The sequence below is a fragment of the Pseudomonas kielensis genome, from assembly GCF_014236655.1.
Lineage (GTDB): Bacteria > Pseudomonadota > Gammaproteobacteria > Pseudomonadales > Pseudomonadaceae > Aquipseudomonas > Aquipseudomonas kielensis.
The window spans coordinates 55,711-107,750 of record NZ_JACMYG010000019.1; the positions used below are offsets into that span (position 1 = coordinate 55,711).

The following is a 52,040-nucleotide window of genomic DNA, read 5'->3' on the forward strand; positions in this document are numbered from 1 at the left end:
ATCTGCGGTGCCGGCCAGTGCTTCGACGTGGGCGTACTGGCGGTGCAGGGCACACAACACGATCGGAAAACTCGCTTCGAACTCGGGCGAGAACGCGATGACCTGAGCGGCACTCAAGCCCAGCTTGGTCTTGTAGTTCGGGTGCCATGGATGGCCGAGCGTGCCCCACTGTTCCAGCAGCGATGTCGGGTTCGGGTGCCCGGGACTGGCGTGGAGCCAAGCCAGCAGGTTGTTGTCGTACTCGGCGCCGATTTGCTCCCTCAGGCGCTCGGTCCAGCCATGGTGGAACGCCAGGCACAGTGTGTCGTTGCTGAAGCTGTCATCCAGCTCCAGTGCCAGACGTTCCAGGACCTGTGCAGAAGCCGGTGGGTTGAGCAACGTGCTGAGGTGCTCGAGCAGCTCGCTGGGCAACTGGATCTTGTGCGGTTGGCGGTCGGGGGTGTGCAGGACGATGCTGCCACGTACATCCCAACTGTTCATCCGCGTGCCGCAGAGGTGATCGAAGTGGAGTTGCGCTCCGTCGCCAAGTGTTAGCCAGCAGTGGTTGTTGCCGTCGAACGTGCAAGCGTCGGGGGTAATCAGGCCTTCGCGAAACAGCGCCTGGATCAGGCGCTGGAAACTGCGTTGGGCCGCGGGAGCCAGGGCATTGCATAAATGATCGAGGGTGATGCGGTGGGACTGGAACGCCTCGGTGCTGAGGGCTTCGCTCCAGCGAGAGAGCAACTGCTGTTGTTTTTGCGTATAGGCGCGCATCAGGCCCTGTTCCTTGAGGCTGAGGTTGACTGAAAGCGCGCTGAGAATACCAATTAAAAAGACTAATGCAAATGATATGGATTGCTATTTGAGTGCCTGTTCGTTCAGACCCTGTCCAACGGTTTGCTCAGCACCATGTACTGCTCGCCTACTTGCTGTGCATAGCGCTCCACCACGTGCTGGCACAAGGTCACGATTTCTTCGACCCATTCGGCCCCCACTCGCCACGACACCACCACCTGCAGGTTAGGTGGGCGCTGGTCGATGGCCAGCAGGGTCAACTCGCCGCGCGCCAGTTCTTCGCTCACCAGCACCGGCGGCAGGGCGCCAATGCCGAAGCCGTCACGCAGCAGGCGGGTGATCGCCGACACCGAGTTCACGCAGTTCAGGCGCGGCGCGAGCACACCGTTGGCCTGCATCAGGCTGAGCACTTCCTGGTGCGGGTGGGAGTTTTTCGAGTAGGTGATGATCCGTTCGCGGGCCAGTTCGGCGAGGCTCGCGTACTCGCGGTTGTAGATCGAGTTGCTGGCGACGATCCAGCCGATCGGGTGGCTGGCCAGCTCCAGGCTGCGCACGCTTTCCTGGCGCAGCAGGTCGGTTTGCAGGATCAGATCGAGAAAGCCTTTTTGCAGTTGATCGCAGAGGTTGAGCGAGGTATCGGCGACCAGCTCTATTTCCAGCAACGGATAGTGATCGGTGATCTGCGCCACCAACGGGCTGAGCCAGGTGTGGATCACCGTGTCCATCACCCCGATGCGCACCCGTCCGGCCTTGCTCGAACGGGTTTCCAGGGACTGCTTGAGCGCCTGCATGGTGTCGATCATCTGCTCGGCATAGTCGAGCACTTTCAAGCCCTCGGGCGTCAGCTTCACACCCCGTGAATCGCGCAGGAACAGCTTCACCCCCAGCTCGCCTTCGAGCACGGCGATGCGGCTGGAAATCGAGGCCTGGGTGGTGAACAGCTTGTCGGCGGTGAGGCGAAAACTTTTCAGCCGGGCGACCCAGACGAAGGTTTCGAGGAACTTGAGGTTCATGAGATCAACTTTTTCTTATGTCTTGGCAGGGGTTTTATTAGTTGGACGGGCAGGGCGCCGTCGTCGAAAAATGCGCCAGAGCCCACGATATGCGTCGTAGCGGCTCAGAACAATACCAATAAAAATTACGCGGAGATTCGCCATGAGTGCGCCCGACACGACCGACGCCGTCCAGACCCCGGTCGGCAGCCGCCCCGGTCCCTTTGACTGGTATCGCAACATCAACCAGCAAGAGCGCCGGACCTTCTGGAGCTGCAAGATTGGTTATGGCCTGGATGGCATGGACACCCAGATGCTCAGCTTCGTGGTGCCGACGCTCATCGCGATGTGGGGCATCACCACGGGCGAAGCGGGCTTGATCCACACCAGCACCCTGATCGCCTCGGCCATCGGTGGCTGGGTCGCGGGGATCCTCTCCGACCGCATCGGTCGGGTGCGCACCCTGCAACTCACCGTACTGTGGTTCGCCTTCTTCACTTTCCTCTGCGGCTTCGCGCAAAACTACGAACAACTGCTGATCGCCCGGACCCTGATGGGCTTTGGTTTCGGTGGTGAATGGACCGCTGGCGCGGTGCTGATCGGCGAAGTGATTCGCGCCAAGGACCGTGGCAAGGCAGTGGGCATGGTGCAATCCGGCTGGGCCCTGGGTTGGGGCCTGACGGCGATCCTCTACGCGATTCTGTTTTCCCTGCTGCCGCCTGAAGACGCCTGGCGCGCACTGTTCCTGCTGGGCATCGTGCCCGCCGTGTTCGTGATCTTCGTCCGTCGTCTGGTCAAGGACCCGGAAATCTACCGTGAAGCCAAGGCCCGCCAGGAGCCGAGCAACCCGTCGAAGTTCTACGAGATCTTCGCCCCCGGCATGCTCAGCACCACGATTCGCGCCTCGTTGCTGACCACCGGAGCCCTCGGCGGGTACTACGCAATCACGTCCTGGTTGCCGACCTTCCTGAAGAACGAACGTGGCTTGAGCGTGCTCGGCACCGGCGGGTACCTGGCCATGGTGATTGTCGGCTCCTACGTCGGCTACGTGATCAGCGCCTACCTGACCGATATTCTGGGGCGCAAGAAAAACTTCATTCTGTTCGCGGTCGGTTCGTTCACCATTGTCCTGCTCTACACCCAGTTGCCGGTCAGCAATGGCGTGATGTTGTGGCTGGGCTTTCCCCTGGGGTTCTTTGCCTCGGGCATCTTCAGTGGCATGGGGGCCTTTCTCACCGAGCTGTTCCCGACCCGCATCCGGGGTTCGGGCCAGGGCTTTTGCTACAACGTGGGCCGTGCGCTGGCGGCGTTGTTCCCGCTGCTGATCGGCCTGCTCAGCCAGACCGTGCCGCTGAGTGTGGGGATCGGTGCGTTCGCGGCCGTGTCCTACGGTGTGGTAATCCTGGCGGCCCTGAGCCTGCCGGAAACCCGTGGCAAGCAACTTGACGCGCAGTAACTGCTAATCTGCGGGGCTGCTCGAAGCCCCGTGGTCAAAACGATAAAAATTCACAGGAGCACTGACCGTGAGCCGCCTGTTACTGAACTGCGATATCGGCGAAAGCTTTGGCAACTGGACCATGGGTCTGGATGCCGAGGTGATGCCGTTCATTGATTGCGCCAACATCGCCTGCGGTTTCCATGCCGGTGACCCCAGCATCATGCGCAAGACCGTCAGCCTGGCCCTGAGCCATGGCGTGCGGATCGGCGCCCATCCGGCCTATCAGGACCTGCAAGGGTTTGGCCGCCGGTCCATGGCCTACAGCGCCCAGGAAATCCAGGACCTGTTGCACTATCAGATCGGCGCGCTGGACGGCATCTGCCGTGCCCAGGGCGGGCGCGTGAGTTACGTCAAACCCCACGGGGCGATGTACAACGACATGATGGCCAACCCGGCGCAGTTACGCGCAGTGATCCAGGCCGTCGCGGCCTACGACCGGCAACTGCCGCTGATGCTGATGGCCACCCGTGACAACCGCGCTGCCCAGGCGTTGGGCGATGAATACGGGGTGACGCTGTGGTTCGAAGCCTTCGCCGACCGTGCCTATGACAGCGCCGGGCACCTGGTGTCGCGGCAGTTGCCGGGGGCGGTGCATCACGATGCCGAAAAAATCATCGAGCAGGCGCTGATCATTGCCCGTGGCGGCGAATTGCTCGCCAGCGACGGCAGCCCTTTGGTGCTGCAGGCCAACACCCTGTGCGTGCACGGTGACAACGCCAGTTCGGTGGCGGCCGTGCAGCGTATCCGCCAGGCCTTGAATCAGCAGAGCCCATCATGAAGCCACGGGTTGAAGTGGTGGCGATCGATTGCCTGATGGTCCGTCTGTTCGATGAGATCGCCGAAAGCAACATGCCGTGGATGCTCGCCGCCTGCGTGCGGCTGCGGGAAAACTTCGGCGGGCACCTGATTGACCTGGTGCCGTCCTACACCACCTTGATGGTGCATTACGACCTGCTCGCCCTGAACCCGGCCCAGGCTCGGGAGCTGATTGCCCAGGCCTTGAACGGTCTGACGCCGGATGCCCAGGCCAGTGGTCAGTGTCATGTGCTGCCGGTCTGGTACCACCCCAGTGTCGGCCCGGAGCTGAGCCTGCTGGCGCAACGCAGTGGCTTGGCAGTGGATGAGGTGATCCGTCGGCACAGTGAGCGCGAGTATCAGGTGTTCGCCCTCGGGTTTGCCCCGGGTTTTGCCTTCATGGGCCTGGTGGAAGAAGTGCTGGCCGCGCCGCGTCTCAATACCCCGCGCAAGCGGGTGGCGGCCGGCAGCGTCGGGATTGCCGAGCGCCAGACGGCGGCCTACCCGGTGGTGTCGCCGGGGGGCTGGAACCTGATTGGCCGCACCCCGGCCAGACTGTTCGACCGTGGGCGCGATGGCTACAGCCTGATGCAGCCGGGCGATACCGTGCGCTTCGCCGCGGTCAGCCACGCCGAGTTCGTCAACCTGGGTGGCGATGACACCCCGCTGGAGGTATCGGCATGAGCCGCTTGAGCATTGAGGCCAGCACCGCGCTGTGCCTGTTGCAGGACGCCGGGCGCTTCGGCGTGCGCCACCTGGGCGTGACCCAGGGCGGGGCGGCGGACTGGTTGTCGATGTCCTGGGCCAACAGCCTGCTGGGCAACCCGCTGGAGGCGGCGGTGATCGAGGTCACCCTCGGCGGCTTGACCCTGCAGGCCCAGGACGATTGTTGCCTGGCGCTGGCGGGTGCCGATCTCGGCGCGTTGCTGGACGGCCAGCCCCTGGCCCCGTGGCGCAGTTTTACCCTGCGCAAGGGCCAGCGCTTGCAGTTCACGCAACCGTTGCTGGGGGCCCGGGCCTATCTGGCGGCGCCCGGCGGCTTCACTGCGCCGCAGGTGTTGGGCAGTTGCGCCACCGTGGTACGCGAGGAACTGGGGGGGCTGGACGGCTTCGGTCAGCCATTGGCCAAAGGTGCGGAACTGAGTTACGCCGGGCCGGCAACGACGTTGCGCGAAGTACCGGGCGAGCAGCGCCCCGACTTCCGTCGCGCGCCTGTGCTGGATCTGGTGCTGGGGGCGCAACATGGCGAGTTCAGTGGGCAAAGCCTGTTCGATGCCTTCAACAGCACCTGGACCCTGGACACCCGCGCCGACCGCATGGGCATGCGCTTGCTGGGCCCGGCCTTGCAGTATCAGGGCCGACCGATGATCTCCGAAGGCATTCCGCTGGGAGCAGTGCAGGTGCCGCCAGACGGGCAGCCGATCGTGTTGCTCAATGACCGGCAGACCATTGGCGGTTATCCACGGTTGGGGGCGCTGACGCCACTGGCCCTGGCCCGCCTGGCGCAGTGCCTGCCGGGGCAGACAGTGCGACTGGCCCCGGTGGTGCAAGAGACCGCGCATCGCCAGCACCGGGAATTGCTGCAGCGGTTCAGGTGATCGCAGGCTTGCCCGCGATGAGGCCAGAACATTCAATATCGCGGGTGCCTGACCCCCCGCCATCGTCGGAACGGCGCCCCGGAGCAGGCTGCGATCTGTCCGGGTGTTAAACGGTCATTTGGAGAGAAACCGCATCCCTTCTTCCAGCCCACGCAAGGTCAGGGGATACATCTGGTCCTCGATCAAGTCGCGCACGATCTTGGTCGAGGAGGTATAGCCCCACGTGTCTTTCGGGTAGGGGTTGATCCAGATGAGCTTCTTGTACTTCTCCATGAAGCGCTGCATCCACACGTAGCCCGGCTCTTCGTTCCAGTGCTCGACACTGCCGCCGGCCTGGGTGATTTCATACGGCGCCATGGCGGCGTCGCCGATGAAGATCACTTTGTAGTCGGCGCCGTACTTGTGCAGCAGGTCCTGGGTCGAGGTGCGCTCGGAGGTGCGGCGCATGTTGTTCTTCCACACCGACTCATAAACGAAGTTGTGGAAGTAGTAGTACTCCAGGTGCTTGAACTCGGTCTTGCAGGCCGAGAACAGCTCCTCGCAAGTCTTCACGTGGGCGTCCATCGAGCCGCCGATGTCGAACAGCAGCAACAGCTTGACCGTGTTGCGTCGCTCCGGCCGCATCTGAATGTTCAGCAGCCCGGCATCGCGGGCGGTGTGGTCGATGGTGCCATCGATGTCCAGCTCTTCCGCGGCACCCTGGCGCGCAAATTTACGCAGCCGGCGCAGGGCGACCTTGATGTTGCGGGTGCCCAGTTCCACCGAGTCGTCGAGGTTCTTGTACTCGCGTTGATCCCAGACTTTTACCGCCTTGCCCTGGCGCTTGCCGGCATCACCGACCCGGATGCCTTCCGGGTTGAAGCCGCCGGAGCCGAACGGGCTGGTGCCACCGGTGCCGATCCATTTGTTGCCGCCGGCGTGGCGTTCCTTCTGCTCTTCAAGGCGCTTCTTGAACTCTTCGATCAGCTTGTCCAGGCCACCCAGGGACTGGATCTGCGCGCGCTCCTCATCGCTGAGGGAACGCTCGAATTCCTTGCGCAACCAGTCTTCGGGAATCAGCGCCTGAAGGTGGTCGTCGAGTTTTTCCAGGCCATTGAAGTAGGCACCGAACGCCCGGTCGAACTTGTCGAAATGCCGTTCATCCTTGACCAGGATGGCCCGCGCCAGGTAGTAGAACTCGTCCATGTCGGCGAAGGTCACGCGCTGTTTCAGCGCGTTGATCAGGTCCAGCAGTTCGCGCACCGAGACCGGAACCTTGGCCGCGCGCATTTCATTGAACAGGTTGAGCAGCATGGCAGCAGCCTCTTAGCGGGTGCCGCGACGGCTCATGAACGCCAGGCGCTCGAGCAACTGCACGTCCTGCTCGTTCTTCACCAGGGCCCCGGCCAGTGGCGGGATGGCCTTGGTCGGATCGCGCTCGCGCAGCACCGCTTCGCCGATGTTGTCGGCCATCAGCAGCTTGAGCCAGTCCACCAGTTCCGAGGTCGACGGCTTTTTCTTCAGCCCTGGCACTTTGCGCACATCGAAGAACACGTCCAGCGCTTCGCTGACCAGGTCTTTCTTGATGTCCGGGTAGTGCACGTCGACGATCTTCTGCAGGGTGGTGCGGTCCGGGAAGGCGATGTAGTGGAAGAAGCAGCGGCGCAGGAAGGCGTCCGGCAGCTCTTTCTCGTTGTTGGAGGTAATGATGATGATCGGACGTTGCTTGGCCTTGATGGTCTCGTCGATTTCGTAGACGTAGAACTCCATCTTGTCGAGTTCTTGCAGCAGGTCGTTGGGGAACTCGATGTCGGCCTTGTCGATTTCGTCGATCAGCAGGATCACCCGTTCCTCCGACTCGAAGGCCTCCCAAAGCTTGCCCTTTTTCAGGTAGTTGCGGATGTCGTGGACCTTGTCCACGCCCAGTTGCGAATCGCGCAGGCGGCTGACCGCGTCGTACTCGTACAGGCCCTGGTGCGCCTTGGTGGTGGACTTGATGTGCCAGGTGATCAGGCGCGCGCCGAAGGATTCGGCCAGTTGCTCGGCAAGCATGGTCTTGCCGGTGCCCGGCTCACCCTTGACCAGCAGTGGCCGCTCCAGGGTGATGGCGGCGTTGACCGCCAGCTTCAGGTCATCGGTGGCGACGTATGCGCGGGTGCCTTCGAACTTCATCGGTAATTCCTCGAACAGTAGCGCCGACCTGCGCCGGGCAGGGCGGGGGAAAGAGATCACATGCCCGACTATAACGCGGCGCCCGGTCGACTGTGAACGCAGACGGCTTATTCAGTCTCTGAATGGGGCGTCACATGGTGACTCAGTCAGCTGACGGCTTGGGCTGCTCGTATCGTGCATTAAAAGCCTGGATGAAGCCGTTGCGCAGAATCTGCAGGAAAGCCTGGAAAGCACTGATGTCCTGTTTATGCACGCTGCCACTGAGTTCGACCCGGGTGGCGAACTGGTTTTTCGGCTGGTTCTTGAGCACGGTTTCAGTGGTGCCCACCAAGGCCTCCCAGACCGAACGCAGGATGCCTTTCTTTTCATTGGCCACATCCTGCTGCCAGTTGAACACATCGACATCGCGCAACAGCGGCTTGATGTAGCCCTTGAGCTGGCCTTTGTTGGCCTGGGCTTCGATGACCACGTCGCCGTGGCCGGCATTGAAGTCGAACTTGCCATAGGCCGCGGCGAAGTCATTCATGCGCTTGAGTTCGATGTCCTTGACCCGCAGGCGGAACTCGAACTCCTCGAAATTGCTCAAGGGGTCGAAGGTGGCACTGGCTTCCAGCGGTGCGTGCCCCAGCAGCAGGGCCTTGCCCTCGAAGCGCGCGTCGCGCCGGCCCTTGACGTCCACCACGTTGGTCAGGTTGAACACACTGGCATCGACCTGGGTGGCTTGCATGTCGACCGGCGGTTTGGAATTGAAGTTGTGAAAGGTGATGCGCCCGTTATCGATGCGCACTTCGTCCAGGGTGATGGGCAGCAGTTTGCCCAGCTGTTCCCGCCAGTCGGTGCCGCGACCGGTCTGGGAGGCCTGCTGGTTGCCGCCGTCGACGAAGTTCAGCTCGGGTTTGACGAACAGCACCTTGGCCACCACGGCGTGGTCGTACCACAGTGAGTGCCAACTGACGGACAGGTCGATCAGTGGCGCCTTGACGAACGGTACCGGGACCTTGCCCTGGACCTTGACGATCTGCAGCCCGTTGATCCGGTAGGCGCCGCGCCACAACGCCAGGTCGACATCGCTGATCTGCCCACGGTAGTCGCCCATCTCCGCCAGCTTGTCGTTCAGGTAGTCGCGCACCAGGTAGGGCAGGGCGACGTGCAGGGCCACCAGCAGCAACGTTATGCTGGCCAGCGACCAGAGGGGCCAACGGTATCGACGTTTCATGGCATCTCGCTCAGGGGGTATAAGACGATGGACTGCGTGGGCGCGCAGACGTTCGTCTCGACTGGACGCCCAAGGGTGCGAGGCATACCCTTGAAGGCTTCTTCAACGCTGTACAAGGACCCAGCCATGAGCCGTATTTTTGCTGACAACGCCCACTCCATCGGCAATACGCCGTTGGTGCAGATCAACCGTATCGCGCCACGTGGTGTCACCATCCTGGCCAAGATCGAAGGGCGAAACCCGGGTTATTCGGTCAAATGCCGGATCGGCGCGAACATGATCTGGGACGCTGAAAGCACCGGCAAGCTCAAGCCGGGCATGACCATCGTCGAGCCGACCTCGGGCAATACCGGCATCGGCCTGGCCTTCGTCGCGGCCGCGCGTGGCTACAAGCTGATGCTGACCATGCCGGCCTCGATGAGCATCGAGCGGCGCAAGGTGCTCAAGGCCCTGGGCGCCGAACTGGTCCTGACCGAGCCGGCCAAGGGCATGAAGGGCGCGATCGAGAAGGCCGCAGAAATCCTTGCCAGCGATCCAACCCAATACTTCATGCCGCAGCAGTTCGATAACCCGGCCAACCCGGCCATTCACGAAAAGACCACCGGTCCGGAAATCTGGAACGACACCGACGGTGCGGTGGATGTGCTGGTGGCCGGCGTAGGCACTGGCGGCACCATTACCGGCATCTCGCGCTATATCAAGCACACCCAGGGCAAGCCGATTCTTTCAGTGGCGGTGGAACCTGTGGTCTCGCCCGTGATCACTCAATTGATGGCCGGTGAAGAAATCAAGCCAAGCCCGCACAAGATCCAGGGCATTGGTGCCGGTTTTGTGCCGAAGAACCTTGATCTGTCGATCGTCGACCGGGTCGAGCTGGTCAGTGACGAGGAGTCCAAGGCCATGGCCCTGCGCTTGATGCAGGAGGAGGGGATTCTCTGCGGGATTTCCTGTGGTGCGGCGATGGCAGTGGCCGTGCGCCTGGCCGAGACCCCGGAAATGCAGGGCAAGACCATCGTGGTGATCCTGCCTGACTCCGGTGAGCGTTATCTGTCGAGCATGCTGTTCAGTGATCTGTTCACCGAGCAGGAGAATCAGCAGTAAGGCATGCGGGTCGGGGCGGGCGCCGCAAGCGGGCACCCGCCCCGACAGCAGAGGAATGAAGGGCGTTGGGTTTGATCCCGGTCAGTCAGGGTTCAGTAACCTTGTGTTACTTAGGTTTGTTGCGCAAACCTCAATACTGAATGTTAGGAAGTGCGGTTTTTTGCAAGGTCGGCAGTGAGTATCATGGCCGCCTGCCACGTCGGGTAAATGGCGCTGCGCAGTGACGTTATTCTTCAAGGAGTTGTTGCATGAGTTTTTCTTTCGCCGCCAAGGCTTCGCTGTTGCTGCTATTTGTCGGCAGCACCCTCTATGTGCACTTGCGCGGCAAGGCGCGGTTGCCGGTCCTGCGGCAATTCGTCAACCATTCGGCTTTGTTCGCCCCCTACAACGCCTTGATGTACCTGTTTTCCGCGGTGCCTTCCAAGCCCTACCTGGACCGCAGCAAGTTTGCCGAACTGGATGTGCTCAAGGACAACTGGCAAGTCATTCGCGACGAGGCCATGCACTTGTTCGACGAAGGCTACATTCGCGCCGCCGAGCACAACAACGATGCCGGGTTCGGTTCGTTCTTCAAGAAAGGCTGGAAGCGGTTTTACCTCAAGTGGTACGACAAGGCGCTGCCGTCGGCCGAGGCCCTGTGCCCCAGGACCGTCGCGCTGGTCAATAGCATCCCCAACGTCAAGGGTGCGATGTTCGCCCTGTTGCCCGGTGGCAGCCACCTCAACCCCCACCGCGATCCGTTTGCCGGCTCCCTGCGCTATCACCTGGGGCTGTCCACGCCGAACTCCGACGCCTGCCGCATTTTTGTCGACGGCCAGGCCTACGCCTGGCGCGATGGCGAAGACGTGATGTTCGATGAAACCTACGTGCACTGGGTCAAGAACGAAACCGAGCAGACCCGGGTGATTCTGTTCTGTGACATCGAGCGCCCCTTGAGCAACCGCCTGATGACCCGCCTCAACCGCTGGATCAGTGGCCTGCTGGGCCGCGCTACCGCGCCGCAGAACGTGGATAGCGAGCGAGTGGGCGGGATCAACCAGGTGTATGCCTGGAGCAAGAACTCCAGCGACCGGTTCAGTGCGCACTTCAAGCAATGGAAGCGTCGCAACCCTAAGCTGTACCGCATCCTGCGCCCGGTGTTGGCGGTGCTGGTGTTGACCTTGCTCGGTTACTGGCTGTTCGGTTGATCCGCAACCCGCAAAACCGAGGCACGTCCCACCTGCAACAGGTTGTTGCAAACCATGTCGAGCGCTGGTTATAGTCAGCGCTCGACGGGTTTGAAGCCCGGCGCTTTCCCTCCTGAAAAAGATCAGCCCATGCCTGCATCCCACCTCAACGCGGTAGTCGATTCAGCGGTCAACGCTGGCGTCGTGCCGTGCGGGAATCTGCAGCCTGCGCAGATCAGTCACTACCCCCCTCCTGTCTGTTGCACGCCAGTGTGCGCGGTGGTCTCGCCGCCAGGTGTCGGTTGCTCGGCCTGATCAGCATTCGCTGCTGTGCCCTGCGTCATACCTGAACACAAAAAAACGAATTTCAGTTTTTGGCTGAATTGGCTTATTGCCTGATGACAGGTGGTCCAGATGTTGCTCATTTCAAAAAAAACCGCGCTCGCGGCGGCTTCCACGAGCGTGTTCGTCCTGCTCTGGAGTAGCGGGGCGATTTTCTCCAAGTGGGGGTTGGCCCATGCCTCGCCCTTTGCGTTTCTCCTGATCCGCTTTGCCATTGCCTTGTGCGGGCTGGTGCTGTTGGTGCCGCTGCTCAAGCTCAAGCTGCCCCGAGGGCGCAAGGCGACCTGGTATGCCGCGGCCACCGGGCTGGTGCTGTTGGGGGCCTATCAGATTTTTTATCTGCTGGCCCTGGACCTGAAGGTCACCCCAGGGGTGATGGCAACGATCATGGGGGTGCAGCCGATCCTCACCGTGGTCCTGATGGAACGCCAGCGTAGTAGGCGCCGGATGTTCGGCCTGGCGCTGGGCCTGGCGGGGCTGATCATGGTGGTGTACCAGGGGATTGGCCTGGCCGGGATGTCACTGACCGGGATGTTTTTTGGCCTGCTGGCGCTGGTGAGCATGACGGTCGGCTCCATCATGCAAAAGCACATCACCCAGGACCCGCTCGGCACGCTGCCGGTGCAGTACCTGGCGGGACTGTTGTTGTGTGCGCTGTTCGTGCCCTTCCAACCGTTCCACTTCGAGCACAGCAGCGGGTTCTTTGTGCCGGTGCTGTGGATGGGGCTGGTGGTGTCGGTACTGGCGACCCTGTTGCTGTACCGCCTGATTGCCCGGGGCAACCTGGTCAACGTCACCAGCCTGTTTTACCTGGTACCGGCGGTGACGGCGGTGATGGATTACCTGATTTTTGGTAATCGACTGGCGATGCTGAGCCTGCTGGGCATGGCGTTGATCATCGTGGGCCTGGTGTTTGTGTTTCGCCAGTCGAGGTAATGCCTGAGTGCCAGGTGCGGCGATTCACGGACGAATCGCCCGCCTGGCCGGGCGCAGCACCATCCACAACGCCGCCGTGATCAGCAAGCCGCCATACAGGTGCGCCATCGACAGCGGTTCGTCGAGAAACAGCGCGCCCCAGAGCACGCCGAACGGCGGGATCATGAAGGTCACGGTCATTGATTTGACCGGGCCAATGGACGTCAGCAGGCGGAAGTACAGGATGTAGGCGAAGGCCGTGCAACCCAGGCCCAGGCCCAGCAACGACAACCAGACACTCCAGCCGCCCCAGCTCACGGGCGGCTGACTGATTACGCTGTAGCCAAACAACGGCAGCAGGAACAGGGTGGCGCCGAGCATGCTGCCCAGGGCCGAGAGACGGCTGTCGAGGCCGCCTTGCTGGTCGAGCCAGCGCCGTGCGAGGAACCCGGCAAAGCCATAACAGGTGGTCGCCACCAGGCAGGCGAGGGCGCCCATCAGCAGTTCCAGGTCAAAGGCCACGGGGCCGGCACGGGTCAGGATCGCCACGCCAAACAAGCCCAGGGCCACCCCGGCCATCTTCGACAGGCTCAGGCGTTCGCTGAAAAACAGGCCGCCGATCAGCACCCCCATCAACGGCGTGGTGGCGTTGAAAATCGCCGAGTAGCCGGCAGGCAGCACTTGGGCGGCCACCGAATACATGGTCGCCGGGATGCCTGAGTTGATCACCCCCAGCAGTAATACGGTCTTGAACTTGCCGCGAAAATCCCAGTGGGTGCGCATCAGCGCCAGGATCAGCAGCAAGCCGGCGGCGGCAATCGACACCCGGAAAAAGGCCGTGGGCACAGTGCCGATGACCGGGGCGATGATGCGCATGAACAGAAAGCTCGCACCCCAAATGGCAGCCAGGGCCAACAAACGCAGAATATCGACGGGGTTCACAGCTCGTTCCTTCATTAATCAGCGCGCCAGTGTCGCTGCGCGCCGGGGGCAAGGCAATGGTTGCGTTGCCTGACAATTGGCCTCTAAGCTCAGGCTCCAACGATAAGCACCATCTCGCAGAGGTCTTCACATGCCGCAGCCATGGCCAGCCGCCGATATCGCCCAGATGATCCTCGACGGCTTTGACGATTACCGCGAGCATTTTCGCCAGATCACCGATGGCGCCCGGGCGCGTTTCGAGCAGGCGGCATGGCAGGAGGCGCAGGTCGCTTCGGCGGCACGGATCAACCTCTACGAAGAAAAGGTCAATGAAGTGGTGGGGCGCCTGCACGCGACCTTTGCCGCTGATACCTTGCTCGAAGTCAGTTGCTGGCCGCTGGTCAAGAGCGCCTACATCAGCCTGATCGACTTGCGGTTCGACGATGAACTGTCCGAGACCTGGTACAACTCGACCTTCTGCGGGCTGTTCAGCCACGACCTGATCAGCGACGGCAGCATGTTCATCCACACCACCCGCCCAAGCCTGCGTCGGGCCCGGGCGGCGCAAACCCGCACCTACAAGCCTCAGGGGCAGTTGTCGGGAATGCTGGCGAGCATCTTCAGCGACTACCGCTTCAGCGAAGACTACGCCGACCTCGACGGTGACCTGCGTCGGCTCGAAGCACAATTGCGCGAGAACCTGCCCGACTGGGTGTGCAAGGACCCTAACCTTGCGGTCGAGCTGTTTTCCTCGGTGCTGTACCGCAACAAGGGTGCCTACCTGGTGGGGCGCATCTACACCGCCGATGAGCAATGGCCGCTGGTGATCCCGTTGCTGCACCGCGAGGGCCGGGGGATCCAGATCGATGCCTTGATCACCGACGAAGCCGACGTGTCGATCATCTTCTCCTTTACCCGCTCCTACTTCATGGTCGACGTGCCGGTGCCGGCGGAGTTCATCGGCTTTCTCAAGCGCATCCTGCCGGGCAAGCACATCGCTGAGCTGTACACCTCGATCGGCTTCTACAAACACGGCAAGTCCGAGTTCTACCGGGCGCTGATCAACCACCTGGCCAACACCGATGACCAGTTCATCATGGCTCCCGGGGTGCGCGGGATGGTGATGAGCGTATTCACCCTGCCCGGGTTCAACACCGTGTTCAAGATCATCAAGGACCGCTTCTCGCCGTCAAAAAACGTCGACCGGGCCACGGTGATCGAAAAGTACCGGCTGGTGAAAAGTGTCGACCGGGTCGGGCGCATGGCCGATACCCAGGAATTCGCCGACTTCCGTTTTCCGTTGAGCAAGTTTGATCCGGCGTGCCTGGAAGAGTTGCTCGAGGTCGCGGCCTCGACCGTGGCCGTGGAAGGCGACACGGTACTGATCCGCCACTGCTGGACCGAGCGGCGCATGACGCCATTGAACCTGTACCTGGAAAACGCCAACCCCGCCCAGGTGCGCGAAGCGCTGGAAGACTACGGGCTGGCGATCAAGCAACTGGCGGCGGCGAACATCTTCCCCGGGGACATGCTGCTGAAGAACTTCGGCGTCACTCGCCATGGCCGTGTGGTGTTCTATGACTACGACGAAATCTGCTTCCTGACCGAAGCCAACTTCCGCCATATCCCGCAGCCGCGCACCCCGGAAGACGAAATGGCCTCCGAGCCCTGGTACTCCATCGGCCCGCTGGACGTGTTCCCCGAAGAATTCCCGCCGTTCCTGTTCGCTGACGCGGGGCAACGCAAACTGTTCGACCAACTGCACGGCGAGCTGTACAACGCCGATTACTGGAAAAGCCTGCAAGAGGCGATTCGCGCGGGCAAGGTGATCGATGTGTTTCCGTATCGGCGCAAGGGGCTGGATAACGAGTAGCGCCTACCGACGCCTTCGCGGGCGGCGCTCCGCTTGCCCGCGAAAAGGCCGCACAGGGTGGGGTCATGCACCGCACCATCATTTATCCCGCCAAATCTGCGACAATCGCCCCCCTGCGCCACTAGACGACTTTTGCGTACCTGATGACTGACGAATCGCCTTCCATCGACAAACTGTTGAACAACCTCGATCACGCCATGCTTGCCGACCGCCACCGGCTGCGGCGCCAATTGCTCGAGCTGCGCAAGAAACCCGACGAGGCCAAGTTGGCCCAGTGGGTCACGCGCCTGCAAGCGTCCTGCGACCAGGTGCTGGCGCGGCGTGCCAGCCTGCCGGTGATTCGTTACGACGACAGTTTGCCGATTGCCGCCAAGCGCGACGAAATCAAGGAAGCGCTGCTAAAGCACCAGGTGTTGATCATCGCCGGGGAAACCGGCTCGGGTAAAACCACCCAGTTGCCGAAGATCTGCCTGGAAATCGGCCGCGGCCAGCACGGGCTGATCGGGCACACCCAGCCACGGCGGATTGCCGCGCGCAGCGTCGCCAGCCGGGTCGCCGAGGAACTGGCCACGCCGCTGGGGGCGCTGGTCGGCTATCAGGTGCGGTTCGAGGATCAGAGCGACTCCAATACCCTGATCAAGCTGATGACCGACGGCATCCTGCTGGCGGAAACCCAGAACGACCGCTACCTCGAGCGCTACGACACGATCATCGTCGACGAAGCCCACGAACGCAGCCTGAACATCGATTTCCTGCTCGGTTACCTGAAAACCCTGCTGCCGCGCCGTCCCGACCTCAAAGTCATCATCACCTCGGCGACCATCGACCTGGAGCGCTTCTCCAAGCACTTCGACGACGCGCCGATTGTCGAAGTCTCGGGGCGTACCTTCCCGGTGGACACCTGGTACCGGCCGCTGACGCTTGAGCAGGACGAGGAAGGCAACCGGGTCGAAGACGACCTGACGGTGGACCAGGCGATCCTCGCCACCCTCGATGAAATCGCCGCCCATGAACGCAGCGAGCGCCGCAGCCCAGGTGACGTGCTGGTGTTCCTGCCGGGCGAGCGGGAGATTCGCGACGCCGCCGACATGTTGCGCAAGGCCCAGCTCAAGCACACCGAAATCCTGCCGCTGTATGCTCGCCTGTCACCGGCCGAGCAGCAGCGGATCTTCCAGTCGCACCCGGGGCGGCGCGTGGTCCTGGCGACCAACGTCGCGGAAACCTCGTTGACGGTGCCGGGGATTCGCTACGTGATTGACAGCGGCACCGCGCGCATCAGTCGCTACAGCTACCGGGCCAAGGTCCAGCGCCTGCCGATCGAGGCCATCTCCCAGGCCAGCGCCAACCAGCGTAAAGGGCGCTGCGGCCGGGTCGAGCCGGGCATCTGCATTCGTCTGTACAGTGAAGAAGACTTTATCGGCCGGCCGGAATTTACCGACCCGGAAATCCTGCGCACCAACCTGGCGGCGGTGATCCTGCAGATGCTCCATCTGCGCCTGGGCGAGATCACCGACTTCCCGTTTATCGAACCGCCGGATGGCAAGGCCATCAGCGATGGCTTCAACCTGCTGCAGGAACTCTCGGCAGTAGACCGCAACAGTCAGCTGACGCCGCTGGGCCGGCAACTGGCGCGCCTGCCGGTAGACCCGCGCATGGGCCGCATGCTGCTGGAGGCGGCCCGGTTGGGCAGCCTCCAGGAAGTGTTGATCGTCGCCAGTGCCATGTCGATCCAGGACCCGCGCGAGCGGCCGCCGGAGCGTCAGCAGGCCGCCGATCAGGCCCACGCGCAATGGAAGGACGTCGACTCGGACTTCGCCGGGCTGGTCAATCTGTGGCGCGGCTTTGAAGAGCAGCGCCAGGCGCTGACTGCCAGCCCCTTGCGCAACTGGTGTCGCAAGAATTTCCTGAACTACCTGCGCCTGCGCGAATGGCGTGACTCTCATCGCCAGTTGAGCCTGATCTGCCGCGACATGCAGCTGTCGCTCAACAAGGAACCGGCGGATTACCCCAGGTTGCACAAAGCGGTGTTGTCCGGCTTGCTCAGCCAGATCGGCCAGAAAACCGAGGACGGCGACTACCTCGGTGCCCGCCAGCGGCGGTTCTGGATTCACCCCTCATCGGGCCTGGGCAAGAAGCGCCCGCAATGGCTGATGACCGCCGAACTGGTGGAGACCACCAAGCTCTACGCGCGCATGGTGGCCAAGATCGATGCCGACTGGATCGAACCGCTGGCCGGGCACCTGATCAAGAAGAACCACTTCGAACCCCATTGGGAGAAGAAGCGTGGGCAGGTGGTGGCGTACGAGCAGATCACCTTGTTCGGGCTGATTATCGTCGGTCGCCGTCCGGTGCATTACGGGCCGATCGATCCACTGGTATCGCGCGAGCTGTTCATCCGCGAAGCCCTGGTGCGTGGCGAGATCCAGTCCAAGGCCAAGTGCCTCACCGCTAACGCGCAACTGCTCGAACAGCTCGATGAGCTGGAAGCCAAGGCACGCCGGCGCGACATCCTGGCGGACGAAGAAACCCTGTTCGCCTTCTACGACGCGCGCTTGCCGGCAGAGATTCACCAGACTGCGACCTTCGACAGCTGGTACCGGGTCAACAGCCAGAAAGACCCGCAGCTGTTGATCATGCGCGAGGAAGATGTGCTGGCGCGCGAGGCCAACGAAATCACCGCGGCGCATTACCCGGACACCCTGCGCCTGGGCGACCTGACCCTGCCGTTGAGTTATCACTTCGAACCCAACCATCCGCGTGATGGCGTGACCCTGCGCGTACCGGCCCCGCTGTTGCCGATGTTGCCACCGGAGCGCCTGGAGTGGCTGGTGCCGGGGGTGATCGAGGCCAAGTGCATCGCCCTGGTGCGCAACCTGCCCAAGGCCTTGCGCAAGAACTTTGTACCGGTACCGGACTTCGTCAAGGCAGCCTTGCAACGCATCACCTTTGGCGACGGCTCGTTGCCCCAGGCCCTGGGTCGGGAGTTGTTGCGCATGACCGGTGCCCGGGTCAGCGACGAGGCCTGGGCCGAAGCCGCGCAGCAGGTGGAAAGCCACTTGCGGATGAACCTGGAAATTGTCGACGGCCAGGGCAAGTTCCTCGGCGAAGGCCGCGACCTGGCCGAACTGACGGCCCGGTTTGCCGAAGCCAGCCAGGCGGCCCTGGCGGTGCCACAGACTGCGAAAAGCCAACAGCCGGTGGAGGCCAAGGTTTTCGCCGCCGTGGCACAGCAGACCCAACAGAAGATCGCCGGGCTGTCGATGACGGTCTACCCGGCCTTGGTGGAAGAGGCGGGCACGGTCAAGGAGGGGCGTTTCTCGACCCCGGCCGAGGCCGAGTTCCAGCACCGCCGTGCCTTGCAGCGCTTGCTGATGCAGCAACTGGCGGAGCCGGCGAAGTTCCTGCGGGGCAAATTGCCGGGGCTCACCGAACTGGGCTTGATGTACCGCGAACTGGGGCGGATCGACGCGCTGGTGGAAGACATCCTGCTGGCGAGCCTGGACAGCTGCATTCTCGACGGTGAACCGAGCCTGCCCCGCGACGGTGCCGGGCTGGCGGCGCTGGCCGAACGCAAGCGCGGCGGCTGGACCGAGCATGCCGAACGCCTGGCGAAGCTGACGCTGGAGATTCTCAAGCTCTGGCACGGCCTGCAAAAACGCTTCAAGGGCAAGATCGACCTGGCGCAAGCGGTGGCCTTGAATGACATCAAGCAACAGTTGAGTCACCTGGTGTACCCAGGGTTTGTCCGCGAAACCCCGATGGTGTGGCTCAAGGAGCTGCCGCGCTACCTCAAGGCCGTCGAACAGCGCTTCGAAAAACTCGGCGCCCAGGTCCAGAAGGACCGGGTCTGGAGCGGCGAATTGTCGGCGCTCTGGGCGCAATACCAGGCCCGCGCCAGCAAACATGCCCAGGAAGGCAAGCGCGATCCGCAACTGGAGCTGTACCGCTGGTGGCTGGAAGAGTACCGGGTGTCGTTGTTTGCCCAGCAACTGGGGACCAAGGTGCCGATCTCCGACAAGCGCCTGAACAAGCAGTGGACCCAGGTCGAACCGTAGACCCCAGGCTTGTGCAAAAAACTGTGGGAGCGAGGTTGCTGTGGTGCCTGTTGTAGGGGCGTTATCCAGCAAAAATGGGCCAAAACCCTGGGTTTATGGCAAACTTCGCCGCTATAAACATCGGCCCCGCGGTTTTGAGCCTTCGCGCTGCGGGCAGGTCGAATAAAGCGATGCCAGGTTTGCGTCCCCCGGATGGGAATAGACCCTTTATGTATTGGTACGTCGGTGCCAATGCTTTCTGCCTGAACAGATTAGAGAAACGAGCATGCATAACGTCGTCATCAGCGGCACCGGCCTGTACACCCCGGCCAACAGCATCTCCAACGAAGAGCTGGTGCAGTCTTTCAATACTTACGTCGCCCAGTTCAATGCCGACAACGCCCAGGCCATCGAGCGTGGCGAAGTCGAGGCGCTGACCGAGTCCAGCGCTGCCTTTATCGAAAAAGCTTCCGGGATCAAGAGCCGCTTTGTCATGGACAAGGAAGGCATTCTCGACCCCGCGCGCATGGCACCACGCCTGCCTGAGCGCTCCAACGACGAATGGTCGGTGCTCTGCCAGATGGCCATCGGCGCTGCCGAACAAGCCCTGCAGCGTGCCGGCAAGACCGCCGCGGACATCGACGGGGTGATCGTCGCCTGCTCCAACCTGCAGCGCGCCTACCCGGCCATCGCCATCGAAGTCCAGGAAGCCCTCGGCATCCAGGGGTTCGGTTTTGACATGAACGTGGCCTGCTCCTCGGCCACCTTTGGCATCCAGGCCGCCGCCAACAGTGTGCAACTGGGCCAGGCCCGGGCCATCCTGATGGTCAACCCGGAAGTCTGCACCGGTCACCTGAACTTCCGTGACCGCGACAGCCACTTCATCTTCGGCGATGCCGCGACGGCGGTGATCATCGAGCGTGCTGACCTGGCGACCTCCCCGTACCAGTTCGACGTGGTCAGCACCAAGCTGTTGACCAAGTTCTCCAACAACATCCGCAACAATTTCGGTTTTCTCAACCGCGCCGCGGAAGAGGGCATCGGTGCCCGCGACAAGCTGTTCGTCCAGGAAGGCCGCAAGGTGTTCCGTGACGTGTGCCCGATGGTTGCGGAACTGGTGGGCACTCACCTGCAGGAGAACAGCCTGAACGTCAGCGACGTCAAGCGTTTCTGGCTGCACCAGGCCAACCTCAGCATGAACCACCTGATCGTCAAGAAACTGCTGGGCCGTGAAGCCACGGAAGAAGAGGCACCGGTGATCCTCGACACCTATGCCAACACCAGTTCGGCCGGTTCGGTGATTGCTTTTCACAAGCATCAGGATGATCTGCCTGCCGGCTCCCTGGCGGTGCTCAGCTCCTTCGGCGCCGGTTACTCGATTGGCAGCGTAATCCTGCGCAAACGCTGATCCTGCGTTAGCAAAACACCCCTCACAGCCTGCGGTTGCGCCGCAGGCTGTCGCTTTTCCTCCCTCGTAATCCCTCTATCTCGCGGCTTTCAGCCCGCTCGACGACGCGTAGCAGATTTATTTCGATTCGAAGTAAAAAAGTTCCGTTGTCATCAAATCTTTATCTAATGGCAACTTGCCTGCAATACGCCCTCGCCAAGATTCCCTCCCAACACAAGCGGGCCTGAACCGCGTGTTTCCAGCTTTAGACCACCAATTAGGGGAACTCTTCGATGATCCGTAAGCACTTCGCCGGTTTTGCTGCCAGCGCACTGGCCATGGCAGTGACCGCCCAGGCTTTCGCTGGCACCGTCACCTCTGACGGCGCTGATATCGTAGTCAAGACCAAGGGCGGCCTCGAGGTCGCAACCACCGATAAAGAATTCAGCTTCAAACTGGGTGGCCGCCTGCAAGCGGACTACAGCCAGTTCGACGGCATCTACACCAAAAATGGTGACACGGCGGATGCGGCCTACTTCCGTCGCGCCTTCCTGGAGCTGTCCGGTGTGCTCTACACCGATTGGGCCTACACCATCAGCTACGACTTCTCCCATAACGCCGGCGACTCCGACAACGGTTACTTCGACGAAGCGTCCCTGGCCTACAACGGCTTCAAGCCGGTGTCGATCAAGGTCGGCCGCTTTGACCCGGACTTCGGCCTGGAAAAAGCCACCAGCTCCAAGTGGGTTACCGCGCCAGAGCGCAACATGGCCTATGACATGGTCGACTGGGCCAACGTTCACCAGAATGGCCTGGGCCTGCAAGCCTCCAGCACCTTTGCCGAGTCGTTCTACGCCTCCGCCGGCGTGTTCAGCAAGGACACCGACGACACCGATGGCAACAGCGTCAAGCAGGTCAACGGGCGCTTCGTCTTCGCCCCAATGCACGAAGCCGGCAATGTCCTGCACTTCGGTCTGAACCTGGCATCCCGCGATGTCTCGGATACAGCCTTCGACTCCCGTTATCGCACCCGGATGGGCATGCGTGGCGTGGAAACCCTGGGCGGCAACGATGCGGGCAGCAACGGCAACCGTCCGGTGCTGGGTGGCAGTTCCTCTTCGCCAGCCGGTTCCTTCGACCGTGACGACGCATTGGGCCTGGAAGCCGCGTTCGCCATGGGCCCCGCCTCGATCCAGGGTGAATACATCACCCGCAAGACCAAGGCTGACAGCAGCGCTTATGAAGACATCAAGGGCCACGGCTTCTACGTACAGGGCGCCTACACCCTGACGGGCGAGTCCCGCGGCTATAAAGTCGGCAAGTTCGACGCGATCAAGCCGGCCAACAAGTCGGTGGGTGCCTGGGAAGTGTTCTATCGCTACGACAGCCTGACCGTCGAAGACGACAACATCACCACCGCCACCCTGACCCGTGACGTCGGCGATGCCGAAGCCAAGGTGCACACCCTGGGCGTCAACTGGTACGCCAACGAAGCGGTGAAAATCTCCGCGGCCTACCTCAACGCCAAGACCGAGAAGGTCACCAACGCCACTGCAGCCAGCGGTTCGACCCCGGCACAACGCACTGGCGATGACAGCGGCGACGGTTTTGTAGTGCGCGCGCAATACGTGTTCTAAATCGCAATACCCGCAGCATGAGCTCTTACTTCATCCGTTAAAGCTCCTTTCGTTTCACCCCGCCTCGGCGGGGTTTTTTTTATTCCGGCAAGCCTCGGGGATGGGCGATACTCGGCAGGTCTTGAGGTCGTGCCTGTGGGGAACAGAATGCCGTTACATGTTTTGGACAGTCTGTCCGCCATTGCGCCGCCAGAGTGGGACGCGCTAGTGCCTGACACTCAGCCGTTCCTGCGCCATGCTTTTCTCAGCAGCCTGGAAGACAGTGGCAGCCTCGGCCCGCACTCGGGCTGGCAGCCGGAACACCTGTTGCACATCGAAGACGGTCGCCTGCTGGCGGCGTTGCCCAGTTACCGCAAATGGCATTCCTATGGCGAGTACGTGTTCGACCATGCCTGGGCCGATGCCTGTGAGCGTGCGGGAATCACCTATTACCCCAAACTGTTGAGCGCCGTGCCGTTCAGTCCGGTCAGCGGTCCGCGTTTGCTCGTGGCCGATGGGCAGGACGGTGTTGAGTTGCTCAAGAGCTTGCCGGGCTATCTGGAGATCGAAGAACTCTCCAGCGCCCATATCAATTTCACCGATGCCTTTACCGACGCCGCCCTGGCCCAGCAGCCGGGCTGGTTGCAGCGCGTTGGCTGTCAGTATCACTGGCAGAACCGCGGTTACCGGGACTTCCAGGATTTTCTCGATGTGCTCAGTTCGCGCAAGCGCAAGCAGATGCGCAAGGAGCGCGAGCAGGTGGCGGGGCAGGGCATCGAGTTTGAATGGCTGGAGGGTCAGCAACTGGACCAGGCACAGTGGGATTTTGTCTATGCCTGCTACGCCAATACCTACGCGGTGCGCCGGCAGTCACCCTACCTGACCCGGGCGTTTTTCAGCCTGCTGGCCGAGCGTATGCCGCAAGCGATTCGTGTGGTGTTGGCCAAGCAAGGTTCGCGGCCGGTGGCCATGGCGTTCAGCCTGGTGGGCGGCGATCGTTTTTATGGCCGCTATTGGGGCTGCCTGGCGGAGTTCGACCGTTTGCACTTCGAGACCTGCTTCTATCAGGGCATGGACTATGCGATTGCCAACGGTTTCCAGCGCTTTGATGCCGGTGCCCAGGGCGAACACAAGCTGATTCGTGGTTTTGAACCGGTGATCACCCACTCCTGGCATTACTTGCGTCACCCTGGGCTCAAGTCCGCGGTGCAGGACTTCCTGGCGCGCGAGCGCGTCGGGGTCCTGGGGTATGCCGAGGAAGCGAAGAGCGCCTTGCCTTATCGACAAGGCTGATCTTCGCGCCGCACGCCGCTCAGTTGTCTTCTTTGCCCAGCCAGCGATAGACCACGCCGCCAATCACCGCGCCCAGCAGCGGCGCCAGCCAGAACAGCCACAGTTGCTGGATCGCCCAGCCGCCGACAATCAGCGCCGGTCCGGTGCTGCGTGCCGGGTTGACTGAGGTGTTGGTGACCGGGATCGAGATCAGGTGAATCAGGGTCAGTGCCAGGCCGATGGCGATCGGAGCAAAGCCTGCGGGGGCACGTTTGTCGGTGGCACCGAGGATGATCAGGATGAACATCGCGGTCATCACCAGTTCCGTGACAAACCCTGCGGCCATCGAGTAGCCGCCGGGGGAGTGCTCACCGTAGCCGTTGGAAGCCAGGCCGCTGGCCAGCTCGAAGCCGGGTTTGCCACTGGCGATGAAGTAGAGCAGGGCCGCGGCGATGATGCCGCCGAGCACCTGGGCGATGACGTAGGCCGGCAGCTCCTTGGCCGGGAAGCGCCCGCCGACCACCAGTCCGAGGGATACCGCCGGGTTGAGGTGGCAACCGGAGATGTGGCCGATGGCAAAGGCCATGGTCAGCACCGTCAGGCCAAACGCCAGGGACACCCCCAGCAGGCCGATGCCCACCTCGGGAAAACCCGCCGCCAGCACCGCACTGCCGCAACCACCCAACACCAGCCAGAACGTACCTACCAACTCTGTAGCCGATCGTTTTAACAGAGACATGAGAGTGTGCCCTTTCGAGTTAACGCTGCCGTGTGCCTCTGCAGATGGACTACAGAACCATCTCCAGAACCTTTGCTGAGTGAAGCAGGATTTTTCTGGAATGCCAGTTCGGGGGAGCGTCAGAGGCCCTGAGCGAGGGGCTCTGGGGGCTCGTGGGGGCATATCGAGCAGCCTTTGTGGGAGCGAGCCTGCTCGCGAAAAGCCAGAGAGCACGACGGGGTGTCAGGCCACGGGCGTCATCATTGATGACCATCGCGAGCAGACTCCGCTCGCTACGATTTCAATCGATGCCGACAAAACCACCGGTCTGGTGCTGCCACAGGCGTGCATACAGTCCTCCGTGGGCGAGCAATTGGGCGTGGCTGCCGCTTTCGGCGATCTGGCCGTTTTCCAGGACCACCAGGCGGTCCATGCGGGCGATGGTGGAGAGGCGGTGGGCGATGGCGATCACGGTCTTGCCCTGCATCAGGGTTTCCAGGCTTTCCTGGATCGCGGCTTCGACTTCCGAGTCCAGGGCTGAGGTCGCTTCGTCCATGATCAGGATCGGGGCGTCCTTGAGCAGCACCCGGGCGATGGCGATCCGCTGGCGCTGGCCGCCGGACAGTTTCACCCCGCGTTCACCGACGTGGGCATCGAAGCCGGTGCGCCCTTCGGCGTCGGACAGCAGCGGGATGAATTCATCGGCCCGGGCCTTGTGCGCCGCTTCCCAGAGTTCGGCGTCGGTGGCGTCGGGTTTGCCGTAGAGCAGGTTGTCGCGGATCGAGCGGTGCAGCAGCGAGGTGTCCTGGGTGATCATGCCAATGCGCTCGCGCAGGCTTTCCTGGGCGACGTGGGCGATGTTCTGGCCGTCGATCAGGATCTGTCCGCCCTGCACGTCGTACAGGCGCAGCAGCAGGTTGACCAGGGTCGATTTACCCGCGCCCGAAGGGCCGATCAGGCCGATCTTCTCACCGGGCTTGATGACCAGGTTGAGGTCGCTGATGATTCCGCTTTTTTTGCCGTAGTGGAACGCCACATGCTCGAAGCGCACTTCGCCACGCGTCACTTCCAGGCGGGGCGCCGGTTCGCGGTCGGTCACGCTGATTGGCTGGGCGATGGTCTGCAGGCCGTCCTGGACCATGCCGATGTTTTCGAAAATGCCGTTGACCACCCACATGATCCAGCCCGACATGTTGACGATGCGGATCACCAGGCCGGTGGCCAGGGCAATCGCTCCCACCGAGATCAGCGACTGGGTCCACAGCCACAACGCCAGGCCGGTGGTGCCGACGATCAACAGGCCGTTCATGGTGGTGATGACGACGTCCATGCTGGTGACCACACGGCCGGCCAACTGGGATTTTTCGGTCTGTTCCGCGATGGCCTCGCGGGCGTACTGCTGTTCGAAGTTGGTGTGGGCAAACAGCTTGAGGGTGGTGATGTTGGTGTAGCCGTCGACGATCCGCCCCATGAGTTTGGAGCGGGCATCGGACGACACCACCGAGCGCTCCTTGACCCTGGGGACGAAGTAACAGAGCGCGGCGATGTAGGCGGCGATCCAGGTCAGCAACGGGATCATCAGGCGCCAGTCGGCCTCGGCGAACAGCACCAGCGAGCTGATGGCATAGATCAGCACATGCCACAGCGCATCCACGGCCTGCACTGCAGAGTCGCGCAATGAGTTGCCGGTTTGCATGATGCGCTGGGCGATGCGTCCGGCGAAGTCGTTCTGGAAGAAATTCAGGCTCTGCTTGAGCACGTAGCTGTGGTTCTGCCAGCGGATCATGCTGGTCATGCCGGGGCTCAGGGTCTGGTGCACCAGCAGGTCGTGCAGGCCGACAAACACCGGCCGCAGAATCAGGGCCACCACGGCCATCCAGGCCAGCTCGGCACCGTGCACCTTGAAAAAGTCGGCATTCGGCGTGCCCTGGGCGAGGTCGATGATCCGGCTCAGGTAGCTGAACAGCGCCACCTCGACCAACGCGGCAAACAGGCCCACCACCAGCAACGCGACGAAGCTGGGCCAGACTTGGCGCAGGTAATAGGTATAGAAGGGCAGCACCCGGTCGGGCGGGGCCGCTGTCGGGGCTTCACGGAAGATGTCGATGAGTTTTTCGAAGCGGCGATAGAGCATCAGTCAAACGCCCGCGTGCGGGCTCTCCTGTTTTGATGCGAGCGGCGCGATCAACCATCCGCTGCCGCTCGGGACGCCCTGTACAGCTTAGTCGATGCGCTTGGCCGACTTGATCAGCACCGGGTCGATCGGCACGTTCTGCATGCCTTGTTTGGTGGTGGTTTGCGAGTTGACGATGATGTCGACGACGTCCATGCCCTTGACCACTTTGGCGAAGACCGCGTAGCCGGCATCGCGGCCCGGGTTGAGGAAGTCGTTGTCGGCAACGTTGATGAAGAACTGGCTGGTGGCCGAGTTCGGATTGGACGTGCGGGCCATCGACAGGGTGCCACGTACGTTGTGCAGGCCGTTGCTGGCTTCGTTCTTGATCGGTGCCTTGGTGTCTTTCTGCGCCATCTGTTGGGTGAAACCACCGCCCTGGACCATGAAGCCCGGGATCACCCGGTGGAAAATGGTGTTGTTGTAGAAGCCGCTGTCGACGTACTCAAGGAAGTTCTTGGTACTGATCGGTGCCTTGACCGGGTCCAGTTCGATTTCGATCTGGCCGTTGGTGGTCTCCAGCAGTACGTGGGGAGCCTTGGTCGCTTCGGCGGCCATCAGGTTGGCGGCGAACAGTACGGTGCCGGCCACGAGGGCGATTTTTTTCAGCATGGGTCAGTGATCCTGGATAGTGGTGTCGACTGTGGTTAAAAACTCAAGCAGGGTTTGGTTGAAGCGGTGTGGCTGGTCCAGCGGGGTGGCGTGGCGGGAATCGTCGATCACCACCAGGCGCGCATCGGGCAGCAGTTTGACATAGGCCGCCTTGAGTGCCACCGGGGTGTAGTCGCGGTCGGCGCTGATGACCAGGGTTGGACAGGTCACTCGGGACAGTCGTTCCTCGACCCCCCAGCCAACAATGGCATTGAAGCTGGCGAGATAAGCACGTTTGTCGTTTTTTGCCCAGCGCTCGGCCATCTTTTGCCGCAGCCCGGCCTGGTCCGGCTTGGGGAACAGCTTGGCACCCAGGGCTTTGCCAATGGTGCCCAGGCTCAGCACGTGCATCAGGCTCCAGCGCTTGAACCATTGCCAATAATCATCGGCGCTGCGTAGCTTGACCTGGGGGGCGCTGTTGACGATGCACAGGCTCTTGAGCAGCGCCGGTTGATCCACTGCCAGCTGAAAGCCGATCATCCCGCCCATGGACAACCCCACCAGGTGGGCCGGGCCAAGGTTGAGGTGCTCGATCAAGGCCACCAGGTCGGCGCTGAAGCCGGCAATGCTGTAGCGCTCGCGGGGCTTGTCGGAACGGCCATGGCCGCGCACGTCGGGGACGATCACTCGGTAATGTGCCGCGAGCTGGGGAATCTGCTGCTCCCAGTCCAGGGTGCTCGACCCCAGTCCGTGCACCAGCAGCAACGGTGCACCGTGGCCATACTCCTCGTAGTGCAGGGTGCAACCTTCATGCTCGAAATAGGCCATGGCGCAACTCCTTGTCAGGCTTGTTCTGGGGCGGCGAACGGGGCATCCAGCGGCGCGGTGTCGAAGGTGCGCAGCAGTTCGATGAGGATCTGCGTGGCCGGGCCCAAGGGTTTGTCCTTGTTCGAATAGAGATAGAAGCTAGGGTTGCGGCTGCCACCCTGGTCCAACGGTAGCAGCTTGAGCACGCCTTCCTTGAGTTCACGCTCGATCAGGTGCCGGGGCAGCCAGGCAAAACCCAGGCCGCTGCTGACGAAGGTCGCGGCGGTGGCCAGGCTGCCGACGGTCCAGCGCTGCTCGGCACCCAGCCAGCCGACGTCGCGCGGTTGCTGCCGGCCGGAGTCGCGGATCACCACTTGCAACTGGCTTTCCAGGTCCTGGAAGTTCAACTCGCGGTTGAGCCGGTGCAAGGAGTGCTCGGGGTGGGCCACGGCGACAAATTCGACATCACTGAGCTCCGCCCCAAGGTAGCCGGGAATGCTGAACCCACAGATGGCCAGGTCGGCCACGCCTTCGAGCAGCACCTCCTCGACCCCGGACAGTACTTCTTCGCGCAGGCGCACGCGGCAACCCCGGCTTTGCGGCATGAACGCGGTGAGCGCGCGGACCAGCCGGGCACTGGGGTAGGCGGCGTCGACCACCAACCGCACCTCAGCCTCCCAGCCTTGCTCCATGTGGTGGGCCAGGTCTTCCAGTTGGCTGGCCTGTTTGACCAGTTGCCGCGAGCGCCGCAGCAGCACGCCACCGGCCTCGGTCAGCACGGCCTTGCGCCCGTCGATGCGCAGCAGCGGCACGCCGAGCTGGTCCTGCATGCGCGCCACGGTATAGCTGACGGACGATTGCGAGCGGTGCAGCACTTCGGCCGCCTGGGCGAATCCGCCGTGGTCGACCACGGCCTGCAGCGTGCGCCATTGATCAAGGGTCACGCGGGGCGCTTTCATGATGGGCTCCTCTTGTCCTAAGCTGGCGCCTTCCATTGGAGGCTGCCGAATGAAAAAAATCTGTTGTGTGCTGCTGGCGATGTTGCCGTTGAGTGCGTTTGCCTATCCCATCGATGTCGAGAAACAACTCAATGGCCTGAAGATTGACTACACCACCTACGCCACTGACTACGACATGGGCTCCATCACCCTGAACAACTACGGCGATAAAGCCGCCGACTGCAAGGTGATCTTTCGCAACGGTCCGGAGTCTCCGCGCACCCGCCGGGTCAGTATCGAGCCGGGGCGCAGCGCCGAGCTGTCGGCCAAGTTCAGCCGCAAGATCATCAAGCTCTACCTCACGGTAACTTGCACCCCGAAATGATCGGCTGCGGGACGAGGCGGTTGGGCATGCTTCGCTTATAAACGAATTTATTGATGGGTTGTAGCAGTTATTTGCGCTTTTTCATCGATATGACTCTGTTTACTCTCCACTCCATCGACTTACAGCATTCACCGATGGAGGCTACATCCCATGTCCCGCGTTCTGATCATCGAAAGCAGTGCCCGCCAGCAAGACTCGGTATCCCGTCAACTGACCCAGACCTTTATCGAGCAGTGGCAGGCCGCACATCCGGCCGACTCGATCAGCGTCCGCGACCTGGCGAGCCAGCCGGTCCCGCACCTGGATGGCAATCTGCTGGGTGGCTGGATGAAGCCCGCCGAGCAGCGCACTGACATCGAACAGGCTTCGCTGGAACGTTCCAACCTGCTGACCGACGAACTGCTGGCCGACGATGTCCTGGTGCTGGCCGCGCCGATGTACAACTTCACGATCCCCAGCACCCTCAAGGCCTGGCTCGATCACGTGCTGCGCGCCGGGGTCACCTTCAAGTACACCGCAACCGGCCCGCAAGGCTTGCTCAGCGGCAAGCGCGCCTATGTGCTGACCGCTCGCGGCGGGATCTACGCCGGCAGCAGCAGCGATCACCAGGAACCCTACCTGCGCCAGGTCATGGCGTTCATCGGTATTCACGATGTCACCTTCATCCATGCCGAAGGCATGAACCTGGGTGGCGACTTCCAGGCCAAGGGCCTGGACCAGGCCAACGCCAAACTGGCTAAGGTCGCTTGATATGTTAATCGCCAGATAATCGCTGGGTGGTCTAGTGAGCTGGCGTACCCCTTCAAGGTTGCATGCGTATCGAACCTCCCTTTGCACTTGTTGCTCCTGAGTGCTCCCGCCCGATTGCACGCTTTAGCGAGATCGGGCTTTTTTTTGCCCGCCATTTGCCCGCTGGCCAGTGTGTAGCGGTTGTGAGGGCCTGCTGGTTCCACAAAATTTGTGTTGGTTGGGTGTTCGCGATCAGCCCTAAAAACCGCTATCGTCGCCGCCATTGAAAAATGAGGCGAGCATGGGCTATCTACTTTTTGTCACGCTGATCCAGGCGTTTTCCTTCAGCCTGATCGGCGAATACCTGGCCGGTCATGTCGACAGCTACTTTGCGGTGCTGGTGCGGGTGGTCCTGGCCGGGCTGGTGTTCATTCCGCTGACCCGCTGGCGCTCGGTAGAACCGGCGTTCATGCGCGGGATGCTGGTGATCGGCGCCTTGCAGTTCGGCGTGACCTACGTCTGCCTGTACCTGAGCTTTCGTGTGCTGACGGTGCCGGAAGTGCTGCTGTTCACCGTCCTCACCCCCCTGCACGTGACCTTGATCGAAGACGCGCTGAATCGCCGCTTCAACCCCTGGGCACTGGTGGCAGCGCTGGTGGCGGTGCTGGGTGCCGCCGTGATCCGCTACGACCGCATCAGCCCGGACTTCCTCATGGGCTTCTTGCTGCTGCAACTGGCCAACTTCACCTTCGCCGCGGGGCAGGTGATGTACAAGCACCTGGTGGCGAGGTACCCCAGCGACCTGCCGCACTACCGACGGTTTGGCTACTTCTACCTGGGGGCCTTGCTGGTGGTGTTGCCGGCGTTCCTGTTGTTCGGCAAAAGCAACTTCCTGCCCGAAGCCCCGCTGCAATGGGCGGTGCTGCTGTTTCTTGGCCTGGTGTCCACGGCGCTGGGCCTGTACTGGTGGAACAAGGGTGCCTGCCTGGTCAACGGCGGGACCCTGGCGGTCATGAACAACCTGCACGTGCCGGTGGGCTTGCTGCTCAACCTGCTGATCTGGAACCAGCATGAAGAACTGGGGCGGCTGCTGTTGGGCGGCCTGGTGATCGTGGCGGCGGTGTGGATCAGCCGGTTGGGCATTCGCCCACCGGCCAACGCCACCTGAGGTTGGGCATTACCCCCGCTGTTGTTCCAGCGGCGCGATGTGACTGGCCCCCAGCACCGCCGGCAGGATCCCGGCCCGCAGGTCGTTGCCGCTGGGTTGCTGGTACAGGCTCAGGCCAAAATCCGGCAGCACTGCCAGCAGGTAGTCGAAGATGTCGCCCTGGATGCGCTCGTAATCGGCCCAGGCGGTGGTGCTGGTAAAGCAATAGATTTCCAGCGGCACGCCTTGGGCAGTGGTCTGCATCTGGCGGACCATGCAGGTCATGTTCGGCTGGATATGCGCATGGCTCTTCAGGTAGGCCAGCGCGTAGGCGCGGAAGGTGCCGATGTTGGTCATCCGCCGGCGGTTGGCTGACATCACCGCGACGTTGCCCTGGGCCTCGTTCCAGGCCTTGAGTTCGGCCTGCTTGCGCGTCATGTAGTCGGTGAGCAGGTGGATATTGCTCAAGCGCTGCTCTTCGTCATCGGTGATGAAACGCACGCCGCTGGCATCGATGAACAGGCTGCGCTTGATCCTACGCCCGCCGGCGGCCTGCATGCCGCGCCAGTTCTTGAAAGACTCTGACATCAGGCGCCAGGTCGGGATCGAGACGATGGTCTTGTCGAAGTTCTGCACCTTGACCGTGTGCAGGGTGATGTCCACCACATCGCCATCGGCCCCCACCTGAGGCATTTCAATCCAGTCGCCGACCCGCAGCATGTCGTTGCTGGTCAGTTGCACACTGGCGACGAATGACAGCAGGGTGTCCTTGTAGACCAACAAAATCACCGCCGACATGGCGCCCAGGCCCGACAGCAGCAGCAATGGCGAGCGGTCGATCAGGGTCGCGACGATGATGATCGCGCCGAAGATGAACAGCACCATTTTCGCCAGTTGCACATAGCCTTTGATCGAGCGGGTCCGGGCGTGTTCGGTGCGCGCGTAGATGTCCAGCAGGGCATTGAGCAGGGCGCTGATGGCCAGCACGAGGAACAGGATGGTGAACGCCAGGGCCACGTTGTCGAGAAAATTGCGGGTGATCTTGTTCAGTTCAGGGATCAGGTTGAGGCCGAACTGAACCACCAGTGACGGCGTCATCTGGGCCAGGCGGTGGAACACCTTGTTGTTGAGCAAGTCATTGAGCCAATGCATAGCCGGTTGCCGACCGAGCAATTTGACGGCGTGCAGGATTAGGTAGCGCGCCACTCGTCCGACGACCAGCGCTACCGCCAGCAATATCAGCAACGCCAGGGCGGAGTACACGCGTGGGTGTTGCTCCAGCGCGGTCCAGAGTTCTTGGGTATTGAGCCAGAGCTGTGTGAGATCCATAAGCTAAAACGATTCTTCTGTAGGACAGGACGGGGCCGATTAGAGCATTTAAGCGGTGTCGGGTTTGGTTTTGCGACAAAACAGCTAACAAAATACCCACTGTTTGCGACCGTTTGCATAAAGAAACTCGGCCTGAGCGCTCGAAACCGGTACCCTATGCAGCTGTTTTTTTGCATTTCTTCGAGGTAGCACCCGTGTTTTCCCAATTCGCCCTGCACGAACGCCTGCTCAAAGCCGTGGCCGAGCTTAAATTTGTCGAGCCAACGCCTGTGCAGGCAGCGGCTATCCCGCTCGCGCTGCAAGGGCGTGACCTGCGGGTGACGGCGCAAACCGGTAGCGGCAAGACCGCTGCATTTGTCCTGCCGATCCTCAACCGCTTGATCGGCCCGGCGAAAGTCCGTGTCAGCATCAAGACCCTGATCCTGCTGCCGACCCGTGAGCTGGCCCAGCAGACCCTCAAAGAAGTGGAACGCTTTTCGCAGTTCACCTTCATCAAGTCTGGCCTGATCACCGGCGGTGAGGACTTCAAGGTCCAGGCCGCCATGTTGCGCAAGGTGCCGGACATCCTGATCGGTACGCCAGGGCGGATGATCGAGCAACTGAACGCCGGCAACCTCGACTTGAAAGAAGTTGAAGTGCTGGTGCTCGACGAAGCCGACCGCATGCTCGACATGGGCTTTTCCGAAGACGTCCAGCGCCTGGTCGACGAGTGCACCAACCGTCAGCAGACCATGCTGTTCTCGGCCACCACCGGCGGTTCGGGCCTGCGCGAGATGATCGCCAAGGTGCTGAACAACCCTGAGCACCTGCAGCTCAATGCGGTCAGCCAGCTGAACGCCACCACCCGTCAGCAAATCATCACCGCTGACCACAATCAGCACAAAGAGCAGATCGTCAACTGGCTGCTGGCCAACGAGACCTACCAGAAGGCCATCGTCTTCACCAACACCCGGGCCATGGCCGACCGTATCTACGGCCGCCTGGTGGCGCAGGAGTACAAGGCGTTTGTCTTGCACGGTGAGAAAGACCAGAAGGACCGCAAGCTGGCGATCGACCGTCTGAAGCAGGGCGGGGTGAAGATCCTGGTGGCCACCGACGTAGCCGCTCGCGGCCTGGACGTGGACGGCCTGGACCTGGTGATCAACTTCGACATGCCACGCAGCGGCGACGAATACGTGCACCGTATCGGCCGTACCGGGCGTGCCGGTAACGATGGCCTGGCGATCTCGCTGATCTGCCACGGCGACTGGAACCTGATGTCGAGCATCGAGCGCTACCTCAAGCAGAGCTTCGAGCGCCGCACCATCAAGGAAGTCAAAGGCACCTACGGCGGACCGAAAAAGGTCAAGGCTTCGGGCAAGGCCGTTGGCGTGAAGAAGAAAAAGACCGACGCCAAGGGTGACAAGAAGAAGTCAGCCGCCAAGGCACCGACCAAACGCAAGATCGCCAACCGGCCGAAGACCGACGCCCTGTCGCTGGTCAGCAAGGACGGCATGGCCCCGCTCAAGCGCCGCAAGCCGGAAGCGCCAGCGGCGGAATAACGCACTGCGCTGATCGCCAAAACCCGGACCTGGTCCGGGTTTTTTTTGCACTGTCGCAACGGCTTGCGGGATCAACCGTCGACCTTTTTCTCTGCCGTATCCAGCTCCTTGAGCCGCTGGTCAATCAACTGGCACTTGTCCGGCAGGTCCGCGGCGGCGGTGCCCAGGTCCATTTTCTGTAACTCGTCGTTGATCTCCTTGGCCTTGGTCGGGTTCTGCTCGGTGAGCGTGGCCACTCGCTGGGCCAGTTGCTCTCGTTTGGCCGTGGCTTCTTCAGGCGTGCAGGCCCAGGCGGGCAGGGCGCTGCACAGTGTGGCGATCAAGGTCATTTTCAGCAGGCGGTTCATGGCAGTGGCCTCTGGTTGCCGTTATACGGTTACCCGGTTGAGGGCCTGCGCCAGGGAAAAGTTCAGCCTGTTGTCATGAGTGGCAACAGCTGGTGCCAGCTTTCTCCTCATAGCGATCGTGATGGCGCACCCAATCCATGATCGGGTCCTCATTGCGTCCCTTGGGCGTCAGGTCCAGGTAGTTGTAGGCGCCTACCAATAAGTCCAGGCCACGGGCGTAGGTGGAGTAGGTGTGGAAAATCTCGCCGGCTTCATTGCGATAAAACACACTGAGGCCGGGGAGTTCTTCTTCGGCGCCATCGGACTTTTCGTAGTTGTAGGTTGCGGTGCCGGTCGCTAGTTCCTCCGCGCGGGCCGAGACGCCGAAGTCGTAGTTAAAATCGCAACCTTCTGATGACAGCCAGTCGAACTTCCAGCCCATGCGCCGCTTGAAGGCTTGGAACTGTGCCAGCGGCGCGTGGGACACCGCCACCAGGGCCACGTCATGGTGGGCCAGGTGCTGGTTGGCGCCGTCGATGTGGTCCGCAAGGAAGGAGCAGCCCGGGCAACCTTCGTCCCAGCCGTCGCCGAACATGAAGTGATAGATGACCAGTTGGCTGCGACCGCCAAACAGGTTGGCCAGGCTCAGTTCGCCAGTTGCGCCCTGGAAGCGATAACCCTTGTCGATTTTCACCCAGGGCAGGGCGCGTCGCTCGGCGCTGAGCTTGTCCCGTTCGCGGGTGAAGGCCTTTTCGTGGGCCAGGTGCTGGCGGCGGGCGGCCAGCCATTGCTCCCGGTTCACCACCGGTTGATCTTGAATGTGCATGCTGTGTTCTCCTGCCTGCTGGGGCGAAAGTCGATCCGCGCTGCGCGGTTGCACCGTCCTGCATCATCTAGTCGTCTGGTCGCGGGCGATTCGACATACCGTCGGTCGGGAGTGGCAAAAATCTAGGCTGAACGGCTACCGGTCGCACCGGTCACAACCTATGCAGACCCTCTCATTGGCAGTTTTGGAGGTTGAATCAGGATGACGACTTACAACTGGGACTTGATCGAACGGCTGTTGCACGAAGCGCAGAACAGCGCTGGCCACAGCTTTACCCCGCGCCCCTACGCCGAACAGCACGCCGCGGCCAAGGCCGCCGAAGGTGAGTCGACCGGCAATCTGGACGAGCTGAAGGTCACGGCCACCGAGTATGAAAAGCTGCTGCTGGACCGTGGCTTCATCGAATCGCGCCCCGAGGATCAGGGGGGCAATGGTGAGAACTTCATCCTGACGCCCCGCGGTTCGAGCTTGCTGAGCCTGCTCGACAGCAGCATCCCGGGCAACGATCACCCTCGACAGGTGTTGGATGAGCAGGCCGATGCACTGGATCCGGCGACCTTTGATGAGGTGGCCGGTAAAGCGCAGATCGCCTGACGAGCCGTTGGCGCAGGGGCAACCCTACCTCAGGTCCTTAGACACTTCAGGGCCTGGAGGTTGCTGCGCAGCTTGTCGATCTTCTGCACCAGACGCTGACGCTGATTGGCGCTGCTCTGGTCCATCAGGTCGACAAGCAGGCTGCGGGCCTGGGCTTCGGTGTCGCTGAAGGCCTGGCGGTAAGCGGGGGTCCACAGGCTTTCGCGGTCCACCAGCAGGGCTTCGATCCGCGGGGCAAAATCTGTGCTCTGGCGTTGCGCCATGGCAGCGCTGAATTGCGCCTGCCAATGGGCGCGGTTGGCGATCCATTGCTGGTTCTGCTCGCCGAGCGCGGTGGACCAGGCCGTCACGCGTTCTTTCTGTGCTGGATTGAGGGGCCCCAGCCAGTCGCTCAGGCGCTTGTCCATGCGTTCGCCGCGTTGGCGGATCTGCTGGGCCAGTGGTGGTTTGAGGTATTTGTCCCGGTGTTCGCGCAAGTCTTTGGCGAAGACCTGGTTCATCCCCTTGACCTGTTGATCACTCATGCCCTGCAACAGCTCAACGGCCGAGGGGGTGATTTGCCGGGCGGTCTGGGCGATGGCCTGCCTGGCCTCCAGGGTGCGACGTTGCAAGGCATCTTCGCTGACCTCATTACTGGCGATCATCTGCTGCAGCCCACTCAACCAATCGAGGTAACCCGGCAATTGGGTCGAGCAGTGCCAGCTCAGGTGTTGCTTGAGGCGTTCGTCGAGCCAGTCCTTCTGCTGGCTGTTCATGTCCAGGTAGTCGTCGAGCGTCCAGGGAATCAGCATGTCGAGGTTGCGATAGGCCAGGTCTACGCGGTTGCAGGCCGTCAGTGCCAGGCACAGGCTCAGGAGCAGACTCAGGTGGTGCAACCAGCGCGTCATGGGCCAATCCTTGCGAAGGTGTTGTCCTGGTATCTGAACGCACAAACCGGGCGGCAGTTCAGCTCATCAATAGAACGAGCGTTCGGCCTTGAAGGTCAGCAGGCCGTCGCATTGGCTGTTGTGCCCGGAATAGGCGCTGCACGCGCTGCCATTGAGGTTTGAATCACTGTAGATCAGGTTCAGGTCGATGCCCAACCACGGCCGCGACAGCTTGACCGACCAGTCGTTGAAGGTGGAGATGTAAGCGCCATCGGCGATCGACACCGGGCTGTTGAGCCGGTGGCTGGTGTACTTGAGGCTGAGCCCGATGCCGAAGGGTTCGTTACCGCTGAGGTTGGCAAACAGTGTGCTGTTGCGCCGGTCGGGGTCGTTGCTGAAGGCCGCGCCGAAGCGGCTGCCGAGCAGGGTCAGGCCACCGAAAAACTCCTGGCTGTCGAGGGTGTCCAGTTGCGGGTAGCTGTAGTGGATCATGCCCACTTCATAACCCAGGGTCTGGTCGAAGGGTTGCTTGAAGCCCAGGTAGGAGTCGACTTCCAGGTTGCTGCTCGGCGACAGGCCCATGCTCGGTGTCCATTGGCCGACATACCAGCCACTGTCGTGGCTCAGGTCCAGGCCGCCATGGAAGGACCCGCTGCTGGACGGCTTGACCAGGCCCTGGGCCATGCTGCGGCTCGGGCTGGTACCCAGCTTGAGGTCGTAGTCTCCGAGTTCGCGCTGGAATATCTGCGCGTCGGCGTGCATGCAAGCCAGCAGGCTGATCAGGAAAATCGTCGGTTTGAACATAGGGGGGGAGGTTACGGGTACTGCGGGGAGTGTTCCAGTCCTAGCGCTTCGATATCCAAAGCGCTTAGGGACCAGGGTGACGCGCGGGGGTATTACTTTTTGCCCAGGGTGATCTGCTTGGACGGGCCGAATGTCTGGCCGCTGACGCCTTTGGCAATTTGCTGGATCTCGCCACCGGACTTGAGGAAGGCAGCAATCTGGTCGTTGATCGATTCGCTGGTTTCAACGGCTGGAGCTGGCTTTGCTTTGCTGTTGGATGCTTTTACGCGCATGGCGGCCATTAACCTGTAGAAAATTAACTTGGCCAGGCATCGTACAGGAAATACTTGACAATTGCTTGGTAAATATCCTCTGGAATAACCAGGGCGCACGCTCGGTGAATACAAAGTTGCAGTTGTGAATATTCCCCTAAGCCACTGTTTTAAATAACAACCTGAGTGATCAAGAGCGCCCGCCTGACCGTTTGTCGACCGTGACGAAGGCCTAACCGGCCTGACGAGCGGGGCCGAACGGTCCGCTCAACCCCAGGAAAATCGCACCTTGCAGCGGAAATTTCACAGCCGGTCCTGCGGCCACCCAACGGCGACGGCAAAAACGGGTAGAATGCCGCCCACGCAATGAGGGTATTGGAAATGGCTTTAGTCGGGCGCTACAACAGTTTGCAAGTGGTTAAACACACTAACTTCGGTTTATATCTGGACGGCGGCGCGGATGGCGAAATCCTGTTGCCCAATCGTTATATTCCAAAAGATATTCCCAGCGAAGATGAAGACTGGCTCAACGTATTTGTTTATCTGGACAGCGATGACAAACTCATTGCCACCACAGAAAAACCGAAAGTTCAGGTCGGTGAATTTGCCAGTCTGAAAGTGGTTGAGGTCAACAGCATCGGCGTGTTTCTCGACTGGGGCCTGCCCAAGGACCTGTTGCTGCCGTATTCCGAAGAAAAACGCCAGATGACCGCCGGAGAGTACTGCGTGGTGCATGTCTACCTCGACAAGCACACCCGTCGTATCACCGCGACCGCGCGCCTGGATCGCTACCTGGACAAAACCCCGGCCAACTACACGCCCGGCCAGGAAGTTGACCTGTTGGTGGCCGAGGCGACCGACATGGGCTTCAAGGCGATCATCAACAACAAGCACTGGGGCCTGATCCACAAGAACGAAATCTTCAAGTTCATGCGCGCCGGCAAGGAAGAGAAGGGTTTCATCAAGGAAGTGCGGGCCGATGGCAAGATCAGCCTGAGCCTGCAGCCGGTCGGTGAAGAGGCTGCCACCAGCCTGAACTCGAAGATCCTCGCCAAGTTGCGTGACAACAACGGCACCTTGCCGGTCAGCGACAAGAGCGACCCGGCACTGATCAGCAGCCTGTTCGGTGTCAGCAAGGGCAACTTCAAGAAGGCGATCGGCGCGCTCTACAAGAACGGCCAGATTGTCATTCACCCGGACCGTATTGAACTGAGCTGACCCTCAAACCGGGTGATGGCTTGATGATGTAGGAGCGAGCTTGCTCGCGATGAACTCAAATATTGCGCGTAGTTTCAGGAAGTATTGCGTATTCGTTGACGATCATCGCGAGCAGGCTCGCTCCTACATGTGTTCATTGGTTCATCGCACCATTGTTTTCGAGTAACTGCCATGTCCTCGACCCTGTGTGAGGTTGCCTGATGATTGCCACTCGGCGCAGCGTCGATGGCTTTGCCCTGCAAGTGATGTTTGGCCTGTGCCTGGTGTGGGGCATCCAGCAGGTGATGATCAAGTGGGCGGCCGCGGATATCGCGCCAGTGATGCAGGCGGCCGGTCGCTCGGGGATCTCGGCGCTGCTGGTGGGGTTGCTGATCTGCTGGAAAGGCGGCTGGGATCAGGTCAGTGCGACCTGGCGCGGCGGCTTGCTGGCCGGCAGCCTGTTCGGCCTGGAGTTCCTGTTCATTTCCGAAGGCCTGCAGCTGACCACCGCCGCCCACATGTCGGTGTTCCTCTACACCGCACCGATCTTTACCGCGCTGGGCGTGCACTGGCTGTTGCCCAGCGAGCGCCTGCGGGCGGTGCAATGGCTGGGGATCCTGCTGGCCTTCATCGGGATCGGCGTGGCGTTTGCCGGGGGCGTGTCCTGGGACAACCTGGACCGGCGCATGCTGCTGGGCGATGCGCTCGGTGTATTGGCCGGTGCCGCCTGGGGCGCGACCACGGTGGTGGTGCGGGCTTCTCGCCTGTCTGAAGCGCCGGTGACCCTGACCCTGTTCTATCAATTGATCGTCGGTTTCTTCGGCCTGCTGCTGATCGCCGTGCTCAGTGGCCAGGTGACCCACGTCAGCCTGACGGGTGTGGCAATCACCAGCGTGCTGTTCCAGGGGCTGGTGGTGTCTTTCTGCAGTTACCTGATCTGGTTCTGGTTGTTGCGCCGCTACCTGGCGGCCAATCTGGCGGTGTTTTCGTTCATGACGCCGTTGTTCGGCGTCACGTTCGGCGTGCTGTTGCTCGGCGAACAACTGACCCTCAACTTTGTCATCGGCGCGGTGCTGGTGTTGCTGGGCATCACCTTTGTCAGCGCCGAACAGTGGGTTCGTCGGCGTTTGCGCAAAGCCCTTGGGCAAGACTGAGCCGGCGTCCCCCGCAGCCCGACTGCCTGGCTGGCAGATGCAGTGGGGGCTAAGGTGCAAAGGCGGGCGATGGGGTTGATTTGGATCAATTCGGTAACAGATCTTTGCGAACTGAGACGAGCATTGCGTAGGAGTTCGGACTACTATCTGTATGAAGCGTCTACAGAACCCGGTCGCTCGGCATTACCCTGAAGGGGGGCACCATGAAAGAGAAATTGCAAAACTGGCTCCATGACCTCGGTGTCGCGCTAGGTTTGATCGAACCACCTCTGCAACCCGTGCCTATTCGCACTGACGACGAACAACGCCGTCGCCAACCGCGCCGCCGGTAAAGCGCATGTTGTAGCAGCTGCCGCAGGCTGCATTCGCCTGCGCCGCTGGTGCAAGCTGTCCGCCGCAGATCCCGCGTCTGCGGCCCCATCCCCTGCAGGCACGCCGGCAGCTGATTACAAACTCCTCTCCCGATACCCGTTACCCCTCTCGACAACACTTTCCTCCAGACGAAAAAAAACGGATGCAGCGACCGACGCTGCACCCGCCGAAGAAAGGTGTACGGCGTCTGACCTGAGGTCAGATCGCGTTGGCCAGGGTGGCCGGGCGACGGGACGCCAGGCTGACCACCACGAAGCTCACCAGGCCGACCGCCAGGCTGTAGTAGATCGGCGTGTTGGCATCCAGGCCATCCTTGAACATGAACACCAGGGCAGTGACGAAGCCCAGGCCCATGCTGGCGATGGCGCCGGCGGTGGTAGCGCGTTTCCAGAAAATCGCCCCGATCAGCGGAACCAACATGCCGCCCACCAGCAGGTTGTAGGCCAGGGTCAGGGCGCTGATCACGTCATTCACCACCAGGGCGATGCCCAGAACGGCAATCCCGGTCAGCGCCGTGAACAGGCGGTTCATCTTCAGGCTCGACTGTTTGCCACCGCGCAGTTTCGGCAGCAGGTCCTCGGTCAGGGTCGTGGCGGCGGCAAGCAGGCCGGCGCTGGCGGTGGACATCATGGCGGCCAGGGCTGCGGCAATCACCAGGCCACGGATACCGTCAGGCAGCGACAGTTTGACGATGGCGGCGAAGGCGTTGTTGACGTTGTCCAGGTCCGGAATCAGTACGTGTGCCGCCATGCCGATCAGGGCGCAGGCCAGGCCGTAGAGGATGCAGTAGAACCCGGCCAGGGTCCCGGCGTATTGGGCGACTTTGGCGGTGCGCACGGTGAACACGCGCTGCCAGATGTCCTGACCGATCAGGATGCCGAAGAAGTAGATCATGAAGTAGGTGATGATCGTGTCCCAGCCGATGGTCGTGAAGCTGAAGTTCGACGCCGGCAGTTTCATCACCAGTTCGTCCCAGCCGCCGACGCGGTACAGGCAGATCGGCAACAGGATGAACATCAGGCCCACGGTCTTGATGATGAACTGGACGATGTCGGTCAGGGTCAGCGACCACATGCCGCCGATGGCCGAGTAGACCACCACCACACCACCGCCGAGCAGCACCGAAACCCAGAACGGCAGGTCGAACAGCACTTGCAGCACGGTGCCGATCGCCAGGATCGAGGTCACGCCGATCATCAGTGCGTACGCCAGCATGATCACCGCGCTCGCGGTGCGGGCCATCGGGTTGTAGCGTTTTTCCAGGACCTGGGTAACGGTATAGATCTTCAGCTTGAGCAGCGGCTTGGCGAGGAACAGGTTCAGCGCCACGATCCCGCAGCCCAGTGCCGCGCACAGCCAGAAGCCGGAGATGCCGTGCACATAACCCAGGCGCACGGTGCCCACGGTGGACGCGCCGCCCAGGACGGTGGCAGCCATGGTGCCCATGTACAGGCTCGGACCGAGGTTGCGGCCGGCGACCAGGAAGTCCTCGTTGGTCTTGGCTTTGCGCATGCCGTAGTAGCCCAGTATCAGCATCGCGGCGGCGTAGATGAGTACGACGAATAAATCTAAAGCCATGATGGCGTGTCTCCGATTGTCTTTTTTATGGTGAGGCAAAAATCAATGTGTTGGCGCAAGGCTGTGCGTGAGTCAGGCGATTTGCTGCATGACCGGTGTACCCCGCACCGCCATGCCCTTGCGGCATGGCGGATTAATCTTCATGGCAGGCCAGCCAATGGCCTTCTGGTTAACGCGTCGCTCCAGGCGCCCCTGTCCCACCGCAGCTGATAGGCCGCGCGAGCGGTTCAGGCAAAGGCTGCCACCGGGTCGGCGGCAGCCTTGAAAGCCTGATCCCGTGGGGGCTTGGTCCGATCCTCAGCGATGGGCCACGCCCGGCAGTACGCAGAGCATTTCGTACAGCAGGTTGGCGCCCAGCAGCGAGGTATTGCCGGTGGTGTCGTACGGCGGCGAGACTTCTACCAGATCGCAGCCGATCAGGTCGAGGCCCTGGCAGCCGCGGACGATTTCAATCGCCTGGATGGTGGTCAGGCCACCGATTTCCGGGGTGCCGGTACCAGGGGCCCAGGCCGGATCGATGCCGTCGATGTCGAAGCTCAGGTACACCGGACCACCGCCAACCTTTTCCCGGACTTCGGCCATCAGCGGCGCCAGGGACTGGTGCCAGCACTCTTCGGCCTGGACCACACGGAACCCCTGTTTGCGGCTCCAATTGAAGTCTTCCGCGGTATAGCCCTGGGCGCGCAGGCCGATCTGCACCACACGGTCGCAGTCCAGCAGGCCTTCTTCGACGGCGCGACGGAAGGTGGTGCCGTGGGCGATCTTCTCGCCGAACATGTGATCGTTGACATCGGCGTGGGCGTCGATGTGCACCAGGCCGACCTTGCCGTGCTTCTTGTGGATGGCCCGCAGGATCGGCAGGGTGATGGTGTGGTCGCCACCGAGGGTCAGCGGGATCACGTCGTGTTCGAGGATCTCGTCGTAGGACTCTTCGATGATGCGCACGGCATCCAGCAGGTTGAAGGTGTTGATTGCCACGTCGCCGATGTCGGCGACCGACAGCGAGTCGAACGGTGCGGCACCGGTGGCCATGTTGTACGGACGGATCATCACCGATTCGGCGCGGATTTCCCGTGGCCCGAAGCGGGTGCCGGCGCGCAGCGAGGTGCCGATGTCCAGCGGGATGCCAATGAAGGCAGCGTCCAGGCCGGCAGCGGATTGCAAGTGGGGGAGTCGCATCATGGTGGCGATGCCGCCGAAGCGCGGCATTTCGTTGCCGCCCAGTGGTTGGTGAAGAATTTTGTCCACGGGTATGGCCTCATCGTCTTTGTTTTATTTATGGGGTTACCCAGCGCATCGGGAATGCACGGGCACCTGTTGGGCGGATTCTGCGAAATGGAGTGGCGCAGAAGAATCGCTACCGGCAAATACTTAGTTCAGATTTTTCTAAACTAATGCTGACGGGGGCGATAGACTTCGCGCCTAACGCAAACTGAAATATCTCGTAGCAGCTGCCGAGCCCTCGAGGCTGCGTTCGGCTGCGAAGCAGTCGAGCATGGGATATTTCATTCTTCAGGATAAAACGGTCGCCTGGATGGCGGCCGCTTCGCAGCCGAACGCAGGCTGCGCCAGCTGCTACAGGGACTGTGTCGCGACGTCACTCGGAGCTCCCCCATGGCCAACGCTTTACCCGACCTGAAACTACTGCGCATCTTCGTCAGCGTGGTCCGTCACCAGGGGTTCGCCAATGCCCAGCACGAGCTCAACCTGTCGACCTCGGCCATCAGCACTTACATGAGCCAGCTCGAAGCCGGGTTGGGCCTGGTGCTCTGCCATCGCGGCCGGGGCGGGTTCAGCCTGACCAGCAAGGGCGAACTGTTTCACCAGGAGACCCTGCGCCTGCTCGGCGAGCTCGAAGGCTTCGAGCAATACGCCGCCGCGCTCAAGGGCGAGTTGCGCGGTACGCTCAACCTGGGGGTGATCGACTCCACGGTCAGCGACAAGGCCTTGCCGTTCGCCGAAGCCATTGGTGCCTACACGCTGGAGCACCCGGCGGTGCATCTGCACCTGTCGGTAATGAGCCCCTACGAACTGCAACTGGGGGTGCAGGACAACCGCCTGGACCTGGCCATCGGGGCGTTCTCGACGCGCATGAGCGGCCTGGTCTACATGCCGCTCTATCGTGAGCAGCACTGGCTGTATTGCAGCAATCGCCACCCGTTGTTCACCGAGCGGCGTATCCCCGAGCAGTTGATTACCCAGCAACGCATGGTCGGACGTGGCTACTGGAGCCAGGCCGAACTGGCCCGCCACGGCTTCAAGCACAGCGCCGCGACCGTGGACAGTATGGAGGCGCAGTTGATTCTGGTGCTGTCCGGCGCCTACATCGGCTACCTGCCGGAGCACTACGCCCAGGCCTGGGCCGACAAGGGCGATCTGCGGGTGCTGCTGCCGGCCACCTTCGGCTACCAGGCGCCGTTCTCGATGATCGTGCGCCGTGGCCGCAGCCGCGAGCCCTTGATCCAGACCTTCCGTGACTTGCTCAAAGCCCAACTCAACCAGGCCTGATCGGGAGACGTTCATGTCCAGAAGCCAATGCCCGCGCTGCCTGCGTCCGGCCACCCACTGCTTGTGCCCGCTGATCCCCAGCCTCGACAGCCGCACCCGGGTGCTGCTGTTGCAGCATCCCAGCGAGGTCAACCACGCCTTGAATACCGCGCGGTTGGCGGCGTTGGGCTTGAACAACGCGCAGTTGGTGGTCGGCGAAGTGTTCGAGGATTTACCCGAGTTGCTTAATCAGCCGGGCTATTGTGCGCGCCTGTTGTTTCCGGCGGACGACGCACAGCCGCTGCAGGCCTATGCGCCTTTGCAGCAGCCAATGTTGCTGGTGGTGCCGGATGGCACCTGGCGCAAGGCGCGCAAAATGCTCCACCTCAATCCGCTGCTGGCGGCCTTGCCGCGCGTGACCCTGGCCGAGGGTGGGGTGTCCCGTTATCGCCTGCGCAAAGCCCCGGGGCCGGGGGCCTTGTCGACAGTGGAGGCGATTGTCCAGGCGTTGCAGGTGCTGGAGGCCCCGACTTCGTTCGAGCCGCTGCTAAAACCCTTCGACGCGTTGATCGAGGGGCAGATTGCGGCGATGGGGCAGGCCGTTTACCAGAGGAATCATGGTTCGAGGTAGAGGGCGTTTTAAGGGTCGCTTAGGGCTACCGCCATCGCGAGCAGGCTCGCTTCCACAAAGCATTGGCGACCAGCGGCGCATTCAGCGTTCGCGCATCGCCTCGGTGCGGGCTTTGAGCACCGGTTTGAGCAGGTAGTCCAGCACGCTCTTCTCGCCAGTAATGATGTCCACGGTTGCCACCATCCCCGGGATGATCAGCAGCGGCTTGACGTCGCCCCCCAGGTGGTTTTTGTCGGTGCGTACCTGGATCAGGTAGAAGCTGTTGCCCTTGTCGTCGGTGATGGTGTCGGCGCCGATCAGTTCGAGCTTGGCGCTCAGGCCGCCGTAGATGGTGTAGTCATAGGCGCTGAACTTGACCATGGCTTTCTGTCCCGGATGCAGGAAGGCCACGTCTTGCGGACGGACCTTGGCCTCGATCAGCAGGTTGTCTTCCAGGGGCACGATTTCCAGCATGTCGCTGCCGGGCTGGACCACGCCACCGATGGTGTTGACCTTGAGCACCTTGATGATCCCGTGCACCGGCGAGACCACGGTGGTACGGGTGACCCGATCGTCGATGGCGATGCTGGTGGCGGTGATTTTCGACAGCTCGGTGCGCTTCTCGTTGAGCTCCTTGGCCGCGTCCGACCGAAAGCTCTGCACCGATTCGTCGAGCTTGCTCTTGATCTCGTCGATGGCTGACTCGGCGCGGGGAATGGCCAGGGTGGTGGCATTCAGCGAGCCACGAACTTCCACTGCGCTGCGTTTGAGCCGCAGGATCTCCACCGGCGACACCGCGCCGGTGCCCACCAGCGGCGCGGACATATTCATTTCCTGGTTGAGCAGTGCCAGGCTTGAGCTGTATTGCCCCTGTTTCGAGCGAAACTCCGCCAGTTCCTGGGTCTTTTGCCGAAGTTGTTCGCTGAGGGTCCGTTGTTCGCTGGCCAGGCGACGTTGCCGTTGTTCGAACAGCGAGCGTTCGTCTTCGGCGACTTGGGGGGCCTTGGCGATCACCTCGTCGGAAAGTTTGAACGGCCGTCCCTCGGCTTCGGCGGACAGGCGCTCGACCTGGGCGGTCAAGGCATACCGATCGGCTTCGCTTTCGCCCTTGTTCGACAGGAATCGCGTGTCATCGAGGCGCAGCAAGGTGTCGCCCTTGTTCACCATCTGGCCTTCGCGCACGAAGATTTCGGTGACGATCCCGCCTTCGAGGTTCTGGATCACCTGCACTTTGCTTGAGGGAATCGCCTTGCCTTCGCCCATGGTGACTTCCTGCAACACGGCGAACTTGGCCCAGACCACGGCACTGATGATCAGCGCGGCGGCGAGCCACACGGTGACCCGCGACCAGCGCGGCGAATCCTGCAGCGAGGCGCTGGCGGTTTCCGGCATGAACTCGTTTTCGGCGCTTTTACCGAAGCTGCCAAAGTAGCCGCGATCACCTGTAGGCCCGGACATGTGCCTCTCCTAGACGGCCGCAGAGCCGACACGGCCCTTGCGCAGTGCATCGATAACCGCTTCTTTCGGACCGTCGGCGACGATGCGCCCGTTGTCCAGCACCAGCAGCCGGTCCACCAGGCTGAGCATCGAGGTGCGATGGGTGACCAGCAGCAAGGTTTTGCCCAGGACCTGGGCCTGCAGTTTCTGGCGCAGGACGTCTTCGCTGCTGTTGTCCATGGCACTGGTGGGTTCGTCGAGCACCAGGATCGGCGGGTCGAGCAGCAGGGCCCGGGCCAGCAGCACCGCCTGGCGTTGGCCGCCGGACAGCAGTTGGCCGCGTTCACCCACGGGGCGGTCAAAACCCTGGGGGTGCTGGCGGGCCAGCTCGGTGACGCCGGTCAGTTCGGCGACCTCGAGCATGCGCGCATCGCTGATGTAGCGTGCGCCGAGGGTCAGGTTGTCGCGCAGGCTGCCGGCCAGCAGCGGCAGGTCGTGTGCGACATAGCCGATCTGCTGGCGCAGGTCGGCGACATCCAGTTGCCGCAGGTCCAGGCCATCGAGCAGCAACTGGCCTTCGTCCGGGGCATAGAAACCCATCACCAGGCGCGCCAGGGTGCTTTTGCCCGATCCGCTGCGGCCGATGATGCCGATTCGCTCGCCAGGCTTGAGGCTGAAACTGACCGTGGCCAGCGCCGGGGCGCTTTGTCCCTGGTAGTGGAAGGTCACGCCGCTGACGTCCAGCGCCCCTTGCAGTTGCGTACGCTCCAGGGGCCGCTGCCCGGCGTCGCGTTCCTGGGGCAGGGACATCAGGGCATCGGTGCTTTTCATCGTCAGTTGAGCTTGCTGGTAGCGGGTGATCAACCCGGCAATCTGTCCCAGCGGCGCCAGGACCCGGCTGCCGAGCATGTAGGTCGCCACCAGTGCGCCGACGCTGAGGTTGCCGGCGATGATGCTGTAGACCCCGGCGACGATGGTCGCCATGCCGGCGAATTGCTGGATGAACAGGGTGCCGTTGGTGGCCAGCGCCGCGAGGTTGCGCGCGTGGCTGTCGAGGCGGGTCAGGGCGCCGTGGGTGCTTTCCCAGCGGTGCTGGCGCTCGCTCTCGGCGCTGCAGGCCTTGAGGGTTTCCAGGCCGCCGAGGGTTTCGATCAGCAACGCCTGGCGTTCGGCGCCCAAGGCCAGGCTCTTGTGCACGGTGTCGCGCAGGCGGGACTGGATCAGCAGGGCGAAGAGGATGGTGATGGGGAAGGCGAGCATGGGGATCACTACCAGCCAGCCACCGAGCAGGCCGATCACCACCAGCATCAGTACGGCGAACGGCAGGTCGATCAGGCTGGTGAGGGTCACCGCCGTGAGAAATTCACGCAGGCCCTGGAAGTCGTGGATGCTCTGGGCAAAGCCGCCGATGGTCGCCGGCCGGGCTTTCATCGCCATGCCGGTGATGCGCTCGAACAGGGTCGCGGACAGGATCACGTCGGTCTTGCGCCCTGCGGTATCGAGCAGGTGCGCGCGCACCAGCCGCAGCACCAGTTCGAAACCGGTGCCGATCAGCAGGCCGATGGCCAACACCCACAGGGTCGAGGTGGCCTGGTTCGGCACCACCCGGTCGTAGGTCTGCATGACGAACAACGGCACCATCAAGCCCAGCAGGTTGATCAGGAAGCTCGCCAGGATCGCATCGCTGTACAGCCAGCGGGACAGCTTGAGGGTGTCGCGAAACCAGGCGTCGACCCGTGGCACCAGGGGTGAACGCAGCTCTTCGAGTTCATGCCGGGGGCGCGCGAACAGCGCCTGGCCACTGTAGGCTTCGGCCAGTTCTTCGCGGCTGACCCATTGCTCGCCACCTTCGGCCTCGCTGGGCAGGATCAGTGCCTGGCCATCCTCGCCCCAGCGGCGCAGGACCGCGCAGCGGCGGTCCTTGAGAATCAGCAGCACTGGCAGGTTGAGCGCCGACAACGACCCCAGTTCACGGCGCAGCAGGCGCGCTTGCAGGCTGGCCCGGGCGGCGGCGCGAGGCAGCAGGTCGAGGCTCAGGCGTTGCTTGTCCAGCGGCAATCCGGCGCTCAGGCTGGCCCGGCTGACATTGCAGCCGTGCAGCTTGCAGAGGATCAGCAAGCCATCGAGCAGCGGATCATCAAAGCTCAGGCGTGGGTCGGCGCCAGTGTTGCCGGGTTGCATGCTGGTCAATTCGGGTACCCCGGTTCGCTAGCGCATCTCTGGCAGACGGGCCTGGCTTTTCACTTCGCTTTGCGCAATCGCTTCGGCCGGCACCACCACTTTGGCTTTGCTCAACAGTTCGCCCATGTTCGCCAGGATCCGGTACATGGAGAACTCCTCGGTGTAGCGCACTTCGGTGTAGCGGCGATTGGCGTTGTACAACTCGTTTTCGCTGTCCAGCAGGTCGAGCAGGGTGCGCTGGCCGAGGCCGAACTGATCCTGGTAGGCGGCGCGCACGCGCAGGGTGGTGTCGGCGTATTCGCGGGCGGTGGGGGTTTGTTTCTTGGCGTTGACCATGGCGTTCCAGGCCAGGGTGATGTTCTCGTTGAGCATGCGCAGGGCGTTGTTGCGGATGTCCATGGCCTGGTTGATCTTGTGCGCATCCGATTGCAGGCGGGCCTTGTCGCTGCCGCCGCGGAACAGGTTGTAATTCATGATCACGCCCACGCGCCACTCGTTGTCGTGGCCCTGGTCACCCTGGATATTGTTGTTGGCACCCACCGCCGCCTCTGCGTCGAAGCGCGGGTAGAACGGCGACTTGGCGACTTCGTACTGGCTCTCGGCGGAGTTCACGTCGGCCTGGGCGGATTTGAGGTAGGGGTTGTTTTCCATCATTGCCTGACGGGCATCCGGCAGGCTCTGCGGGACCTCGCCACGAATCGAGGGCAGGCTTTCCAGCTCGTCGGGCATGCGGCCCACGGCGCTGAAGAAGTTGGCTTCGGCATCGGCGAGATCGACCTGGGCGGTGTCCAGGTTGTTTTCCGCCAGGGCGCGACGCGCCTTGGATTGATCGAGGTCGGCATTGCTACCGACGCCGCGCTCGGTGCGCAGGCCGATCTGGTCGTTGACCCGCAAGTGCGCCTGCAGGTTATTGGTGGCCAGGGTCACCAGTTCCCGACGCTTGAGCACTTCCAGGTACACCTCGATGGTGCGCAGGGCCAGGCTCTCGGCGGTGCCGCGGGTGTAGTAGGCCCGGGAGTTGACGATGGCCTGGGTGCGTCCGACTTCGTTGGCGGTGTTGAACCCGTCAAACAACATTTGCCGCAGGCGCAGCTCCGACTGGGTGTACCAATCGGTCTCTGTGTTGTGATTGCCCTGGGCGCGGGTGTTGGTGTTGTCGCTGTAGCCCCGGCCATAACCGGCGTTCAGGTCGAGGGAAGGATAAAAACCGCCCTTGGCGACTTTTACGTCCTCATCCGCAGACAGGCGATTGTTCTCACTGGCGTGCAGCTCCGGGTGGTTGTCCAGGGTGCTTTGAATCGCCTCGGTCAGCGACATGGCCTGGGCCTGTTGTGCGCAGGCCATGGCGATGAGAATCGCACTGCAGATCGGGGTAAATACGCGCATGGGGTGCCTCTCCCTGTGACTGATGGTGCTTGGCTGTCGCCAATAATTTGGCGTTTTTTTCGCTGAAAACCGTATCAGGCTTGTAACAACAGAGCTAAGAACATCCTAGGCAGAAGCTAAGAAGGATTTCTCATAATGCCTATGCCGAAAAAAACTTATGCACCTCCAAAAAACCGGCACATTGTTCCCTGCACAGGCCTTGTATTTATGAGCTCTAGGGAGCTTGGCGAGGCTGGGAAAGGTTCCAACACTTTTGCAACATAGGGTGGAGAAGCGCTGGAGGGGATGGAGGCTGAACGGTTTTCGGGCGACAAAATATTGTCACATTGCCTGGAATTCATCGTCAGCCACCCCCGTAGAACGGCTAGGCGGCGCTGAGTGAATGATTTCATTCAGTTTTGTTCCGCAATCACCAGCCCGCCTGCGTAGGCACGCGAGGCGAGATCAACGTCAGGCAAGGGCTTGCACCTTGAAGTGCAAGTGCTGCCGGGCAGAAGGTCCGTCCGTACCCCGGCAAGGCCCTGCATGCTTTCTCTGCACAACCCAGATGCCGATGGACGTCGGCTGCGGAGGAAGTCTCATGGCAACGCTCATCGCAATCGTCAGCAAGGTCGTAGGTCAGGTGTTCGCTGTGGCGGGTGATGGAACCCGACGCGCCCTGGTCGAAGGGGATCGGCTGTTTGCCGGTGAACAACTGGTCACCGGGGCCGAGGGCGCGGTGGCGGCGCACCTGCAGAACGGTCAGGAGCTGACACTGGGACGCGGCAGCAGCTTGCACCTGAGCGCGCAACTGCTGGCCAACCAACCGGCGCATGTCGACTCCACCGAAGCGCTGACGCCCAGCCAGGCGCAATTGAGCGATGTCGAGCAAGTGCAGCAGGCCATTGCTGCCGGTGCCGACCCGACCCAGGTCGCTGAAGCCACCGCCGCCGGGCCGGGCAGCACAGGGGCCCCCGGGACTGCCGGCGGCGGTCACTCGTTTGTCCTGCTCGAAGAAGTGGCGGGGCGGGTCGACCCGGTCATCGGTTTCCCGACAGCCGGTTTCAACGGCATTCCCGAATTTGTCCCGGAACGCCTGGCGGGTTCGCCTGAGGACGGTGGCGATGACACGGGCACGGGTCCGTCGGTCAACCCGCTGGCCCCCGTCACGCCCATCAATCCCGAATTGCCGGTGACCCCGGAACTGCCGGTGAACCACCCGGTCACCTTGTCCGGCCTGTCGGTGGCGGGCGGTGAGTTGACCCTGTATGAGGCCAACCTGGCCAAGGGCTCGGCCAGCAACCCGGGGGCCTTGACCCAGAACGGGACCTTCAGCATTTCCGCGCCGGATGGCTTGCAAAGCCTGAGCATTGGTGGCGTCAGCATCATCAGTGGCGGCGTGGCGGTGAGTTTCCCACAGACGATCACCTCGGCCCTGGGCAATACCCTGACCATCATCGGCTATGACCCGGCAACCGGCGTGGTCAGCTACAGCTACACCCTGGTGGGGAATGAAACCCACTCGGCCGGGGATGGCAGCAACAACCTCAGTGAGCATTTCACCGTGGTCGCCAGCGACGTCAATGGTGATACGGCCAGCAATACCCTGGACATCAACATCACCGACGATGTGCCCCACGCGTTCGACGACGGCAATGGCGTTGCCGCATCCGAAACGCATTCGATCCTGTCCGGCAACGTGCTCGACAACGACGTGCAAGGCGCCGACCGGGTCGTTACCGGGCCGATCACTCCCGGGACCTTCACCGGTATTTACGGCACTCTGGTGCTGGCCGCCGACGGCAGCTACACCTACACCCTGCACAGCAGCGATCCGGCCTTTCTCGCGCTCAAGGGCGACGTCACCGAGACCTTCAACTACACCCTGACCGACGCTGACGGCGACAGCAGCAGCGCCAACCTGGTGCTCAACGTCCACAACAACGACGATCCAGTGCTGATCGACGGCCTCAAGGTCCAGGC

The 52,040-nt window shown here is 62.0% G+C and carries 45 protein-coding genes (1 of these 45 running past the window's edge); 23 read left to right on the forward strand and 22 right to left on the reverse strand.

Annotation, left to right across the window (positions count from 1 at the left end):
• Both H7995_RS17840 and H7995_RS17845 read right to left on the reverse strand, forming a co-directional pair.
• Nucleotides 1–753 carry the start of an IucA/IucC family protein gene (locus H7995_RS17840; protein ID WP_166592129.1) on the reverse strand. The gene continues 1,170 nt to the left of window position 1, outside the view, so the window shows 753 of its 1,923 coding nt (coding positions 1–753); the start codon lies at nucleotides 751–753; its stop codon lies beyond the left edge, outside the window.
• Nucleotides 754–857: 104 nt separating this feature from the next.
• The gene (locus H7995_RS17845; RefSeq protein ID WP_166592128.1) at nucleotides 858–1,787 is read right to left on the reverse strand and encodes a LysR family transcriptional regulator; all 930 of its coding nucleotides are present in this window, start codon (nucleotides 1,785–1,787) and stop codon (nucleotides 858–860) included.
• Nucleotides 1,788–1,929: 142 nt separating this feature from the next.
• On the opposite strand from H7995_RS17845, the gene H7995_RS17850 reads away from it, so the two are divergent.
• From H7995_RS17850 to H7995_RS17865, 4 genes are all read left to right on the forward strand, one after another.
• Nucleotides 1,930–3,222, forward strand: coding sequence for an MFS transporter (locus H7995_RS17850; RefSeq protein ID WP_166592127.1), 1,293 nt, complete (start codon nucleotides 1,930–1,932; stop codon nucleotides 3,220–3,222).
• 67 nt (nucleotides 3,223–3,289) lie between these two features.
• Nucleotides 3,290–4,042, forward strand: a complete 753-nt coding sequence (locus H7995_RS17855) for a 5-oxoprolinase subunit PxpA (RefSeq protein WP_182343813.1) — start codon at nucleotides 3,290–3,292, stop codon at nucleotides 4,040–4,042.
• Complete coding sequence (gene pxpB, locus H7995_RS17860) at nucleotides 4,039–4,743, forward strand: 5-oxoprolinase subunit PxpB (protein WP_182343815.1); 705 nt, start codon at nucleotides 4,039–4,041, stop codon at nucleotides 4,741–4,743. Before H7995_RS17855 ends, pxpB begins: the two co-directional genes overlap by 4 nt.
• Nucleotides 4,740–5,657, forward strand: coding sequence for a 5-oxoprolinase subunit C family protein (locus H7995_RS17865; RefSeq protein WP_185818691.1), 918 nt, complete (start codon nucleotides 4,740–4,742; stop codon nucleotides 5,655–5,657). The genes pxpB and H7995_RS17865 overlap by 4 nt, the downstream gene beginning before the upstream one ends.
• Nucleotides 5,658–5,771: 114 nt before the next feature.
• Here H7995_RS17865 and H7995_RS17870 read toward each other — a convergent pair whose 3' ends face one another.
• From H7995_RS17870 to H7995_RS17880, 3 genes are all read right to left on the reverse strand, one after another.
• Nucleotides 5,772–6,950 (reverse strand): vWA domain-containing protein, encoded by a 1,179-nt coding sequence (locus tag H7995_RS17870; protein ID WP_095171681.1) that lies wholly within the window; start codon nucleotides 6,948–6,950, stop codon nucleotides 5,772–5,774.
• Between the two features lie 12 nt (nucleotides 6,951–6,962).
• A complete protein-coding gene (locus H7995_RS17875) occupies nucleotides 6,963–7,808 on the reverse strand; it encodes an AAA family ATPase (RefSeq protein ID WP_078473226.1) in 846 nt (281 codons plus the stop codon).
• A 142-nt stretch (nucleotides 7,809–7,950) separates the two neighbouring features.
• Nucleotides 7,951–9,024, reverse strand: a complete 1,074-nt coding sequence (locus tag H7995_RS17880) for a DUF748 domain-containing protein (protein ID WP_185818692.1) — start codon at nucleotides 9,022–9,024, stop codon at nucleotides 7,951–7,953.
• 126 nt (nucleotides 9,025–9,150) lie between these two features.
• Here H7995_RS17880 and cysK point away from each other — a divergent pair, with 126 nt between their 5' ends.
• From cysK to H7995_RS17895, 3 genes are all read left to right on the forward strand, one after another.
• Nucleotides 9,151–10,125, forward strand: a complete 975-nt coding sequence (gene cysK / locus H7995_RS17885) for a cysteine synthase A (RefSeq protein ID WP_095171684.1) — start codon at nucleotides 9,151–9,153, stop codon at nucleotides 10,123–10,125.
• A gap of 248 nt (nucleotides 10,126–10,373) precedes the next feature.
• Nucleotides 10,374–11,312, forward strand: a complete 939-nt coding sequence (locus tag H7995_RS17890) for an aspartyl/asparaginyl beta-hydroxylase domain-containing protein (RefSeq protein WP_166592122.1) — start codon at nucleotides 10,374–10,376, stop codon at nucleotides 11,310–11,312.
• Between the two features lie 393 nt (nucleotides 11,313–11,705).
• Complete coding sequence (locus H7995_RS17895; protein ID WP_185818693.1) at nucleotides 11,706–12,569, forward strand: DMT family transporter; 864 nt, start codon at nucleotides 11,706–11,708, stop codon at nucleotides 12,567–12,569.
• 24 nt (nucleotides 12,570–12,593) lie between these two features.
• Here the strand turns inward: H7995_RS17895 and H7995_RS17900 are convergent, their stop codons facing one another.
• On the reverse strand, nucleotides 12,594–13,490 hold the full coding sequence (locus H7995_RS17900; protein ID WP_166592120.1) for a DMT family transporter: 897 nt from the start codon (nucleotides 13,488–13,490) through the stop codon (nucleotides 12,594–12,596).
• Between the two features lie 130 nt (nucleotides 13,491–13,620).
• Between H7995_RS17900 and aceK the strand changes: the two genes are divergently transcribed.
• The 5 genes from aceK to H7995_RS17925 all read left to right on the forward strand — a co-directional run bounded on the left by aceK (nucleotide 13,621) and on the right by H7995_RS17925 (nucleotide 23,672).
• The gene (gene aceK, locus H7995_RS17905) at nucleotides 13,621–15,342 is read left to right on the forward strand and encodes a bifunctional isocitrate dehydrogenase kinase/phosphatase (RefSeq protein ID WP_166592119.1); all 1,722 of its coding nucleotides are present in this window, start codon (nucleotides 13,621–13,623) and stop codon (nucleotides 15,340–15,342) included.
• Nucleotides 15,343–15,485: 143 nt separating this feature from the next.
• On the forward strand, nucleotides 15,486–19,397 hold the full coding sequence (hrpA, locus tag H7995_RS17910; protein WP_166592118.1) for an ATP-dependent RNA helicase HrpA: 3,912 nt from the start codon (nucleotides 15,486–15,488) through the stop codon (nucleotides 19,395–19,397).
• A 265-nt stretch (nucleotides 19,398–19,662) separates the two neighbouring features.
• Complete coding sequence (locus H7995_RS17915; RefSeq protein ID WP_166592117.1) at nucleotides 19,663–20,784, forward strand: beta-ketoacyl-ACP synthase III; 1,122 nt, start codon at nucleotides 19,663–19,665, stop codon at nucleotides 20,782–20,784.
• A 272-nt stretch (nucleotides 20,785–21,056) separates the two neighbouring features.
• Nucleotides 21,057–22,400, forward strand: a complete 1,344-nt coding sequence (locus H7995_RS17920; RefSeq protein ID WP_185818694.1) for an OprO/OprP family phosphate-selective porin — start codon at nucleotides 21,057–21,059, stop codon at nucleotides 22,398–22,400.
• Between the two features lie 147 nt (nucleotides 22,401–22,547).
• The gene (locus tag H7995_RS17925) at nucleotides 22,548–23,672 is read left to right on the forward strand and encodes a GNAT family N-acetyltransferase (RefSeq protein ID WP_166592115.1); all 1,125 of its coding nucleotides are present in this window, start codon (nucleotides 22,548–22,550) and stop codon (nucleotides 23,670–23,672) included.
• 19 nt (nucleotides 23,673–23,691) lie between these two features.
• Here the strand turns inward: H7995_RS17925 and aqpZ are convergent, their stop codons facing one another.
• From aqpZ to H7995_RS17950, 5 genes are all read right to left on the reverse strand, one after another.
• Nucleotides 23,692–24,390 carry an aquaporin Z gene (gene aqpZ / locus H7995_RS17930; RefSeq protein ID WP_095170905.1) on the reverse strand — a complete coding sequence of 233 codons (699 nt, stop codon included), beginning with the start codon at nucleotides 24,388–24,390 and terminating at the stop codon, nucleotides 23,692–23,694.
• 280 nt (nucleotides 24,391–24,670) lie between these two features.
• The gene (locus tag H7995_RS17935) at nucleotides 24,671–26,503 is read right to left on the reverse strand and encodes an ABC transporter ATP-binding protein (RefSeq protein ID WP_166592114.1); all 1,833 of its coding nucleotides are present in this window, start codon (nucleotides 26,501–26,503) and stop codon (nucleotides 24,671–24,673) included.
• Nucleotides 26,504–26,590: 87 nt separating this feature from the next.
• Nucleotides 26,591–27,154, reverse strand: coding sequence for a peptidylprolyl isomerase (locus tag H7995_RS17940; protein ID WP_166592113.1), 564 nt, complete (start codon nucleotides 27,152–27,154; stop codon nucleotides 26,591–26,593).
• A gap of 3 nt (nucleotides 27,155–27,157) precedes the next feature.
• Nucleotides 27,158–27,961 (reverse strand): alpha/beta fold hydrolase, encoded by an 804-nt coding sequence (locus H7995_RS17945; RefSeq protein WP_166592112.1) that lies wholly within the window; start codon nucleotides 27,959–27,961, stop codon nucleotides 27,158–27,160.
• Nucleotides 27,962–27,975: 14 nt separating this feature from the next.
• The gene (locus H7995_RS17950; protein ID WP_166592111.1) at nucleotides 27,976–28,899 is read right to left on the reverse strand and encodes a PA3225 family LysR-type transcriptional regulator; all 924 of its coding nucleotides are present in this window, start codon (nucleotides 28,897–28,899) and stop codon (nucleotides 27,976–27,978) included.
• A gap of 49 nt (nucleotides 28,900–28,948) precedes the next feature.
• Between H7995_RS17950 and H7995_RS17955 the strand changes: the two genes are divergently transcribed.
• From H7995_RS17955 to H7995_RS17965, 3 genes are all read left to right on the forward strand, one after another.
• Nucleotides 28,949–29,263: a 3-phosphoglycerate kinase gene (locus H7995_RS17955; protein WP_166592110.1), complete on the forward strand. Its 315-nt coding sequence runs from the start codon at nucleotides 28,949–28,951 to the stop codon at nucleotides 29,261–29,263.
• 150 nt (nucleotides 29,264–29,413) lie between these two features.
• A complete protein-coding gene (locus H7995_RS17960; RefSeq protein WP_185818695.1) occupies nucleotides 29,414–30,013 on the forward strand; it encodes an FMN-dependent NADH-azoreductase in 600 nt (199 codons plus the stop codon).
• Nucleotides 30,014–30,293: 280 nt separating this feature from the next.
• Nucleotides 30,294–31,160 (forward strand): carboxylate/amino acid/amine transporter, encoded by an 867-nt coding sequence (locus tag H7995_RS17965; protein ID WP_166590556.1) that lies wholly within the window; start codon nucleotides 30,294–30,296, stop codon nucleotides 31,158–31,160.
• A 9-nt stretch (nucleotides 31,161–31,169) separates the two neighbouring features.
• Here the strand turns inward: H7995_RS17965 and H7995_RS17970 are convergent, their stop codons facing one another.
• Nucleotides 31,170–32,468, reverse strand: a complete 1,299-nt coding sequence (locus tag H7995_RS17970; protein ID WP_166590555.1) for a mechanosensitive ion channel family protein — start codon at nucleotides 32,466–32,468, stop codon at nucleotides 31,170–31,172.
• A gap of 194 nt (nucleotides 32,469–32,662) precedes the next feature.
• On the opposite strand from H7995_RS17970, the gene H7995_RS17975 reads away from it, so the two are divergent.
• Nucleotides 32,663–34,009: a DEAD/DEAH box helicase gene (locus H7995_RS17975; protein ID WP_095080400.1), complete on the forward strand. Its 1,347-nt coding sequence runs from the start codon at nucleotides 32,663–32,665 to the stop codon at nucleotides 34,007–34,009.
• A 71-nt stretch (nucleotides 34,010–34,080) separates the two neighbouring features.
• Here the strand turns inward: H7995_RS17975 and H7995_RS17980 are convergent, their stop codons facing one another.
• Together H7995_RS17980 and H7995_RS17985 are read right to left on the reverse strand one after the other, a co-directional pair.
• Nucleotides 34,081–34,356 (reverse strand): hypothetical protein, encoded by a 276-nt coding sequence (locus H7995_RS17980; RefSeq protein WP_185818696.1) that lies wholly within the window; start codon nucleotides 34,354–34,356, stop codon nucleotides 34,081–34,083.
• A gap of 73 nt (nucleotides 34,357–34,429) precedes the next feature.
• On the reverse strand, nucleotides 34,430–35,161 hold the full coding sequence (locus tag H7995_RS17985; protein ID WP_185818697.1) for a DUF899 domain-containing protein: 732 nt from the start codon (nucleotides 35,159–35,161) through the stop codon (nucleotides 34,430–34,432).
• A 201-nt stretch (nucleotides 35,162–35,362) separates the two neighbouring features.
• On the opposite strand from H7995_RS17985, the gene H7995_RS17990 reads away from it, so the two are divergent.
• The gene (locus tag H7995_RS17990) at nucleotides 35,363–35,755 is read left to right on the forward strand and encodes a transcriptional regulator (RefSeq protein WP_182343832.1); all 393 of its coding nucleotides are present in this window, start codon (nucleotides 35,363–35,365) and stop codon (nucleotides 35,753–35,755) included.
• 29 nt (nucleotides 35,756–35,784) lie between these two features.
• Here the strand turns inward: H7995_RS17990 and H7995_RS17995 are convergent, their stop codons facing one another.
• The 3 genes from H7995_RS17995 to H7995_RS18005 form a co-directional block, all read right to left on the reverse strand.
• Nucleotides 35,785–36,642 (reverse strand): DUF6279 family lipoprotein, encoded by an 858-nt coding sequence (locus H7995_RS17995; RefSeq protein WP_166590551.1) that lies wholly within the window; start codon nucleotides 36,640–36,642, stop codon nucleotides 35,785–35,787.
• A gap of 66 nt (nucleotides 36,643–36,708) precedes the next feature.
• Nucleotides 36,709–37,425 carry a TorF family putative porin gene (locus tag H7995_RS18000; RefSeq protein WP_166590550.1) on the reverse strand — a complete coding sequence of 239 codons (717 nt, stop codon included), beginning with the start codon at nucleotides 37,423–37,425 and terminating at the stop codon, nucleotides 36,709–36,711.
• Nucleotides 37,426–37,517: 92 nt separating this feature from the next.
• Nucleotides 37,518–37,706: a hypothetical protein gene (locus tag H7995_RS18005; protein ID WP_030131898.1), complete on the reverse strand. Its 189-nt coding sequence runs from the start codon at nucleotides 37,704–37,706 to the stop codon at nucleotides 37,518–37,520.
• 351 nt (nucleotides 37,707–38,057) lie between these two features.
• Here H7995_RS18005 and H7995_RS18010 point away from each other — a divergent pair, with 351 nt between their 5' ends.
• From H7995_RS18010 to H7995_RS28720, 3 genes are all read left to right on the forward strand, one after another.
• Nucleotides 38,058–38,894 (forward strand): CvfB family protein, encoded by an 837-nt coding sequence (locus H7995_RS18010; RefSeq protein ID WP_095170932.1) that lies wholly within the window; start codon nucleotides 38,058–38,060, stop codon nucleotides 38,892–38,894.
• A 200-nt stretch (nucleotides 38,895–39,094) separates the two neighbouring features.
• Nucleotides 39,095–40,027 (forward strand): DMT family transporter, encoded by a 933-nt coding sequence (locus H7995_RS18015; RefSeq protein ID WP_166590549.1) that lies wholly within the window; start codon nucleotides 39,095–39,097, stop codon nucleotides 40,025–40,027.
• 203 nt (nucleotides 40,028–40,230) lie between these two features.
• Entirely contained in the window at nucleotides 40,231–40,359 is a 129-nt protein-coding gene (locus H7995_RS28720; RefSeq protein ID WP_256562504.1) for a PA1414 family protein, read from the forward strand.
• Nucleotides 40,360–40,597: 238 nt separating this feature from the next.
• On the opposite strand, the gene H7995_RS18020 is transcribed toward H7995_RS28720, so the two are convergent.
• Entirely contained in the window at nucleotides 40,598–41,977 is a 1,380-nt protein-coding gene (locus tag H7995_RS18020; RefSeq protein ID WP_166590548.1) for a sodium:solute symporter family protein, read from the reverse strand.
• 297 nt (nucleotides 41,978–42,274) lie between these two features.
• Complete coding sequence (gene speB, locus H7995_RS18025; protein ID WP_166590547.1) at nucleotides 42,275–43,225, reverse strand: agmatinase; 951 nt, start codon at nucleotides 43,223–43,225, stop codon at nucleotides 42,275–42,277.
• 366 nt (nucleotides 43,226–43,591) lie between these two features.
• On the opposite strand from speB, the gene H7995_RS18030 reads away from it, so the two are divergent.
• Together H7995_RS18030 and H7995_RS18035 are read left to right on the forward strand one after the other, a co-directional pair.
• Entirely contained in the window at nucleotides 43,592–44,485 is an 894-nt protein-coding gene (locus H7995_RS18030) for a LysR family transcriptional regulator (RefSeq protein WP_166590546.1), read from the forward strand.
• A 13-nt stretch (nucleotides 44,486–44,498) separates the two neighbouring features.
• Nucleotides 44,499–45,095 carry a tRNA-uridine aminocarboxypropyltransferase gene (locus H7995_RS18035; RefSeq protein WP_166590545.1) on the forward strand — a complete coding sequence of 199 codons (597 nt, stop codon included), beginning with the start codon at nucleotides 44,499–44,501 and terminating at the stop codon, nucleotides 45,093–45,095.
• A gap of 81 nt (nucleotides 45,096–45,176) precedes the next feature.
• Here the strand turns inward: H7995_RS18035 and H7995_RS18040 are convergent, their stop codons facing one another.
• Genes H7995_RS18040 through H7995_RS18050 form a run of 3 tightly spaced genes read right to left on the reverse strand, consistent with a single transcriptional unit; the run spans nucleotide 45,177 to nucleotide 50,078 of the window.
• Nucleotides 45,177–46,532, reverse strand: coding sequence for an HlyD family type I secretion periplasmic adaptor subunit (locus tag H7995_RS18040; protein WP_182343836.1), 1,356 nt, complete (start codon nucleotides 46,530–46,532; stop codon nucleotides 45,177–45,179).
• A gap of 9 nt (nucleotides 46,533–46,541) precedes the next feature.
• Entirely contained in the window at nucleotides 46,542–48,701 is a 2,160-nt protein-coding gene (locus H7995_RS18045) for a type I secretion system permease/ATPase (RefSeq protein WP_166590543.1), read from the reverse strand.
• 18 nt (nucleotides 48,702–48,719) lie between these two features.
• Complete coding sequence (locus tag H7995_RS18050; RefSeq protein WP_166590542.1) at nucleotides 48,720–50,078, reverse strand: TolC family outer membrane protein; 1,359 nt, start codon at nucleotides 50,076–50,078, stop codon at nucleotides 48,720–48,722.
• 580 nt (nucleotides 50,079–50,658) lie between these two features.
• On the opposite strand from H7995_RS18050, the gene H7995_RS18055 reads away from it, so the two are divergent.
• The coding region (locus H7995_RS18055; RefSeq protein WP_185818698.1) for a retention module-containing protein at nucleotides 50,659–52,040 on the forward strand (1,382 nt) is incomplete at its 3' end.

Bases quoted from the DNA above. Each gene is read 5' to 3' on its own strand.
- H7995_RS17845 (WP_166592128.1), bottom strand. From the start codon at position 1,787: ATGAACCTCAAGTTCCTCGAAACCTTCGTCTGGGTCGCCCGGCTGAAA.
- H7995_RS17850 (WP_166592127.1), top strand. From the start codon at position 1,930: ATGAGTGCGCCCGACACGACCGACGCCGTCCAGACCCCGGTCGGCAGC.
- pxpB (WP_182343815.1), top strand. From the start codon at position 4,039: ATGAAGCCACGGGTTGAAGTGGTGGCGATCGATTGCCTGATGGTCCGT.
- H7995_RS17865 (WP_185818691.1), top strand. From the start codon at position 4,740: ATGAGCCGCTTGAGCATTGAGGCCAGCACCGCGCTGTGCCTGTTGCAG.
- H7995_RS17870 (WP_095171681.1), bottom strand. From the start codon at position 6,950: ATGCTGCTCAACCTGTTCAATGAAATGCGCGCGGCCAAGGTTCCGGTC.
- H7995_RS17875 (WP_078473226.1), bottom strand. From the start codon at position 7,808: ATGAAGTTCGAAGGCACCCGCGCATACGTCGCCACCGATGACCTGAAG.
- H7995_RS17880 (WP_185818692.1), bottom strand. From the start codon at position 9,024: ATGAAACGTCGATACCGTTGGCCCCTCTGGTCGCTGGCCAGCATAACG.
- cysK (WP_095171684.1), top strand. From the start codon at position 9,151: ATGAGCCGTATTTTTGCTGACAACGCCCACTCCATCGGCAATACGCCG.
- H7995_RS17890 (WP_166592122.1), top strand. From the start codon at position 10,374: ATGAGTTTTTCTTTCGCCGCCAAGGCTTCGCTGTTGCTGCTATTTGTC.
- H7995_RS17895 (WP_185818693.1), top strand. From the start codon at position 11,706: ATGTTGCTCATTTCAAAAAAAACCGCGCTCGCGGCGGCTTCCACGAGC.
- aceK (WP_166592119.1), top strand. From the start codon at position 13,621: ATGCCGCAGCCATGGCCAGCCGCCGATATCGCCCAGATGATCCTCGAC.
- hrpA (WP_166592118.1), top strand. From the start codon at position 15,486: ATGACTGACGAATCGCCTTCCATCGACAAACTGTTGAACAACCTCGAT.
- H7995_RS17915 (WP_166592117.1), top strand. From the start codon at position 19,663: ATGCATAACGTCGTCATCAGCGGCACCGGCCTGTACACCCCGGCCAAC.
- H7995_RS17920 (WP_185818694.1), top strand. From the start codon at position 21,057: ATGATCCGTAAGCACTTCGCCGGTTTTGCTGCCAGCGCACTGGCCATG.
- H7995_RS17925 (WP_166592115.1), top strand. From the start codon at position 22,548: ATGCCGTTACATGTTTTGGACAGTCTGTCCGCCATTGCGCCGCCAGAG.
- aqpZ (WP_095170905.1), bottom strand. From the start codon at position 24,390: ATGTCTCTGTTAAAACGATCGGCTACAGAGTTGGTAGGTACGTTCTGG.
- H7995_RS17935 (WP_166592114.1), bottom strand. From the start codon at position 26,503: ATGCTCTATCGCCGCTTCGAAAAACTCATCGACATCTTCCGTGAAGCC.
- H7995_RS17940 (WP_166592113.1), bottom strand. From the start codon at position 27,154: ATGCTGAAAAAAATCGCCCTCGTGGCCGGCACCGTACTGTTCGCCGCC.
- H7995_RS17945 (WP_166592112.1), bottom strand. From the start codon at position 27,961: ATGGCCTATTTCGAGCATGAAGGTTGCACCCTGCACTACGAGGAGTAT.
- H7995_RS17950 (WP_166592111.1), bottom strand. From the start codon at position 28,899: ATGAAAGCGCCCCGCGTGACCCTTGATCAATGGCGCACGCTGCAGGCC.
- H7995_RS17955 (WP_166592110.1), top strand. From the start codon at position 28,949: ATGAAAAAAATCTGTTGTGTGCTGCTGGCGATGTTGCCGTTGAGTGCG.
- H7995_RS17960 (WP_185818695.1), top strand. From the start codon at position 29,414: ATGTCCCGCGTTCTGATCATCGAAAGCAGTGCCCGCCAGCAAGACTCG.
- H7995_RS17965 (WP_166590556.1), top strand. From the start codon at position 30,294: ATGGGCTATCTACTTTTTGTCACGCTGATCCAGGCGTTTTCCTTCAGC.
- H7995_RS17970 (WP_166590555.1), bottom strand. From the start codon at position 32,468: ATGGATCTCACACAGCTCTGGCTCAATACCCAAGAACTCTGGACCGCG.
- H7995_RS17980 (WP_185818696.1), bottom strand. From the start codon at position 34,356: ATGAACCGCCTGCTGAAAATGACCTTGATCGCCACACTGTGCAGCGCC.
- H7995_RS17985 (WP_185818697.1), bottom strand. From the start codon at position 35,161: ATGCACATTCAAGATCAACCGGTGGTGAACCGGGAGCAATGGCTGGCC.
- H7995_RS17990 (WP_182343832.1), top strand. From the start codon at position 35,363: ATGACGACTTACAACTGGGACTTGATCGAACGGCTGTTGCACGAAGCG.
- H7995_RS17995 (WP_166590551.1), bottom strand. From the start codon at position 36,642: ATGACGCGCTGGTTGCACCACCTGAGTCTGCTCCTGAGCCTGTGCCTG.
- H7995_RS18000 (WP_166590550.1), bottom strand. From the start codon at position 37,425: ATGTTCAAACCGACGATTTTCCTGATCAGCCTGCTGGCTTGCATGCAC.
- H7995_RS18005 (WP_030131898.1), bottom strand. From the start codon at position 37,706: ATGGCCGCCATGCGCGTAAAAGCATCCAACAGCAAAGCAAAGCCAGCT.
- H7995_RS18010 (WP_095170932.1), top strand. From the start codon at position 38,058: ATGGCTTTAGTCGGGCGCTACAACAGTTTGCAAGTGGTTAAACACACT.
- H7995_RS18015 (WP_166590549.1), top strand. From the start codon at position 39,095: ATGATTGCCACTCGGCGCAGCGTCGATGGCTTTGCCCTGCAAGTGATG.
- H7995_RS28720 (WP_256562504.1), top strand. From the start codon at position 40,231: ATGAAAGAGAAATTGCAAAACTGGCTCCATGACCTCGGTGTCGCGCTA.
- H7995_RS18020 (WP_166590548.1), bottom strand. From the start codon at position 41,977: ATGGCTTTAGATTTATTCGTCGTACTCATCTACGCCGCCGCGATGCTG.
- H7995_RS18030 (WP_166590546.1), top strand. From the start codon at position 43,592: ATGGCCAACGCTTTACCCGACCTGAAACTACTGCGCATCTTCGTCAGC.
- H7995_RS18035 (WP_166590545.1), top strand. From the start codon at position 44,499: ATGTCCAGAAGCCAATGCCCGCGCTGCCTGCGTCCGGCCACCCACTGC.
- H7995_RS18040 (WP_182343836.1), bottom strand. From the start codon at position 46,532: ATGTCCGGGCCTACAGGTGATCGCGGCTACTTTGGCAGCTTCGGTAAA.
- H7995_RS18050 (WP_166590542.1), bottom strand. From the start codon at position 50,078: ATGCGCGTATTTACCCCGATCTGCAGTGCGATTCTCATCGCCATGGCC.